The sequence below is a fragment of the Nocardia sp. CDC159 genome (assembly GCF_023740735.1).
Classification (GTDB): Bacteria; Actinomycetota; Actinomycetes; order Mycobacteriales; family Mycobacteriaceae; genus Nocardia; species Nocardia pulmonis.
The window spans coordinates 571,631-628,284 of sequence record NZ_JAMRXH010000002.1; the positions used below are offsets into that span (position 1 = coordinate 571,631).

52 protein-coding genes, 1 tRNA gene and 2 pseudogenes (2 of these 55 running past the window's edge) are annotated in these 56,654 nt (G+C 68.0%); 26 read left to right on the forward strand and 29 right to left on the reverse strand.

Features of this window, described 5'->3' with window-relative positions; genetic code table 11:
- The 4 genes in view from NDR87_RS06480 to NDR87_RS06495 are tightly spaced (at most 48 nt apart) and all read left to right on the forward strand, a layout consistent with a single transcriptional unit that may run on beyond the window.
- A protein-coding gene (locus tag NDR87_RS06480) for an LLM class F420-dependent oxidoreductase (RefSeq protein ID WP_251909666.1) crosses the window boundary here: on the forward strand, nt 1–791 show its 3' portion. 58 nt of this gene lie to the left of the window's left edge; only the last 791 of its 849 coding nucleotides appear in the window; its start codon lies off the left edge, out of view; it ends in the stop codon at nt 789–791.
- A gap of 48 nt (nt 792–839) precedes the next feature.
- On the forward strand, nt 840–2,087 hold the full coding sequence (locus tag NDR87_RS06485) for a glycosyltransferase family 4 protein (RefSeq protein ID WP_251909665.1): 1,248 nt from the start codon (nt 840–842) through the stop codon (nt 2,085–2,087).
- Entirely contained in the window at nt 2,081–2,812 is a 732-nt protein-coding gene (locus NDR87_RS06490) for a class I SAM-dependent methyltransferase (protein WP_251909663.1), read from the forward strand. Before NDR87_RS06485 ends, NDR87_RS06490 begins: the two co-directional genes overlap by 7 nt.
- A complete protein-coding gene (locus NDR87_RS06495) occupies nt 2,799–3,863 on the forward strand; it encodes a prenyltransferase (RefSeq protein ID WP_251909662.1) in 1,065 nt (354 codons plus the stop codon). Before NDR87_RS06490 ends, NDR87_RS06495 begins: the two co-directional genes overlap by 14 nt.
- On the opposite strand, the gene NDR87_RS06500 is transcribed toward NDR87_RS06495, so the two are convergent.
- A complete protein-coding gene (locus NDR87_RS06500) occupies nt 3,853–4,527 on the reverse strand; it encodes a class I SAM-dependent methyltransferase (protein ID WP_251909660.1) in 675 nt (224 codons plus the stop codon). The genes NDR87_RS06495 and NDR87_RS06500 overlap by 11 nt on opposite strands.
- Nucleotides 4,528–4,639: 112 nt before the next feature.
- Here NDR87_RS06500 and NDR87_RS06505 point away from each other — a divergent pair, with 112 nt between their 5' ends.
- Nucleotides 4,640–5,203, forward strand: a complete 564-nt coding sequence (locus tag NDR87_RS06505; protein ID WP_251910184.1) for a TetR family transcriptional regulator — start codon at nt 4,640–4,642, stop codon at nt 5,201–5,203.
- Nucleotides 5,204–5,290: 87 nt separating this feature from the next.
- Nucleotides 5,291–6,640 carry a cytochrome P450 gene (locus tag NDR87_RS06510; protein WP_251909659.1) on the forward strand — a complete coding sequence of 450 codons (1,350 nt, stop codon included), beginning with the start codon at nt 5,291–5,293 and terminating at the stop codon, nt 6,638–6,640.
- Here NDR87_RS06510 and NDR87_RS06515 read toward each other — a convergent pair whose 3' ends face one another.
- Nucleotides 6,641–7,129 carry a glutathione peroxidase gene (locus tag NDR87_RS06515; RefSeq protein ID WP_308212058.1) on the reverse strand — a complete coding sequence of 163 codons (489 nt, stop codon included), beginning with the start codon at nt 7,127–7,129 and terminating at the stop codon, nt 6,641–6,643.
- 183 nt (nt 7,130–7,312) lie between these two features.
- Between NDR87_RS06515 and NDR87_RS06520 the strand changes: the two genes are divergently transcribed.
- The 3 genes and pseudogenes from NDR87_RS06520 to NDR87_RS06530 all read left to right on the forward strand — a co-directional run bounded on the left by NDR87_RS06520 (nt 7,313) and on the right by NDR87_RS06530 (nt 11,282).
- Nucleotides 7,313–8,941, forward strand: a complete 1,629-nt coding sequence (locus tag NDR87_RS06520; RefSeq protein ID WP_251909656.1) for a GMC family oxidoreductase — start codon at nt 7,313–7,315, stop codon at nt 8,939–8,941.
- Between the two features lie 465 nt (nt 8,942–9,406).
- A pseudogene (locus NDR87_RS06525) lies at nt 9,407–10,525 on the forward strand (transcription termination factor Rho, short form); the annotation flags it as partial.
- Nucleotides 10,526–10,646: 121 nt separating this feature from the next.
- On the forward strand, nt 10,647–11,282 hold the full coding sequence (locus tag NDR87_RS06530) for an LUD domain-containing protein (RefSeq protein ID WP_251909654.1): 636 nt from the start codon (nt 10,647–10,649) through the stop codon (nt 11,280–11,282).
- A gap of 322 nt (nt 11,283–11,604) precedes the next feature.
- Here the strand turns inward: NDR87_RS06530 and NDR87_RS06535 are convergent, their stop codons facing one another.
- A complete protein-coding gene (locus NDR87_RS06535) occupies nt 11,605–13,119 on the reverse strand; it encodes an MFS transporter (RefSeq protein ID WP_251909652.1) in 1,515 nt (504 codons plus the stop codon).
- A 155-nt stretch (nt 13,120–13,274) separates the two neighbouring features.
- Here NDR87_RS06535 and NDR87_RS06540 point away from each other — a divergent pair, with 155 nt between their 5' ends.
- Complete coding sequence (locus NDR87_RS06540) at nt 13,275–14,006, forward strand: TetR/AcrR family transcriptional regulator (RefSeq protein ID WP_251909650.1); 732 nt, start codon at nt 13,275–13,277, stop codon at nt 14,004–14,006.
- 57 nt (nt 14,007–14,063) lie between these two features.
- Here NDR87_RS06540 and NDR87_RS06545 read toward each other — a convergent pair whose 3' ends face one another.
- Together NDR87_RS06545 and NDR87_RS06550 are read right to left on the reverse strand one after the other, a co-directional pair.
- On the reverse strand, nt 14,064–15,533 hold the full coding sequence (locus tag NDR87_RS06545) for a catalase (RefSeq protein WP_251909649.1): 1,470 nt from the start codon (nt 15,531–15,533) through the stop codon (nt 14,064–14,066).
- A gap of 82 nt (nt 15,534–15,615) precedes the next feature.
- Nucleotides 15,616–16,056: a Fur family transcriptional regulator gene (locus tag NDR87_RS06550; protein WP_251909648.1), complete on the reverse strand. Its 441-nt coding sequence runs from the start codon at nt 16,054–16,056 to the stop codon at nt 15,616–15,618.
- Nucleotides 16,057–16,389: 333 nt separating this feature from the next.
- Between NDR87_RS06550 and NDR87_RS06555 the strand changes: the two genes are divergently transcribed.
- Nucleotides 16,390–17,733 carry a serine hydrolase gene (locus NDR87_RS06555; RefSeq protein WP_251909646.1) on the forward strand — a complete coding sequence of 448 codons (1,344 nt, stop codon included), beginning with the start codon at nt 16,390–16,392 and terminating at the stop codon, nt 17,731–17,733.
- Between the two features lie 98 nt (nt 17,734–17,831).
- Here the strand turns inward: NDR87_RS06555 and NDR87_RS06560 are convergent, their stop codons facing one another.
- Nucleotides 17,832–18,866, reverse strand: a complete 1,035-nt coding sequence (locus NDR87_RS06560) for an aspartate-semialdehyde dehydrogenase (protein WP_251909645.1) — start codon at nt 18,864–18,866, stop codon at nt 17,832–17,834.
- Nucleotides 18,867–18,869: 3 nt separating this feature from the next.
- A complete protein-coding gene (locus NDR87_RS06565) occupies nt 18,870–20,135 on the reverse strand; it encodes an aspartate kinase (protein WP_251909643.1) in 1,266 nt (421 codons plus the stop codon).
- Between the two features lie 198 nt (nt 20,136–20,333).
- Between NDR87_RS06565 and NDR87_RS06570 the strand changes: the two genes are divergently transcribed.
- Entirely contained in the window at nt 20,334–20,747 is a 414-nt protein-coding gene (locus NDR87_RS06570) for a secondary thiamine-phosphate synthase enzyme YjbQ (protein ID WP_251909641.1), read from the forward strand.
- 3 nt (nt 20,748–20,750) lie between these two features.
- Here NDR87_RS06570 and NDR87_RS06575 read toward each other — a convergent pair whose 3' ends face one another.
- Nucleotides 20,751–21,326, reverse strand: a complete 576-nt coding sequence (locus NDR87_RS06575) for a dihydrofolate reductase family protein (RefSeq protein ID WP_251909640.1) — start codon at nt 21,324–21,326, stop codon at nt 20,751–20,753.
- Between the two features lie 165 nt (nt 21,327–21,491).
- Between NDR87_RS06575 and NDR87_RS06580 the strand changes: the two genes are divergently transcribed.
- From NDR87_RS06580 to NDR87_RS06590, 3 genes are all read left to right on the forward strand, one after another.
- Nucleotides 21,492–21,674, forward strand: a complete 183-nt coding sequence (locus NDR87_RS06580; RefSeq protein WP_251909638.1) for a DUF1918 domain-containing protein — start codon at nt 21,492–21,494, stop codon at nt 21,672–21,674.
- A 167-nt stretch (nt 21,675–21,841) separates the two neighbouring features.
- Nucleotides 21,842–22,297: an SRPBCC family protein gene (locus NDR87_RS06585; protein WP_251909637.1), complete on the forward strand. Its 456-nt coding sequence runs from the start codon at nt 21,842–21,844 to the stop codon at nt 22,295–22,297.
- A 20-nt stretch (nt 22,298–22,317) separates the two neighbouring features.
- The gene (locus NDR87_RS06590) at nt 22,318–23,529 is read left to right on the forward strand and encodes a low temperature requirement protein A (RefSeq protein WP_251909635.1); all 1,212 of its coding nucleotides are present in this window, start codon (nt 22,318–22,320) and stop codon (nt 23,527–23,529) included.
- Here NDR87_RS06590 and NDR87_RS06595 read toward each other — a convergent pair.
- The 7 genes from NDR87_RS06595 to NDR87_RS06625 form a co-directional block, all read right to left on the reverse strand.
- Nucleotides 23,523–24,332 carry an ion transporter gene (locus NDR87_RS06595; RefSeq protein WP_251909634.1) on the reverse strand — a complete coding sequence of 270 codons (810 nt, stop codon included), beginning with the start codon at nt 24,330–24,332 and terminating at the stop codon, nt 23,523–23,525. The genes NDR87_RS06590 and NDR87_RS06595 overlap by 7 nt on opposite strands.
- Nucleotides 24,333–24,378: 46 nt before the next feature.
- Nucleotides 24,379–25,998: a GMC oxidoreductase gene (locus tag NDR87_RS06600; RefSeq protein WP_251909632.1), complete on the reverse strand. Its 1,620-nt coding sequence runs from the start codon at nt 25,996–25,998 to the stop codon at nt 24,379–24,381.
- A gap of 128 nt (nt 25,999–26,126) precedes the next feature.
- Nucleotides 26,127–26,837 (reverse strand): type 1 glutamine amidotransferase, encoded by a 711-nt coding sequence (locus NDR87_RS06605; protein ID WP_251909630.1) that lies wholly within the window; start codon nt 26,835–26,837, stop codon nt 26,127–26,129.
- Nucleotides 26,834–28,069 (reverse strand): Mur ligase family protein, encoded by a 1,236-nt coding sequence (locus tag NDR87_RS06610; RefSeq protein ID WP_251909627.1) that lies wholly within the window; start codon nt 28,067–28,069, stop codon nt 26,834–26,836. Before NDR87_RS06610 ends, NDR87_RS06605 begins: the two co-directional genes overlap by 4 nt.
- A 23-nt stretch (nt 28,070–28,092) precedes the next feature.
- The gene (locus NDR87_RS06615; RefSeq protein ID WP_251909626.1) at nt 28,093–28,710 is read right to left on the reverse strand and encodes a pyridoxamine 5'-phosphate oxidase family protein; all 618 of its coding nucleotides are present in this window, start codon (nt 28,708–28,710) and stop codon (nt 28,093–28,095) included.
- Nucleotides 28,711–28,752: 42 nt separating this feature from the next.
- Entirely contained in the window at nt 28,753–30,447 is a 1,695-nt protein-coding gene (locus NDR87_RS06620; RefSeq protein ID WP_251909624.1) for an FAD-dependent oxidoreductase, read from the reverse strand.
- Between the two features lie 162 nt (nt 30,448–30,609).
- Nucleotides 30,610–31,554, reverse strand: a complete 945-nt coding sequence (locus NDR87_RS06625; RefSeq protein ID WP_286013120.1) for an EamA family transporter — start codon at nt 31,552–31,554, stop codon at nt 30,610–30,612.
- Nucleotides 31,555–31,704: 150 nt separating this feature from the next.
- Between NDR87_RS06625 and NDR87_RS06630 the strand changes: the two genes are divergently transcribed.
- Nucleotides 31,705–32,619: a LysR family transcriptional regulator gene (locus NDR87_RS06630; RefSeq protein ID WP_251910183.1), complete on the forward strand. Its 915-nt coding sequence runs from the start codon at nt 31,705–31,707 to the stop codon at nt 32,617–32,619.
- Here the strand turns inward: NDR87_RS06630 and NDR87_RS06635 are convergent.
- Nucleotides 32,616–34,565: a MinD/ParA family protein gene (locus NDR87_RS06635; protein ID WP_251909621.1), complete on the reverse strand. Its 1,950-nt coding sequence runs from the start codon at nt 34,563–34,565 to the stop codon at nt 32,616–32,618. The two genes, NDR87_RS06630 and NDR87_RS06635, sit on opposite strands and share 4 nt — an antisense overlap.
- Before the next feature lie 215 nt (nt 34,566–34,780).
- Nucleotides 34,781–36,583, reverse strand: a complete 1,803-nt coding sequence (leuA, locus tag NDR87_RS06640) for a 2-isopropylmalate synthase (RefSeq protein WP_251909620.1) — start codon at nt 36,581–36,583, stop codon at nt 34,781–34,783.
- A 259-nt stretch (nt 36,584–36,842) separates the two neighbouring features.
- Between leuA and NDR87_RS06645 the strand changes: the two genes are divergently transcribed.
- Nucleotides 36,843–37,607: a sulfite exporter TauE/SafE family protein gene (locus NDR87_RS06645; RefSeq protein ID WP_251909618.1), complete on the forward strand. Its 765-nt coding sequence runs from the start codon at nt 36,843–36,845 to the stop codon at nt 37,605–37,607.
- Here NDR87_RS06645 and NDR87_RS06650 read toward each other — a convergent pair.
- The 3 genes from NDR87_RS06650 to NDR87_RS06660 all read right to left on the reverse strand — a co-directional run bounded on the left by NDR87_RS06650 (nt 37,600) and on the right by NDR87_RS06660 (nt 40,029).
- Nucleotides 37,600–38,715 (reverse strand): PLP-dependent cysteine synthase family protein, encoded by a 1,116-nt coding sequence (locus tag NDR87_RS06650; RefSeq protein WP_251909617.1) that lies wholly within the window; start codon nt 38,713–38,715, stop codon nt 37,600–37,602. The two genes, NDR87_RS06645 and NDR87_RS06650, sit on opposite strands and share 8 nt — an antisense overlap.
- Nucleotides 38,712–39,362: a transcriptional regulator gene (locus tag NDR87_RS06655; protein WP_251909616.1), complete on the reverse strand. Its 651-nt coding sequence runs from the start codon at nt 39,360–39,362 to the stop codon at nt 38,712–38,714. Before NDR87_RS06655 ends, NDR87_RS06650 begins: the two co-directional genes overlap by 4 nt.
- 64 nt (nt 39,363–39,426) lie before the next feature.
- Nucleotides 39,427–40,029 (reverse strand): TetR/AcrR family transcriptional regulator, encoded by a 603-nt coding sequence (locus tag NDR87_RS06660; protein WP_251909614.1) that lies wholly within the window; start codon nt 40,027–40,029, stop codon nt 39,427–39,429.
- 92 nt (nt 40,030–40,121) lie between these two features.
- Between NDR87_RS06660 and NDR87_RS06665 the strand changes: the two genes are divergently transcribed.
- A complete protein-coding gene (locus NDR87_RS06665) occupies nt 40,122–41,048 on the forward strand; it encodes an SAM-dependent methyltransferase (RefSeq protein WP_251909613.1) in 927 nt (308 codons plus the stop codon).
- On the opposite strand, the gene NDR87_RS06670 is transcribed toward NDR87_RS06665, so the two are convergent.
- Nucleotides 41,026–41,850 carry a hypothetical protein gene (locus NDR87_RS06670; RefSeq protein WP_251909611.1) on the reverse strand — a complete coding sequence of 275 codons (825 nt, stop codon included), beginning with the start codon at nt 41,848–41,850 and terminating at the stop codon, nt 41,026–41,028. The genes NDR87_RS06665 and NDR87_RS06670 overlap by 23 nt on opposite strands.
- Nucleotides 41,851–42,172: 322 nt before the next feature.
- Here NDR87_RS06670 and NDR87_RS06675 point away from each other — a divergent pair, with 322 nt between their 5' ends.
- The gene (locus NDR87_RS06675; RefSeq protein WP_251909610.1) at nt 42,173–42,391 is read left to right on the forward strand and encodes a hypothetical protein; all 219 of its coding nucleotides are present in this window, start codon (nt 42,173–42,175) and stop codon (nt 42,389–42,391) included.
- Nucleotides 42,388–43,032, forward strand: a complete 645-nt coding sequence (locus NDR87_RS06680) for a hypothetical protein (RefSeq protein WP_251909609.1) — start codon at nt 42,388–42,390, stop codon at nt 43,030–43,032. Before NDR87_RS06675 ends, NDR87_RS06680 begins: the two co-directional genes overlap by 4 nt.
- Here NDR87_RS06680 and NDR87_RS06685 read toward each other — a convergent pair whose 3' ends face one another.
- The 3 genes from NDR87_RS06685 to NDR87_RS06695 all read right to left on the reverse strand — a co-directional run bounded on the left by NDR87_RS06685 (nt 43,033) and on the right by NDR87_RS06695 (nt 44,669).
- Nucleotides 43,033–43,650: a LysE family translocator gene (locus tag NDR87_RS06685; RefSeq protein WP_251909607.1), complete on the reverse strand. Its 618-nt coding sequence runs from the start codon at nt 43,648–43,650 to the stop codon at nt 43,033–43,035.
- A gap of 62 nt (nt 43,651–43,712) precedes the next feature.
- Nucleotides 43,713–44,321 carry a recombination mediator RecR gene (recR, locus tag NDR87_RS06690; protein WP_251909606.1) on the reverse strand — a complete coding sequence of 203 codons (609 nt, stop codon included), beginning with the start codon at nt 44,319–44,321 and terminating at the stop codon, nt 43,713–43,715.
- A 12-nt stretch (nt 44,322–44,333) separates the two neighbouring features.
- The gene (locus tag NDR87_RS06695; RefSeq protein ID WP_251909605.1) at nt 44,334–44,669 is read right to left on the reverse strand and encodes a YbaB/EbfC family nucleoid-associated protein; all 336 of its coding nucleotides are present in this window, start codon (nt 44,667–44,669) and stop codon (nt 44,334–44,336) included.
- Nucleotides 44,670–44,795: 126 nt separating this feature from the next.
- On the opposite strand from NDR87_RS06695, the gene NDR87_RS06700 reads away from it, so the two are divergent.
- Nucleotides 44,796–45,383: a hypothetical protein gene (locus NDR87_RS06700; protein WP_251909603.1), complete on the forward strand. Its 588-nt coding sequence runs from the start codon at nt 44,796–44,798 to the stop codon at nt 45,381–45,383.
- A gap of 4 nt (nt 45,384–45,387) precedes the next feature.
- Here NDR87_RS06700 and NDR87_RS06705 read toward each other — a convergent pair whose 3' ends face one another.
- Entirely contained in the window at nt 45,388–45,822 is a 435-nt protein-coding gene (locus NDR87_RS06705; RefSeq protein ID WP_251909602.1) for an SRPBCC family protein, read from the reverse strand.
- A gap of 67 nt (nt 45,823–45,889) precedes the next feature.
- Between NDR87_RS06705 and NDR87_RS06710 the strand changes: the two genes are divergently transcribed.
- The 4 genes from NDR87_RS06710 to NDR87_RS06725 all read left to right on the forward strand — a co-directional run bounded on the left by NDR87_RS06710 (nt 45,890) and on the right by NDR87_RS06725 (nt 49,579).
- Nucleotides 45,890–46,405 (forward strand): GNAT family N-acetyltransferase, encoded by a 516-nt coding sequence (locus tag NDR87_RS06710; protein ID WP_251909601.1) that lies wholly within the window; start codon nt 45,890–45,892, stop codon nt 46,403–46,405.
- A 293-nt stretch (nt 46,406–46,698) separates the two neighbouring features.
- Nucleotides 46,699–48,126, forward strand: a complete 1,428-nt coding sequence (locus tag NDR87_RS06715) for an FAD-binding oxidoreductase (protein WP_251910182.1) — start codon at nt 46,699–46,701, stop codon at nt 48,124–48,126.
- Nucleotides 48,123–49,439: a class I SAM-dependent methyltransferase gene (locus NDR87_RS06720; RefSeq protein WP_251909599.1), complete on the forward strand. Its 1,317-nt coding sequence runs from the start codon at nt 48,123–48,125 to the stop codon at nt 49,437–49,439. The genes NDR87_RS06715 and NDR87_RS06720 overlap by 4 nt, the downstream gene beginning before the upstream one ends.
- 66 nt (nt 49,440–49,505) lie before the next feature.
- Nucleotides 49,506–49,579, forward strand: a tRNA-Met gene (locus tag NDR87_RS06725).
- Between the two features lie 72 nt (nt 49,580–49,651).
- On the opposite strand, the pseudogene NDR87_RS06730 reads toward NDR87_RS06725, so the two are convergent.
- Nucleotides 49,652–51,886, reverse strand: a pseudogene (locus NDR87_RS06730) (MMPL family transporter); the annotation flags it as partial.
- An 849-nt stretch (nt 51,887–52,735) separates the two neighbouring features.
- Between NDR87_RS06730 and NDR87_RS06735 the strand changes: the two are divergent.
- Nucleotides 52,736–54,241: a glycosyltransferase family 39 protein gene (locus NDR87_RS06735; protein WP_251909597.1), complete on the forward strand. Its 1,506-nt coding sequence runs from the start codon at nt 52,736–52,738 to the stop codon at nt 54,239–54,241.
- A 19-nt stretch (nt 54,242–54,260) separates the two neighbouring features.
- Here NDR87_RS06735 and NDR87_RS06740 read toward each other — a convergent pair whose 3' ends face one another.
- The 3 genes in view from NDR87_RS06740 to NDR87_RS06750 are tightly spaced (at most 29 nt apart) and all read right to left on the reverse strand, a layout consistent with a single transcriptional unit that may run on beyond the window.
- Nucleotides 54,261–55,628, reverse strand: coding sequence for an MFS transporter (locus NDR87_RS06740; RefSeq protein WP_251909595.1), 1,368 nt, complete (start codon nt 55,626–55,628; stop codon nt 54,261–54,263).
- A gap of 29 nt (nt 55,629–55,657) precedes the next feature.
- Complete coding sequence (locus tag NDR87_RS06745; RefSeq protein WP_251909593.1) at nt 55,658–56,101, reverse strand: hypothetical protein; 444 nt, start codon at nt 56,099–56,101, stop codon at nt 55,658–55,660.
- Nucleotides 56,102–56,106: 5 nt separating this feature from the next.
- A protein-coding gene (locus NDR87_RS06750; protein WP_251909592.1) for an NAD(P)/FAD-dependent oxidoreductase crosses the window boundary here: on the reverse strand, nt 56,107–56,654 show its 3' portion. It continues 595 nt past the right edge of the window; 548 of the gene's 1,143 nt are visible here — the last part of the coding sequence; its start codon lies off the right edge, out of view — the gene reads right to left on this strand; the stop codon is at nt 56,107–56,109.

The window sequence follows — 56,654 nt, forward strand, 5'->3', positions numbered from 1 at the left end:
CCCGCGCCGCCGAGGAGCGCGGGTTCGCCTCGTTCTTCGTGCCCGAGCACACCCACATCCCGGTGAAGCGGGAGGCGGCGCATCCGGTGACCGGTGATGCCAGCCTGCCCGACGACCGCTATCTGCGCACCCTCGATCCGTGGGTGGCGCTGGGTACCGCGGCCGCCGTGACCGAGCGCATCGAATTGGCCACGGCGGTGGCACTTCCCACCGAGCACGATCCGATCACCCTCGCCAAGACCATCGCCACCCTGGATCACCTGTCCGGCGGCCGGGTCACCCTCGGCGCCGGATTCGGTTGGAATACCGACGAACTCGCCGACCACGGCATCCCAGGCGACCAGCGCCGCACCGCGCTGCGCGAATACCTGGCGGCCATGCGCGCGCTGTGGACGCAGGAGGAGGCGAGCTACGACGGCCGGTTCGTGCGGTTCGGCCCGAGCTGGGCCTGGCCCAAGCCGGTGCAGGCCCAACTGCCGGTGCTCATCGGAACCGCGGGCACCGAACAGGGTTTCCGCTGGATCGCCCGGCACGCCGACGGCTGGATCACCACCCCGTACGAACACGAACTGCTGCTGAAGCGGCTGGGCCTGCTGCAGGACAGCTGGCGGGCCGAGGGACGCGGCGGCGCGCCGCGGGTGGTGGCGCTGGACGGCAAGCCCGACCCGCGACGCCGCGCCGAGTGGGAGGCCGCGGGCGTCACCGACGCGCTGTACGGGCTGCCGGACAAGGCCGAGTCCGAGGTGCTGGCCTACCTCGATCGACTGGCGGTCAAGCTGGGCCTGGCCTGAATATTCTGTCCCCCTGTGCCTTCGACCATCGGAGAGTGAGCCGAGAACGTGCGTATCGCCCTGCTGTCCTACCGCAGCAAGACCCACTGTGGCGGACAGGGGGTCTACGTCCGGCACCTGAGCCGCGGACTGGCCGAACTGGGCCACGAGGTGGAAATCCTTTCCGGGCAACCGTATCCGGAACTGCTCGACCCCCGGGTGCGGCTCACCGAGGTGCCCAGCCTGGATCTGTACCGGGAGCCCGATCCGTTCCGCACCCCGCGACCGAGTGAGCTGCGCGACCGGATCGATCTGCTGGAGCTGGCCACCATGTGGACGGCCGGATTCCCGGAACCGCGCACCTTCAGCCTGCGCGCGGCGCGGCTGTTGCGCTCGCGCGCGGCCGATTTCGATGTCGTGCACGACAACCAGTGCCTCGGTTACGGCCTGCTCGACATCGCCCGCCACCTGCCGCTGGTCGCCACGATCCACCATCCGATCACCCGCGACCGCGCCCTCGATCTGGCCGCCGCGCCGTGGCGGCGCAAGCCGTTCGTGCGCCGCTGGTACGGCTTCCTCGGCATGCAGCGCCGGGTGGCCCGGCGCATTCCGGATCTGATCACCGTATCGGCCTCCTCGGCCGCCGATATCGCCGCCGACTTCGGCGTCACCGCCGAGCAACTGCGCGTGGTGCCGCTGGGCGTGGACACCGAACTGTTCCGGCCGCGCGGGCCGCGGGTGGCCGGGCGCATCGTCGCGGTCGCCAGCGCCGACAAGCCGCTCAAGGGCATCGGCAATCTACTGCGGGCGCTGGCCCGGCTGCGCACCGCCCACGAGGTGGAGCTGCGGCTGGTCGCGCGGCTGGAACCGCAGGGGCCGACGGCCAAACTCATCGCCGAACTCGGCCTGTCCGATATCGTCAGCGTCGCGGGCGGGCTGTCCGATCGCGACCTCGCCGAGCTGCTGGCCTCGGCGGAGTTGGCCTGCATTCCCTCACTGTACGAGGGCTTTTCGCTGCCCGCGGTGGAGGCGCTCGCCAGTGGTACGCCGCTGGTTGCCAGCCGTGCGGGAGCGCTGCCGGAGGTGGCCGGGGAGTGCGCCGAACTGGTCCGGCCCGGCGATATCGACGAATTGACCGCGGCCATCGGCGCCCTGCTGAATTCCCCGCGCCGGCGCGCGGCGCTGAGCGAGGCGGGGCGTACCCGCGCGCTGGCGGTCTACAGCTGGGCGGCCGTCGCGGCGCAGACGGTCGCGGTCTACGAGCGGGCCATCGCCCGGACGTCCGGACAGCACCACGAGGAGGCGAACGCATGCTGACCGTCGATTTCGACCGCCTGGGTATCCGGCCCGGCACCCGGGTCATCGATGTGGGCTGCGGGCAGGGCCGCCACTCGTTCGAGGCGTACCGGCGCGGCGCGGATATCGTCGCCTTCGATCAGAACGCCGACGATCTGGGCGAGGTGAAGGTCATGTTCGGCGCGCTGGCCGAGGCGGGCGAGGCTCCCGCATCCGCGCGCGCCGAGACGATTCAGGGCGATGCGCTCGCGCTGCCGTTCGACGACGGGGAGTTCGACGTGATCATCGCCTCGGAGATTCTCGAGCACATTCCCGACGACGAGCGGGCCATCGACGAGCTGGCGCGGGTGCTCAAACCCGGTGGGGCGCTGGCGGTCACGGTGCCGCGCTGGTTGCCCGAGCGGATCTGCTGGCTGCTGTCGGATCAATATCACGCCAACGAGGGCGGGCACGTGCGCGTCTATCGCGCGGACGAGTTGCGCGCCAAGGTGACCGCGCGGCGGCTGCGCTTCGTCCACGCCGAGCACGCACATGCCCTGCACTCGCCCTACTGGTGGTTGAAATGCCTGGTGGGCGTAGACGATTCCGAGCACATCGCGGTGCGCGCCTACCACCGGCTGCTGGTGTGGGACATGATGCGGGCGCCGCGGCTGACCCGGATCGCCGAAGCCACTCTGAATCCGATCATCGGCAAGAGCGTCGCGCTCTACTTCACCAAACCGGCGGTGCGTCGTGGCGGTTGCTGAACTACCGTCGGTGCCCGGCATCGTCACCGGCAGGCAGTGCCTGCGAACGGCCGAATCCATCGCGGCGGCACAGGAATCCGACGGAGCCATCCCGTGGTTCACCGGCGGCCACACCGATCCGTGGGATCACGTCGAGTGCGCGATGGCGCTGACCGCCACCGGCCTGCTCACCGACGCCCGCGCCGCCTATGCCTGGTCGGCACGCACCCAGCGCGCGGATGGTTCGTGGCCGCTGCAATTCCGGTCCGGCGCGATCGAGAACGCCGATACCGACACCAACTTCTGCGCCTATCTCGCCACCGGCGTCTGGCACTATCTGTGCTGCACCGGCGACCGCGCCTTCGCCGCCGAGCTGTGGCCGACCGTGCGCGCGGCCGTCGATTACGTGCTGTCGCTACAGGGTGCGGGCGGCGAAATATTCTGGCTGCGAAACGGTTCCGGCATCGTGCCCGAGGCCCTGCTCACCGGCTGCTCGAGCATGTTCCACAGCATTCGCGCCGCCCTGGCGCTGGCCGAATTCCTCGGCGACCCGCAACCGGAATGGGAGGTCGCGGCCCTGCGCCTCGGCCACGCCATCCGGTATCACCCGGAGGTCTTCACGGCCAAGGACCGCTATTCGATGGATTGGTACTACCCGGTGCTGTGCGGCGCCTATCGCGGCGATGCGGCGGCGGCCCGGATCGCCGGGCGCTGGGGCGATTTCGTCGTCGGCGAGATCGGCATCCGCTGTGTCGACGACCGGCCCTGGGTGACCGGTGCGGAAACCTGCGAGCTGGCGCTGGCCCTGGACGCCGTCGGTGAGCGCGGGCGGGCGCGCGGGCTGCTCGCCGCCATGCAGCATCTGCGCGCGGACGATGGATCCTATTGGACCGGGCTGGTCTTCGCCGATGGTAAGCACTGGCCCGAGGAGCGAACGACCTGGACCGGGGCCGCGATGATCCTGGCCGCCGACGCCCTGTCGCGCACCTCCGGCGGCAGCGGCATCTTCCGGGATCTCGCCGCGACCGCCGATATCGCCACCGGCCTCGCCTGCGACTGCGTCACGGCGTGAGGTCGCCGCCGCAGCCGGTGCGGCGCTCCAGCACGCGCAGCGATCCGGTGCTCGAGACCTCGCGGAAGTTGTGGCTGTCCAGAGCTTTCCGATAGATCTGATACGGAGCCCGGCCGCCGTCGCGGGGATCGGGAAATACATCGTGAATGACCAGCGCTCCCCCGCCCGCCACCCAGTGCGCCCAGCTGTCGTAATCGCGCTGGGCCGCCTCCTCGGTATGGCCGCCGTCGATGAACAGCAGTTGGATCGGCGCCCGCCAGATGCGGGCGACTGTCGCCGAGGCGCCGACGACGCCGACCACCGTATCGGTGAGCCCGGCCCGCACGATCGTGCGCCGGAAGGCCGCGACGGTATCGAATCGCCCGGTCTCCGGGTCGACCAGCGAGGCGTCGTGATACTCCCAGCCCGGCTGATGTTCCTCGGAACCGTGATGGTGGTCGACGGTATAGACGACCGCCCCGGATCGGCGCGCCGCCGCACCCAGATAGATCGCCGACTTTCCGCAGTAGGTGCCGATTTCCACAATTGCGCCCCCGCCGCCGTAACGCAGCGCCGCCTCGTACAGTGCCCGCCCTTCCTCGGGTGGCATGAACCCCGTCGCGCGCTCGGCATGGGCGAACAATGCGGCCGTATCCTCGGAAATGTCCGAATCGGCACGAGTCACAATGAAACCTTTCCCGTCGACCTCGTTTCGCGGCGTTTCCAGTTGCTCTCGAGGCCCGGCGATAGTAGCATCCAGACACGTGTCCGATCCCATTTCCAGCGAGACCGTCGCGGTGAATTTGGAGGCCACTCGCCGCCGCCTCACCGAGAAGCAGGCCGATACGGTCGATCGGCTCACCCGGGCCGCGCTGGAGGTGCTCGCGCGCGAGGGCTTCGCCGGATTGACGGTGCGCATGGTGGCCGCGGCCGCGGGCGTCGGAACGGCCACCGCCTACACCTACTTCTCCTCGAAGGAACACCTGGTCGCCGAGGTCTTCTGGCGTCGCCTGGCCGCGACGACGCCGCCGGTCGTCACCGCCGCCGACCGCACCGGACGGGTGGTCGCGGTACTGCGCCAGATCGCCATGCTGGTCGCCGACGAACCCGCGCTCGCCGGGGCGGTGACCAGCGCCCTGCTCGGCACCGATCCCGATGTCGCCCATCTGCGCATCCGCATCGGCACCGAGATCCGCCGCCGGTTGATCGATGCGCTCGGCCCCGACGCCGATCCGGATATCGTGGAAACACTCGAATTGCTCTACGCGGGCGCACTGGTGCGCGCGGGCGTCGGCTACGCGTCCTATGCCGAAATTGCCGACCGGCTCGAGAAATCGGCCCTCCAGGTGCTGCGTAATTAACTGCGCCCTTGTCGCGACGCGCCGCACGTAGTACCGTCCAGACAGGTGTCCAGCACGACTGGACGCGGTACTGCGGGAGGATTTCCGATGACATCGGTCGAGCCGCGACAGGTCTCCGGGGGCGAGCACGAATACGGCCATCTCGAGGAGTTCCGCACCGATCCGATCGCCCTCATGAACCGAGTGCGCGCCGAATGCGGTGACGTCGGCTCCTTCCGCCTGGCCGATCGCGACGTAATCCTGCTGACCGGGGCCGAGGCCAACGAATTCTTCTTCCGCGCGGCCGACGAGGAGCTGGATCAGAGCGCGGCCTATCCGTTCATGAAACCGATCTTCGGCGCGGGCGTGGTGTTCGATGCCAGTCCGGAGCGCCGCAAGGAGATGCTGCACAATCAGGCGCTGCGCGGGGAACATATGCGCGGACATGCGGAAACCATTGCGCGCGAGGTGGATCGGATGCTCGCCCGCTGGGGCGACGCGGGCGAGATCGACCTGCTGGAGTTCTTCGCCGAGTTGACCATCTACACCTCCTCGGCCTGTCTGATCGGCGTGAAGTTCCGCGACGAACTCGACGCCCGGTTCGCGCGGCTGTACCACGAGCTCGAACGCGGCACCGACGCGCTGTGCTACGTCGATCCCTACGCACCCATCGAGAGCTTCCGCCGTCGCGACGCCGCCCGCGGCGAGCTGGTGCGGCTGGTGCGGGAGATCATGGACCGGCGCATCGCCGATCCCCCTGCGCGCCGGGCGGATCGGGACATGCTCGACGTGCTGGTGTCCATCCGCGACGAGCACGACGTGCCGCGCTTCTCGGCGAGCGAGATCACCGGCATCTTCATCTCGATGATGTTCGCCGGGCACCACACCACCTCGGGCACCGCGGCCTGGACCATCATCGAATTGCTGCGCCACCCCGAAATACTGACGCGGGTGATCGCCGAGCTGGACGAGCGCTACGCCGATGGGCAGGACGTGAGTTTCCATGCGCTGCGCCGGATTCCGCATCTGGAGGCGGTGCTCAAGGAAACGCTGCGGCTGCATCCGCCGCTGATCGTTCTCATGCGGGTGGCGCGTGCCGAGTTCGAGGTGTGCGGAAACCGCATCGCCCCGGGCGATCTGGTGGCGACCAGCCCGGCGGTGTCGAATCGCATCGCCGCCGACTTCCCGGATCCGGACCGCTTCGATCCGGGCCGCTACCTCGACCCGAATCAGCAGGATCTGCTCAACCGCTGGACCTGGATTCCCTTCGGCGCGGGGCGGCACCGCTGCGTCGGCGCGGCCTTCGCCCTCATGCAGCTGAAGGCCATCTTCTCGATTTTGTTGCGGGACTGGGAATTCGAGCTGGCGCAGCCGGCCGGCAGCTACCGCAACGACCACTCCAAGATGGTGGTCCAGTTGCAGCAGCCGTGTGCGGTGCGCTACCGCCGCCGGAGATAGTTACAGCACGGATTCGATGGCCGAGACCACCGCCGGATCCTTGGGCTCGGTACGCGGCCGGAACCGGGCGACGACCTTGCCGTCCCGGTCGACGAGGAACTTCTCGAAGTTCCACTGGATGGCACCGGCCTCGCCCTCCGCGTCGACGGTCCGCACCAGCTCCCGATACAGCGGATGCCGTCCGTCGCCGTTCACCTCGACCTTCTCCAGCAACGGGAAGTCCACGCCGTAGGTGGTCGAGCAGAACTGCTGGATCTCCTCGGCCGAGCCCGGCTCCTGACCCATGAACTGGTTGCACGGCACGCCGATCACGCTGAAACCGCGCGGGCCATAGGTCTGCTGCAGTTCGACCAGGCCGGTGTACTGCGGGGTGAGGCCGCATTTGGAGGCCACGTTGACCACCAGCAGCACCTTGTCCCCGGCCAGGTCGGCGAGGGTGGTGGACTCGTCGGAAAGGGTGCGTACGGGAATGTCGCGAATGCTCACGATCGCGATCATAGGACGATCACGGCTCCCGCCCCGGTTGTGCGATCTTACGAATATCCGGGAAGTGAAACGTGTTCTACATCTACCACCGGGCGATGGACCGTCGCGGCGAAGCTCGCATCTTCACCAAGATTAGAACTTGTTCTACAGTGAATCCGGGATCACTTCGAGGATGAGGTAGCGAGTATGACCGACCGCAGCGTGGACACCAGCGAGGCCGATTACATCGTCGTGGGCGCGGGCAGCGCCGGTGCCACCGTCGCGGGGCGGCTGGTCGAGCGCGGTGCGCGCGTCATCCTGATCGAGGCGGGGCGCAAGGACGACTCCCGGCTGGTGACCGTGCCCGGCATGATCACCATGGTCCATACGGTCCCGCAGCTGAAGCGGCGGGTGACCTGGAAACAGTTCTCGGTCCCGCAGAAGCACGCCAACGATCGGCTGATCCCGATGACCCGCGGCAAGGTGCTCGGCGGGTCCAGCTCGGTCAACGGCATGCTGTTCGTGCGCGGCAACCGGGCCAACTTCGACTCCTGGGCGGCGGAGGGCTGCACCGGCTGGAGCTATGCCGACGTACTACCGGCCTATAGGCGCCTGGAGAACTGGGAGGGCGGGGCCAGCGAATTGCGCGGCGCCGGTGGGCCGATCGAGGTGACCCGCCAGCGCGAGCTCACCCCGATCGCCGAGCAGTTCATGACGGCCGCGGCCGAGACCCTCGGGGTGCCGACCATCGCCGACTACAACGGCGAATCCCAGGAGGGCATAAGCGTCTTCCAACAGAGCGTGCGGGACGGGTTGCGCTACAGCTCTTCTCGCGGCTTCATCACCAATCGGCCGAATTCCGGGCTGAAGGTGGTCACGGGCGCGCACGTGGCGCGAGTCGTCATCGAGAACGGGCGGGCGACCGGGGTCGAGGTGATCGAGAAGTCGGGGCGGCGGATCATCCGCGCGGCACGGGAGGTCGTGGTGTCGGCGGGTGTGATCGGTTCGGCGCAGCTCCTCATGCTGTCGGGGGTGGGCCCGGCCGGGCAGCTGCGCGAGCTGGGGATCGATGTGCACACCGACCTGCCGGTCGGCCAGAATCTGCACGATCACCTGTTCGTGCCGATGACGTTCCTGTCCCGCAAGGCCGTACACCGCGGCATCCCTTCGCATTTCGCGGCGGGACTGCTGCGCGAGCTGGCCCGGCCGGGCGGGTCCTGGTTCGGCCGCACCGTCTTCGAGGCGGTCGGCTTCGTGAAAACCTCTTTCGCCCAGGGCATTCCGGATATGCAGATCCACACGCTGCCGTGGAACTATCCGGTGCCCAACCAGGACGAGGACAAGCTGCACATGGTCGACCGGCGCGCGGGCTTCACCATCTTCCCCACGCTCATCTATCCCCGCAGCCGCGGCGAACTGCGCCTGGCCTCGGCCGATCCGCTCGACTGCCCGCTGATCGATCCGGGCTACCTGTCCGATCCGGCCGATACCGAATTCCTCGTCGAGGGCATCCGGATGATCCGCGAAATCATGGCGAACAAGTCCATCGCGGGCGATATCACCGAGGAATTCACCCCGGGTCCCGCCTACCGCGACGAGACCAACCTGCGCCGGGAACTGCCCAACCGCGTGCATTCGGTCTACCACCCCGTCGGCACCTGCCGAATGGGCGTCGACGAGCGGGCGGTCGTCGACCCGCAATTGCGCGTGCGCGGCATCGAGGGCCTGCGGGTCGCCGACGCCTCGATCATGCCGAGCATCACCGGCGGCAATACCAATGCGCCGTGCTACATGATCGGGGAGAAGGCCGCGGAGTTCATCACCGCCGCCGGGTAGGCCACAGCCGTCCTTCTCTTCCCGGGGCGTCGGCCCCCACGCCCGGCGGCCCGGGAGTTTCACCCCCTGTTCCCGGCAAGCCCGGATATCCCCTGTTCCCGGCACACCCGGATGCCCCCTGTTCCCGGCACACCCGGATGCCCCCTGTTCCCGGCACACCCGGATGCCCCCTGTTCCCGGCACACCCGGATATCCCCTGTTCCCGGCACGCTTTTCGCCGGGAACAAATCGGGGGGATTGCGCGTTGAATGAGCTGTCGCTAACGTAGGCGATGTTCTTCGACTTGTGGACGCAGGTGACAAGGTCCCGCCCACAGGTTCTTCATCCGGTCGCTCGGGTAGTTGCACTCGTTACCGGTACGACCCGGATCTCTCGCCCGCGGCATGCGCCGCACTCACGGCATTCGCCGTACCCACGAAATTTCCCGGAGGGGGAAACACCATGAAAGACAATACAATCCAACAGGAAACCGGTACGGCGACCGCCGTCGCCGGAATCCTCGACATCACCGACAACCACGCCGCGCTGCGCACCGACGGCTATCTACCCGGTCCGGACGACGCGCATGTGCCGATGCGGTTGATCCGCGACTACGGCCTGCGCCGCGGCGATTCCGTCGCCGGTGCCATCGGTCCCAGACGCGACGGGGTGCGGTTCGCCCCGCTGATCCGGGTCGACACCGTCAACGGCCTGTCCCCCGAACAGGCCCGCAAGCGCCCGCATTTCGCCGATTTGACCCCGATCTACCCGCGTGAGCGACTGCGCCTGGAGACCGAACCGCACGAACTGACCACGCGCATCACCGATCTCGTGATGCCGATCGGCAAGGGTCAGCGCGCGCTCGTCGTCGCACCGCCCAAGGCGGGCAAAACCTCGGTGCTGCAATCGATCGCGCACGGCATCGCCAAGAACCACCCCGAATGCCAGCTGATGCTGGTGCTGGTCGGCGAGCGCCCCGAGGAGGTCACCGACCTGACCCGGGCCGTCCCCGCCGATATCGCCGCCGCCACCTTCGACCGCCCGCCGCGCGACCACGTCGCGGTCGCCGAGCTGGCCGTCGAACATGCCAAACGCCTGGCCGAAATGGGCCGCGACGTGGTCGTACTGCTGGACTCGCTGACCCGCCTGGCCCGCGCCTACAACCTGGCCACCCCGGCCTCCGGCCGCATCCTGTCCGGCGGTGTGGACGCCGCCGCGCTGGCCCCGCCCAAGAAATTCCTCGGCGCCGCACGCAATTTCGAGAACGGCGGTTCGCTCACCATCATCGCCTCCGCGCTGGTGGAGACGGGCTCGGTGGCCGACAACGTGATCTTCGAGGAGTACAAGGGCACCGGCAATGCCGAGCTCAAACTCGATCGCGGCATCGCCGACCATCGCATCTTCCCGGCCGTCGACGTCGGCCGCTCCAGCACCCGCCGCGACGAACTGCTGCTCGACCCCGCGGAGCTGGCCGCGGTGGAGTCCATGCGACGCACGCTGGCGGGCCGTGAACCGCAGCAGGCCCTCGAGCTGCTGCTGACCGGTCTGCGCGGCACCGGGACCAACGCGGAATTCCTGCACAACATCCGCTCCGCGAGCCGATGATCTCTGCGTCCGGTTCCTCCCGTTACTCTGGTCCGGTGGTCGGCACCGAGTAGACCGTGCCGATCTGGCTCGATCTGGAGGTTTTCGTGAGACTGCCGGTCCAATCGACTCGTGGTTCTCTGTGACCGGGCGGGAGGAGATGCTGCGCCGGGTGCGTGACGCCCTGAAGGCGCTGCCCGACGACGAGCGCACGGTCACCCTCGGCCGCCATCGGCGCCCCAACCCCGAGCTGGACCCGCAGGCCCGCGCCGAACTGGTCGACATGTTCGCCGAACGCGTGAAAAACGATGGCGCTCAGGTCGTCCGGGTTTCCGAGGACGGTATCGCCGAGGCCGTCACCGAGGCGCTGACCACCCAGGACATCGGCTCGGTGGTGGCACCGGAGGGGCTGCCACTGGACTGGCTCACCGCCTGGGCGGAGGCGGACGGCCATCGGGTCGTGGCCGATCATCCACTGGTCGGCGACACTCCCGACGCCGTGGTGACCGGATGCGCGGGCGCGGTCGTCGAGCCCGCGACCGTCGTCCTGGACGGCGGTCCCGGCCAGGGCCGGGCCTCGATGCTGGCCCCCGGCTGTCATATCTGCGTGGTGCGCGCCGCACAGGTCGAACCCGCACTGCCCGACGTCCTCGACAAACTCGATTCCCGCCGCCCGATCACCTGGTTCCGTGGACCGTCGGCCGCTCCGGACGACGAACTCGTTCCGGTCCCGACCGGACAGGGCCCGCGGCATCTGGTCATCGTCATCGTGGAGTGACCGCAAGCGCTCGTTAAGTCCTCGGCAAGCGCCCCGGGGCATCGTTGCCGTACATCGGACGATGCCCGTCTACGAGGGGTGGCGGGCTCGTCCGATCCCCCGCCGTTGTCACCTTGTGATCATGGTCTCCGGCGTGTCCGGCGGTCTCGAGGAATGATGGTGATAAGTGCGCCGAGGAGATTGTGAGCGACGATGGAAACCGTGGTCGTCTTCGTACTGGCCTGCCTGCTCTACTGGTGGGGTCTGCTCTAGTCCGACCGGCCGTCCCGGCAACGACCGCGCGCCCCGGCCGGATCGGCCGGGGCGCAACGGCTTTCGATTTTCAGTCGATACCGACCAACTCGTCCGTACCCGCCGACTCCGGATCGGCCGCGGTCGGTCGGGCGTTGCGCATCAGCAGGACCGCCAGCACCGTCGCGGCGAGCGCGCCCACCGCGCCGACCGTGAAGGCGGCCGACATTCCGGAGGTGAAGGCCTCCCGTGCCGCCGCGATGATCCCACCGTCGCCGGTGCCCAACGCACCCGCGATGGACTCCCGGGCGGCCGCGGGCACCGAGCCCGGCATCTCGTCGGAATAGGTACCGGCCAGGATCGCGCCCAGCACCGCCACGCCCAGCGCACCACCGGTCTGCTGCAGGGTGTCGTTGAGCGCCGAACCAACACCGGCGTGCTCGGTGGGCACGGCACTCATCAGGGCCCCGATGGCCGCGGGCATGGCCAGGCCGCCGCCCGCGCCGAGCAGGGCCATCGCCAGGGCGGGCAGCCAGAAGCCCGCATCCGAATCGAGCAGGGCCAGCACCGCGAACCCGGCCGCCACGACCACCAGTCCGCCGATCACGACCGGCTTGGGGCCGAACCGGCCCACCAGGATGGAGCCGATCGCATTGGCGGCCAGCAGTGCCACCGCCATCGGCGTGAAGGCCAGGGCCGTGGACATCGGCGAATAGCCCAGCACGAACTGCAGATACTGGGTGAGCACCAGCACCAGGCCGCCGTTGGCGAAGGTGACCAGCACCAGCGAGAAGCTGGATCCGGTGAAGGTCCGGTCGCGGAACAGCCCCAGCGGAATCATCGGCGAATCGGTCATCAGCTCGCGAATCACGAAGCCGCCCAGTGCGAGTGCCGCAACCATCAGGGCGAACGGCGTGCCGCCGCCGGTCCAGCCGTGCAGCGGGACCGAGATGATGGCCCACACCAGCGCGGTCACACCCACGACCGACAGTGCGGTGCCCGGGTAGTCCGGCTTGCGCCAGGGCGCCCTCGACTCCGGCATCAGCGCCAGCGCGGCCACGATGGCCACCGCCGCGACGGGCACGTTCATCAGGAATACCGAACCCCACCAGAAGTGGTCGAGCAGCACACCGCCGACCACGGGCCCGCCCACCATGCCGAGGGTCGCGACCGAACCCCAGGCCGCGATGGCCTTGGGCCGCTCGGCATCGTCGAACACGGTGATCAGGATGGACAGCGTGCTGGGCATGATGAGCACCCCGCCGATCCCCATCAGCACCCGCCCCGCGATCAGCAGTTCCGGACTGTTCGCATACGCCGCCAGCAGCGAGGCCGCGCCGAATACCGCCAGGCCGACGACCATCACCAGCCGCCTGCCGAATCGGTCGGACAGGCTGCCGGAGGTCAGCAGCAGGCCCGCGAACACCAGCAGATAGGCGTCGATGATCCATTGGATCTGCTGCGCGTCGGCGCCGATATCGGTCGCGATCTGCGGGATCGCCACCGTCAGCACCATATTGTCGACCACCAGCACCAGCGAGCTGAGGCACAGCACGATCAGGATGAGCCAGCGGCGCGGATTGCGCGCTGTAGCGATCTCGTCCATCGGAAAACCTTTCCCTCTTCCCTCCGCACACTGTGCGGTCCTGTCGAACACCGTACGATACAAGTACACTGTGCGCAATAGGTACATCGTTCTACAGGTCGAACAATGTGCGGACGATTCGGTTATGCTGGCCCGCAGAGCGAGAGGAGACCGCGATGGCAGCGAAAACACAGGAGATTGCGTCGGTCTGGACCCGACCCCAGCGACCCCGTCGCGATACCCCCAACCTGAGCCGCGAGCACATCGTGGCCGAGGCGATCGCCCTCCTGGACGAGGAGGGCATGACGGCGTTGAGCATGCGCAAGCTCGGCGCACGCCTGGGCGCCGGGGCCACCTCGCTGTACACCCACGTGGCCAACAAGGACGAATTGATCGAGTTGGTCGCCGACCAGATATTCGGCGAACTGACCACGCCCGACCCCGAGCATCCGGACGGCTGGCGGGCGGCCATGCTCGCCCTCGCCCGGGACCTGCGCGCGACGATTCTGCGACACCCCTGGCTGGCGGCGATCCTGGGCGAAGTGGGGCTGCTGTACCTGGGGCCCAACATGATGCGGTTGAACGAGGCCGCCCTCACCGTGCTCGAGGAGTCCGGATTCGATACGGACACAGCCGATCACGCGCTGACCGTACTGTTCTCCTTCGTCCTCGGCGTCGCCGTCGTCGAGGCGGCCACGCAGGTGGCGGTGCGCCGCAGCGGACTGTCCGAGCAGGAGTGGATCACCAAGCTGTGGCCCGCGGCGGAGGCCGCCTCCCGTGACTATCCGCGCATCCACAAGCTCTATACCCGACAGTCACCGACGGATGTCGTATCCTCCGCCGACCAATTGTTCGTTCACCGAGTGGGCCTGATCCTCGACGGCCTCGCCCCGAAAGACCAGGGCTAGGCGCGACAGACGAAAGGCCCGCACCGGAACACGGTGCGGGCCTTCGCATTCGATTTGTTACTTGTCGGCGTCCAAACCGGCGCGCACGCCCTCCTCGATGCGCTTGCCGATCTCCGGATCGATGTTCTTCCAGTACTCGAACACCCGGCTCAGCACCGGCTCGCGCACGCCGCCGAGCACATGGCCGACGACATTGCTCACCAGGCGGTCGCGCTGGGCGTCGTCCAACACCTCGCGCACCAGCGTGCCGGGCTGGGCCCAGTCGCTGTCCTCCCGGTGCTGGATGTACCCGGCGCGCACCATCTCCGGCTCGAAGCCACCCCAGGTCGCCTCGTCGGGCGCCTTCGACGGATCGGCGTGTGGGCCGCCGTAGGAGTTCGGCGCGTAGACCGGCACGTCGGGTGCGTTGAAGTCGTAGCGCATCGCGCCTTCCTTGGAGTAGGTGTTCACCTCCGCGGCGCGCGCCCGGTTCGGCGGCAGCTGGGCGTAGTTGGTGCCGATGCGGTAGCGGTGCGCGTCGGCGTAGGCGAAGACGCGGCCCAGCAGCATCTTGTCCGGCGAGAAGCCGATGCCCGGAACGACATTCGACGGCTCTAACGCGGCCTGTTCGATCTCCACGAAGTAGTTGCGCGGGTTGCGGTTGAGCGTCCAGCGACCCACCTCGATCAGCGGGTAGTCCTTCTTCGACCAGACCTTGGTGAGATCGAAGGGGTTGAACCGGTAGGTCGCGGCCTCGGCCACGGGCATCACCTGGACGTAGACCGTCCAGCTCGGGAAGTCAGCGCGCTCGATGGCGTCCCACAGATCGCGGCGGTGGTAGTCGGCATCCGCACCGGCGATTCGGTCGGCCTCGGCCTGGGTCAGGAAGTCCTGGCCCTGATCGGTCCGGAAGTGGTACTTCACCCAGAAGCGCTCGCCCTGGGCGTTGATCCACTGGTAGGTGTGCGAACCGTAGCCGTTCATGTGGCGGTAGGTCTTCGGAATACCGCGATCACCCATCAGCCAGGTCACCTGGTGGGCGGTCTCCGGGCGCAGCGTCCAGAAGTCCCACTGCATGTTGTGATCGCGAAGTCCGTTGCCGGGCAGCCGCTTCTGCGAGCGGATGAAGTCGGGGAACTTGATCGGGTCCTTGATGAAGAACACCGGGGTGTTGTTGCCGACCAGGTCGTAGTTGCCGTCCTCGGTGTAGAACTTCACCGCGAAGCCGCGCGGATCGCGCCAGGTGTCCGGGCTGCCCTGCTCACCGGCGACGGTCGAGAAGCGCACCAGCGATTCGGTCCGCGCACCCGGCTGGAACAGCTTGGCCTTGGTGAAGCGGCTGACATCGTTGGTCACGATCAGCTCGCCGTACGCGCCCGCACCCTTCGCGTGCACGATCCGCTCCGGCACCCGCTCCCGGTTGAACTGGGCCAGCTTCTCGATGAGGTAGTGGTCGTGCAGCAGGATCGGGCCCTCGGTGCCCGCGGTCAGCGACTCGTTGTCGCTGGCGACCGGCGTACCGGTGTTGGTAGTGGTCGGCTTGGTCATAGATGCCTCCTCGTACTCGCCGCACGGCTTCGCCGGGGCTCCGGGATATTGGGCTGCCCGGACGGAATGGGAATGGCAACCGTCAGCTATCGATCGTCCGACGGCAATCAGGGCACAGACCCCAGTACACAACCTCGGCCTCGTCGACGACGAATCCGTGCGCGTCCGACGGGTCGAGGCAGGGAGCCCGGCCCACGGCACAGTCCACGTCCACGACCGTGCCGCAGTTCCTGCACACCAGGTGGTGGTGATTGTCGCCGGTCCGCGCCTCGTACAGCGCCGAGGAAGAGGAACCGGCCGGTTCGATGCGCCGCAGCAGTCCGGCGTTCACACAGGCGCGCAGCACGTCGTAGACGGCCTGCGTGGACACCGAGCCCAACTGCGCACGCACCGCGGCGGCTACCCGATCGGCATCCGAATGCGGTTGCGCGGCAACCGCGTCCAGCACCGCCAGCCGCGGGGCCGTAACCCGCAGACCGGCCGCGCGCAGTCGCTCGCGCGGATCGAAGTGGTCGGTGTGCATGACTCCAGTGTGCCCTTTTTCTGGAATAAGTCAAGAAAAGACCATGGGTCATGTTAGCGACCCAGGTCACAGCCGAGACCGTGGAATAGATCCCGCACCCCTCCCGTTGAACCCCAGTGCCGACGCCGGGACAGCCCCGGGCCGCACCCTTCGTCGCTACGAGCGACCACTCGCCGAGAGGCGCATGTTGGGCGTCGGCACCGCAGCCGCGGGGCCCCATGCCTCCGCGCTCGGACCGACGCCGCCAGGGCAGAACCTGGCGGCGTTCGTGCATTTCGGACCGCCCTGGCGTGTTGGGCGGGATCCACCTCGGATGTGATTAGCCTGCAAGACATGCGCCGCATCCTCGGGTGGGTTTCCGGCATGACCGCTGCTGTGCTCGTCGCGGGCGGGCTCGCGGCCGGACCGGCACATTCCCAGGACGAGACGCACTGCGCGGTCACCTCGGATCGCCAGCTCCAGCGCGCCACCCCGGCGGCGGTCGGCTTCGACGCGGACCGACTGGCCGCCGCGCTGACCTTCGCCGCAGAGCGCAATCGGTTCAATGTGCAGGTCTTCCGGCACAACTGCCTGGTCGGCGAGGGGCCGACCAATGCCCAGACCGGCAATATCGCCTGGAACGTCTGGAGCGTCACCAAGAGCGTGGTCGCCCTCGTCGCCGGAATCGCCTGGGACAGGGGCCTTCTCGACCTCTCCGCCCCGATCGACCGCTATCTGCCGGAGGGCCTCGGCGATGCCGCACATCGGTCGATCACGGTGGAGAATCTGCTCACCGAGACCTCCGGGCTGCGGATCGGAGCCCTGACCGAGGGCCTGACGGCGGTCATCCCGGTCGATCCGAACAGCGCCGTACAGGCGTTGGGCGTGCCGTTCGACCATCTGCCCGGCACCGAATTCACCTACAGCCAGCGCAATGTGGACCTGCTCACCTATGTCGTGGAGCTGGCCGTCGGCGAGCCGTTCCAGCGGTTCGCGCAGCGCGAGCTGTTCGAACCCCTGGGTATCGCCCGCACCGACTACTACTGGGCCCGCGACCGCTCCGGGCATACCTACGGCTACGCCCATCTGCTGATTCCCCCGAACGATCTGTCCCGCCTGGCCCTGCTGGCGAGCAACGACGGCCGCTGGGGTGAGCGGCAGCTCGTATCGAGCGAGTACCTGGCCATGGCGCGCCGTCCCACCGCGACCAATCCCTGCTACGGCTATCTGTTCTGGGTCGGGGCGGGCTGTGTGGAGATGCCCGCGTTCCTGCCGCGCGACACCTTCCTGATGTCCGGACTGGGATTGCAGAACGCCTTCATGATTCCGGGCTGGGACCTGACCGTGGTGTGGACGGGAGTCTTCGGCAACCGAACCGCGAAGGGCGCCACCGGCATTCTGCAGACCACCGACGAACTGTCCTGGGAGTTCTTCCGGCGCCTGGTGGCCGCCATGCGGCAGCCACCGGTCCCCGACCCCGGACCCTATCTGGAGCAGCCGACCCAGATCGATCCCCGCGACTACATCGATCCCGATATCGTCGCGGCCATCTTCGGCCTCGGCCCGGCCGCCTACCCGGGCTGTAATGTGTTCTCCTGCTTGAAGACCCCGCTCGCGGCCCCGTTCAGCGACACCCCGCCCGGTTGCTTGATCGTGGTGTGCCTGGGACCCGATCCGCGTACCCCGGGCATCCGTTAGCCGGACGGCGTCGGCGCTTCAGCGGAACACCTGATGCGAATCCTCGCGGGCGTCTTCGACGGTCTGCGGCCTCGATGAATGCGAGGGGCGCGCCCGCCTCAGCCCTGACTCAGCAGGACCTCGGCGATCTGAATCGTGTTGAGTGCCGCGCCCTTGCGCAGGTTGTCGCCCGAGATGAACAGGGCCAGCCCGCGGCCGTCCGGGACGCCCGGGTCCTGACGGATGCGGCCGACGAGGGATTCGTCGACGCCCGCGGCGGCCAGGGGGGTGGGGACGTCGACCAGTTTCACGCCGGGAGCGTCGGTCAGCAGCCGGCGGGCCTGCTCGACCGAGAGCGGGCGCTCGAATTCGGCGTTCACCGACAGGGAGTGGCCGGTGAAGACGGGGACGCGCACGCAGGTGCCGCTCACCAGCAGCTCGGGGATGCCGAGGATCTTGCGGCTCTCGTTGCGCAGCTTCTGGTCCTCGTCGGTCTCGCCGGAGCCGTCGTCGACCAGTGCACCGGCCAGCGGGAGCACGTTGAAGGCGATGGGGGCGACGTATTTGTTCGGGGCCGGGAATTCGGCCGCGGAGCCGTCGTGGGTCAGTTGCTCCATATCGGGGGCGACGGCGCGAATCTGCGACGCCAGCTCCTCGACGCCCGCGAGCCCGCTACCCGAAACCGCCTGGTAGCTGGACACGATCAGGCGGCGCAGTCCGGCCGCGTCGTGCAGCGGCTTGAGCACCGGCATGGCGGCCATGGTGGTGCAGTTCGGATTCGCGATGATGCCCTTGGGCAGGTTGCGGGTCTGCTCCGGATTCACCTCGGAGACGACCAGCGGGACCTCGGGGTCCTTGCGCCAGGCCGAGGAGTTGTCGATGACGGTGACACCCGCCGCCGCGAATCGCGGCGCCTGCACCCGGGACATGGTGGCCCCGGCGGAGAACAGCGCGATATCCAGTCCGCTGGGATCGGCGGTCTCGGCATCCTCCACCACGACCTCACCGCCGCGCCACGGCAGCGTCTTACCGGCCGACCGCGCCGAGGCGAAGAACCGCACCTCGTCGGCGGGGAAGTCGCGCTCCTCCAGCAGCTTTCGCATGACGGCGCCGACCTGCCCGGTCGCGCCGACGACACCTACGCGCACACCCATCGCTCAGCGCCCCGATCCGGCGTGCACGACCGCGACCTCGTCGCCGCCCAGATCGAAGGCCTTGTGCAGCACCTGCACCGCCTCGTCCAGCTCGGTGTCCTTGACCAGCACCGAGATCCGGATCTCGGAGGTCGAGATCAGGTCGATGTTGATATCCGCCTGGGCCAGGGCCTCACAGAAGGTGGCGGTGACGCCCGGGTGGCTCTTCATACCCGCGCCCACCAGCGACACCTTGCCGATGTGATCGTCGAACAGCACCTGCGAGAAGCCGATCTCGTCCTGACGTTTGGTCAGGAACTCCACCGCCTTGGGACCGTCGGTCTTGGGCAGGGTGAAGGTGATGTCGGTCTTGCCGGTCTCGACCTTGGAGATGTTCTGCAACACCATGTCGATGTTGATCTCGGCGTCCGCGATGGCGCGGAACACCTTGGCGGCGTAGCCGGGCGAGTCCGGCAGGCCCACGACGGTCACCTTGGCCTCGCTGCGGTCGTGCGCGACGCCGGTGAGGATTGCTTTCTCCAAGGGGATGTCCTCCATCGATCCGTAGACGTAGGTGCCGTTCTTGTCGGTGTACGAGGACCGCACATGGACGGGCACGTTGTAGCGGCGCGCGTATTCCACACAGCGCAGCATGAGCACCTTGGACCCGCAGGCCGCCATCTCCAGCATCTCCTCGAAGGAGATCTGATCGAGCTTCTGCGCGTCCGGGACGATCCGCGGGTCGGCGGTGAACACGCCGTCCACGTCGGTGTAGATCTCGCAGACATCGGCCTCGAGCGCCGCGGCCAGCGCGACCGCGGTGGTATCGGAGCCGCCGCGCCCCAGGGTGGTCACGTTCTTGCTGTCCTGCGAGACGCCCTGGAAGCCCGCGACCAGCACGATCGTGCCCTCGTCGAGCGCCTGCCGCACGCGCGAGGGAGTGACGTCGATGATGCGGGCGTTACCGTGCGCCTCGGTGGTGATCACGCCGGCCTGCGAGCCGGTGAACGAGCGCGCCTCCGCGCCAAGGGAGTGAATGGCCATGGCGACCAGCGCATTCGAGATGCGCTCACCCGCGGTGAGGAGCATGTCCAGCTCGCGTGCGGGCGGAGCGGGGGCCACCTGCTGGGCCAGATCCAGCAGTTCGTCGGTCGTGTCACCCATCGCGGAGCAGACCACCACCACGTCGTGGCCCTGCTTCTTCGTCTCCACGATCCGTTCAGCGACGCGACGGATTCGCTCGGCGGATTCGAGCGAGGATCCTCCGTACTTCTGAACGACGAGAGCCACGACAGGGTCCTCCAAGATCGACTAGCTTGCTGTTACCAGCACCCAAGCGTACCGATCGATGTCCACTCGTTATCGGGCCACCTCCCCAGTGTGATCCTCGCGATCGAAAGGTTTGGGATCACGCCCGGCGACCAACGCGCGGAGCAACGGTCGCGGCGATCCCGCGTGACCGGAGGCCAGGTCGGGAAGGATGGAGATATGGAGAGCACTGTTATCGAGGTGAAGACGGGACGCAGCGAGGTCGTACACGACCTCACCGACGCCTGCTCGGAGTTCCTGCGCGCGGTCGCGCGGGGCCGCGATGGCCTGCTGCACGTCTTCGTCCCGCACGCCACCGCGGGCGTGGCGTTGATCGAACTCGGAGCGGGCAGCGACGACGACCTGCTGGCCGCCCTGCGCGATCTGCTGCCCGCCGACGACCGCTGGAAGCATGCGCACGGCTCGCGCGGCCACGGCCGCAGCCATGTCATGCCCGCTCTCATCGCCCCCTACGCCACCGTGCCGGTGCTGAACGGCGAACTGGCCCTGGGCACCTGGCAATCGGTGGCGATGGTCGATCTCAATGTGGACAATCCGGAGCGCAAGGTCCGGCTGTCGTTTCTCGGGGGCTGAGACTCAGGCGCGGGTGAACCAGCTGACCTGCGCGCCGCTGTCGAAGTCCTGCCGCTTGGTGGGGGTGAACCGCGCCGGGCTGAATTTGCCGGTGAACATCGGGACACCCGCCCCGGCGATGACCGGATAGCTCTTGATGATCAGCTCGTCGACCTCGTCGATGAGCTGCCCGGCCAGGATGCCGCCGCCGCACAGCCAAATATCGGTGTCCGCTTCCTTTTTCAGACGCCGCACCAGTTCGACCGGATCCTCGTCGACGACCTCGACCATGGGATCGTCGACCGGCCCGAGCGTGCGGGACACCACGTACTGCTTCATATGGGCGTACGGGCTGGCCACTCCGATCTCCAGGGCGGGGTCGTATGTTCCGCGGCCCATGATCAAGGTGCCCCATTCCCGGTTCGGCATATTCACATCCAGACCGACGTGCGGGCGAATATGGGTCGGAACCGTCTCGGGGTAGCGCTCATTGAACCAGGCGGCCATATCCGCCGAGACCGGATAGAAGTCGAACTCACCGCCGGGCCCAGCGATGTAGCCGTCGAGGGAAACAGCGACGTAGTAGACGAGCTTTCGCATGGGTACCGCCTTAGTGTTGCACTCTAGATGAAGTAGTTTGATCATAGTACTACGATTGAAGTGGTGTCAACCTCGAATCGGTCCGGTCCGAAAGGTCCACCCCCACCGCAGGATTGGCACTCGACCACCTTGTGATGCAAGTCACTTCCATTCGATAATGCGAAGATGCGGGCGAATGTCGGAGATCAGATCCTGATGCACGGGCGAACGGTCGGAATGCGCGAGCGGACCGCCGAGATCGTCGAGGTCCGCGGCAGCGACGGCGCTCCGCCCTATGTCGTCCGATTCGACGACGGCCACGAGAGCCTGGTCTTTCCCGGACCGGACTGCGAAGTCCTACCGCGCTGAACGTCTTTCACCCCTCGCACAGTCGCTCGGCCGTCCGGCGGGCAGGCTGCACAACATGCCCGGGTTCGAGCTTCAACGACACGTGTGAAACAGACCACACAGTTGACGTCCGACTGTGACCCTGGAGACAATCGAGCGCGAACCTATTCGGGGGGTGGAGGACAAGCATGCGCACGAAAACCGACCACCGATTCATCGTCGAGGTCCATCCCGAGCAGGTCATGGAGGCACTGCTCGCGGTAGAGCGGACGCCGGAATGGTCACCGTGGCACAAGGATGTGCGCGTTGCGAGCCGGGACGAATTCGGCCACCCGCGCCGCGTCTACGCGACCGTGACCCCGATGAACAATTCCGACCGCCAGGTGCTCGAATACGACTGCGGCGCCGATCGAATCGGCTGGGAGGTCGTGGAAAGCGGTGCGGGCGGCGGGGGTAAGGGCTGGTTCGAGATCGAGGAGACCGCCGAGGGCACCGAGGTCTGGTACCACACCGAGGTGTACTTACCCATCCCGGTTCCGGGGCTGTTGATGAAGCGCACCCTGAACCGGGTCAACGACGAGGCCGTACAGAACCTGATCGAGTTCATCGAGAAATTTCGGTTCGAAAACTACGAAGTGGGCTGACCACCTGTAACGATGTCCCCATGACAGGTGGCAGACGCACCCGCCTCCAGGCGGTGTCCGAGAACGCCTCGGTGACCCAGCTGGAGCTGTTCTTCGACCTGGTGCTGGTGTTCGCCTTCACCCAGGTCACCGATCTGGCCGCGCACGAGACCACAGCGGCGAATATGCTGCGTGCGTTTCTGGTGCTGGCGGTCATGTGGTGGGTGTGGATCGCCTACGCCTGGCTGGGCAATGTGATCAAGGCCGACGAGGGCATCGCCCGGGTGGCGCTGTTCGGCGCGATGGGCGCGGCGCTGATCGTGGCGCTCGCCATTCCCGAGGCCTTCCACGATCTGCCGGGCGGCTGGTACGCGCCGCTGGTGTTCGCGCTCGGCTATCTGGCCATCCGGCTGATCCACCTGTACGTGTTCTGGTGTGCCAGTAGCGAAGACGCGCAGCTGCGGCGGCAGGTGACGCGGTGGTCGCTCGGCTCGATCACGATCGGCACGGTGCTGCTGATCATCGCCGCGACCAGCCACGGCACCGCGCAGATCGCGCTGTGGATCGCCGCCATCGTGGGCGACATGGTGTGGACGCTGTTCTCGGGCAACGAATGGCGACTGGGCTCTGTCGGTCACTTCGCCGAGCGGCACGGGCTGATCGTGATCGTGGCGCTGGGCGAATCCATCGTCTCCATCGGCGTGGGCGTCTCCGGGCTGCCGATCTCCTGGCCCATCACCGTGGGAGCGCTGCTGGCGCTGGGTGTTTCGACCCTGCTGTGGTGGGCGTACTTCGATGTCGGCGCGGCGGTGGTGGAACGGGCGATGGCGGCGGCCCAGGGCGAGCGGCGGGTTCAGATCGCCCGCAACTGCTACACCTACTGGCACTTTCCGATGATCGTCGGCGTCATCGCGCTGTCGCTGGGGCTGAAGAAGGTGCTCAACTATGTGGGCGGCGGCGCGGGCCACACCCTACGCGATCAGCTGCACGGGATTCCGCTGTTCGCGCTGTACGGCGGCGTGGTGGTGTACCTGATCGCGCTGGTCGGCTTCCGGCACTACGCGACGAGAGTCGTGCTGTGGCCGCGGGTACTCACGGCCGGGTTGTTGATCGCGCTGATTCCGGCGGCCTCGCGGCTGCCCGCGATGGCCGCGCTGGGACTGCTGTTCGCCGTGCTGGCGGTGCTGATCGGGTGGGAGGTCGTGCGCTACGCCCGGCCGCGCGAGGAGATTCGCCACGGCGCCGCTCACTGATCCACCGGCCGGACCACCTTGTGGTCCACGGTCTCCGACACCCGCACCCCGTCGCGCACGGCGATGCGCATCTGATTCACGTTCTCCCGCAGCACGTCTCCGATGAGCTCGTCGATGCGCGGATCGGCCAGGGCCTGGAACAGGATGCGGAAGCTGGTGTTGGCGATGCCGCGGATGACGTCCTCGTGGAACGGCAGATAGCGCACCCGGCCGATCTGCGGATCGTTCCTGATCAGCTCGACGATCATGGCGTCGAGTTCGTCGCGGTTCTCCTCCAGCGCCAGCGCGATGTTGCGGGTGTAGTGCCCGGTGCGCATCACCCGCGCGACCTCGTCCATCACCGCGATCGTCACCGGCCGCTTGACGGCCTCGACGACCTCGCCGAGAAAGCGGTTCACCACCGCCGCGGTCACCCGATCGCCGAAGGCCCGATCGGCCACTCGCGCCAACCGCACCCCGATCACCACGATCCGCAGCAACCGGAAACCGCGGAAGAACGGGCTGGTCACCGGGATCATGCCCAGCACCTCGTACCAGTAGACGAGCGGGAAGGTCCACGACCAGTCCGCCCGCCGCCAGCGCCACAGGAATTCGGCCGCGAACACGGCGCAGATCGCGTAGTCGGCGATCACCACGGCCCGCTCGGTGGCCCCGGACACCGGGAAGAAGGTGATCCACACCAGCAGCACCACCGACGCGACGGCCAGACCGAGCATCACGAACTCGATCCCCAGGGCGGGCGGCTTGCGCGGGTACTCCTCGACGTCCCTCTCCGCCACACTGCGGTACTCGGCCACGACCATCCCTTTCACCCTCGAACGATCCCGCCGAGGGTAATCGGAAATGGCGTCAGCGTCCCGCGCGAATGATGGTCTCGATATTTCGTTCGGCCAGGGCCGTGATGGTCAGCGAGGGATTCACGGTGCCCGTGCTGCCCGGAACGGCCGCGCCGTCCACCACGTACAGGCCCGGATGACCGACGACGCGCCCGTAGTTGTCGGTGGCCCGCCCGAGCACCGCACCGCCGAGCGGATGCGCGGTGAAGACGGCATTGGCGTCGTAACCGAGCGCGCTGTAGTCGAGCAGAGCCCCGGCCCGTTCGGCGATGCGGCGATCGACCGTGCGGCAGGCCGCGAGAATGTCGTCCTGGGCCTTGCGCGGCCAGGTCAGGGTGGCGGTATTGCGGGCCCGGTCGAAGGTGAACCGGGCGCGGGTGGGATCGAGCGCCAGGCCCAGCGAGCCGACGCCGCCGGTTTCGGTGGGCATGCCCGGCAGATACCAGCTCTCCAGGGTCAGCGGCATTCCGGACTCGTCGAAGATGCGGCTGGCGCTCGCCACGCCCTGGCCGAGCCCGACCAGCCTGCTCTCACCGCGGCCGAGCACCACATCGCCGTTGGTGCCCCAGCCGTCGCCGATGTGCTCGTTCAGATGTGGCAGCGCCCCGGTGGCCTGGGCGCGCACCAGCAGTTCGGAGGTACCGACCGAGCCCGCGCCCAGGAACAGCTTGTCGCAGGTGAGGGTGCGGGTCGCCAGGACGGCGCCGGTCGGATCGAGTTTGGTCACGGCGACGACATAGCGGCCGTTGCGATCCTGGGCGATCGAGTCGACGCGGTGGCCCGGGTACACCGCCGACTTGCCGGTGTCCTGGGCGTATTTCAGGTAGTTCTGGTTGAGATCGAACTTCGCGCCGTTGGAGTTGCCCAGATTGCTGAATCCGACGGTCGCCGACGGCCGGGAGGTCCCGGCCAATTCAGCGCGCAGGACATCCCAGTTGAAGATCGAGTCGCTGGGCTGCGGCTGATAACCGGCCGCGCGCACCTGCTCGTCCCACATCCGGGAGTGGGTGAACGGCGCGGAGGCGTAGATATCGGCGGGCATGGTGCTCAACCGCAGCATCTGCCGCACCCGCGGGAAGTAGACGCGGTCCATCTCGTCGTAATCGACCGTGCCGCGGAAGATCTGGTCGAAGAACCGGCGCTGCGGCGCGACCATCACACCGGTGAACACCACCGATCCGCCGCCGACGGCCGCGGCGTGCCACACGTCGATTCCGGGGAACTCCGAGACCGCGAGCACGCCACCGAAGTCGGCGAAGTGCATCGGGACCTTGGTGATCCCGGTGAAGCTGGTGCGATGCCAGAATCCGCGCCCGTCGGGCAGCACGTCACCGGTGAAGATCTCCCGCCACGGATCGTTGGGCCAGCGAGATCCGCGCTCCAGCACGGTATTCGACACCCCGGCCTCGGCCAGCCGCAGCGCGGTCACCGCGGCGCCGAAACCGGAGCCCACGATGATGGCCTCGGTATGTTCCGGCGGATCGGGCAGGGGCGCGAAGATCTCGGGCACCCACTGCCGGAACAACCCGTGCCACACCGGGTCGGCCGCGGCAGAACCAGCTCCGAGCCCGGTGCCCGCCGCGCCCAACAGCGCCGCCGCCCCGGCAGCCTTCAGAAAGGCGCGTCTGCGCACCCGGGCCACCTCCCTCATCACGCATGACCGCGCGCGAGATTACCGGGCCGACACCGGGTGCCTCAACCGTATGACCAGGAGTTTAGCCTCCGCCGAATAGCAAACCGCTATAAGACGAGATGGCGCCCTCAGGCGCGCAATCGCTCCCTGCGAAGTCGATCGACTTCTGGTAGATGCAGCGGTTCGAGCTCCACCTCGCCCAGGGCGCGCCGCAACAGGTGATCGGCCAGTTCGGGATTGCGGGCCAGGGCGGGGCCGTGCATATAGGTGCCGATGACCGAACCCTGCACCACACCCTCCAGGCCATCGCCCACGCCATTGCCGACGCCGCGGGTGACCCGGGCCAGACCGGTGGCGTCGCCGCCGAGTGTCGTTCCGCCACGGTGGTTCTCGAAGCCGGTGAGGGCCTGGGACAGGCCGGGCAGTAGCGGGGTGGTCGCGACCTCGCCGATGGCGCGCTCGACCTGCGGTGCGGTGGTGACGTCGAGCAGTCCGACGCCGTCGACGCGCTCGCCCGAGGAGGTCTCGTACCAATTCCCGAGCACCTGGATGGCCGCGCAGATCGCCAGCACCGGAGCGCCTTTCGCGGCCGCCCGCTGCAGGCCGGGATAGCGCTGCAGGTGCCGGGTGGCCAGCCGCTGGGCCGAATCCTCCGCACCGCCGAGGGTGTAGAGGTCCAGCGAGTCGGGAACCGGATCGGCGAGGGTGATCTCGACGATCTCGGCGGCGTAACCGCGCATGCGCAGCCGCTGCCGCAGCACGACCGCATTGCCGCCGTCGCCGTAAGTGCCCATGACATCGGGCAGCACCAGCCCGATCCGCACGGTCGATTCGCTCATCGGGCCGCCTCCAGATCGCGGTTGAGGTCGCGGAACGCGGTGTAGTTGGCCAGCACCTCCACCCGGCCGGGCGGGCAGGACGCGATGGCGCGCAACGGATTCGCCACCGTGGTGTGTTCGACACCGGCGTAGGTCAGCCGCACCGCCAGATCGGTGGCCCGCTCCCCGGCGGCCACCACCTGGGTGCCCTCGAAATGCTCGAACCGCACATCCCACAGCCAGGACAGATCCTCCCCGTCGGGCACCTGGCCGTTCACCGCGATCACCAGGCCCGTCGCCGCCGGATCGATCATCGACAACGCCTCCTGCCAGCCCGCCGGATTCTTCGCCAGCAGCAGCCGCGCGGTGTGCTCGCCCACCCGCACGCTGCGATAGCGCCCGGCGATCTCGCGCACGGTGGCGGCGGCGTCGGCGGCCGGTTCCGCTTCGGCACCCAGGGCCACCGCCGCCGCCACGGCCTGCGCCGCGTTGCCGCGATTGGCCCGGCCCGGAAGCGCAAGGTGCAGCGGCAGTTTCAGCCCGTCGGGGCCGTAGAGGAACTCCTCGTCCACCCACCAGTCCGGCTCGGGGCGGTGGAAGTCGGCACCGGTGCTGCGCCAGTGCGTGCCCTCCCAGACGATCGGCTCACCGCTGCGCGGACAGCTGGTGGCGTCCACCGACCAGCCGCTGCCCGCGGCGACCCAGACGACATTGGGATGGTCGTACGCGATCGAGGTGACGAGCACGTCGTCGCAGTTGGCGATGAGGACCGTATCGGGGTGGCGCGCCATTCCCGCGCGCAGCTTGCGCTCGATCATATTGATCTCGCCGACCCGGTCCAGCTGATCGCGGCTCAGATTCAACAGCACCACCGCGGCCGGGTTCAGGGCGTCGGCGACATGCGGCAGATGCAGTTCGTCGACCTCGATGGCGGCCAGCGCGGCCGAGCGGTGCGCGCTGAGCGCGGCGACGATGCCCGCATCCATATTCGCGCCGTCGGCCTGGGTGGCCACCGGGCCGAGCGTGCTCAGTGCGGCGGTCGTCATGCGGGTGGTGGTGGACTTGCCGTTGGTTCCGGTCACCAGCACGGTGCGACGGCCGCGGCCGAGCTGGGTCATGATCGTCGGATCGATCCGCAGCGCGATCAATCCCCCGATCATCGAGCCCTTGCCCCGCCCCGCCTTCTGCGACGCCCACGACGCGGCCGCCGCCGCCCGCAGCGCCAATCGCCCACGCACCGAGATGTCTGCCACGACGCGAGTTTATGTGTTGCCGCTCAATAGAGCGTCTTCTGGTAGTTCTCCGGCGCATAGTGGGCTTCCAGCTGTTCCACCGTCTCGGTGATCTCGGTGTGCACCTCCTTGATCAGCCGCGCCGGTGCGGGCAGGGTGTCTCGCGGCCAGCCCTCGGGCCGCCACAGGCTGCTGCGCAGGAATGCCTTGGCGCAGTGGAAGAAGATCTGCTCGATCGCCACCTCGACGGCCAGGATCGGCCGGTGGCCCTTGACGATCATGTCGTCGAAGTAGGGCGCATCGGAGACCAGCCGGGCGCGGCCGTTGATCCGCAGCGTCTCGTTGCGGCCCGGAATGAGGAAGATCACGCCGACGTGCGGATTGGCCAGGATGTTCAGATAGCCGTCGGCCCGGCGATTGCCGGGGCGTTCCGGAATCGCGAGGGTGTGATCGTCGAGCACCCTGACGAAGCCCGCCGGATCGCCCTTCGGCGAGGCATCGCAGTTGCCGTCGGCATCGCTGGTGGCCAGCACGATGAACGGCGAGGTCGCGATCCAGTCGCGGTCACGCGGATGGAGCGCGGTGCGTTCCTTGTTGGCGGCGCGGGGGTGCACCTCGCCGAGCAGTGCACGCAGTTCGGTGGCCGTGGTGATCTCGCTCATGGTTCGATTGAACTGCGAAAGATCGTGTGCGGCCAGGTTTTTCTAGACCGGCCCGTCGAACATGTTCGGCTGTCCGGCCGCGTAGCGGGTCGCGTCCAGCTGCCGCATCGGTTCCAGCTCCGGTGCGCGGTACAGCGAGAACACCCGGCAGCGCGGCGCGTCGGAGCCCGCGACGTCCAGCAGTGCGTTCACCGCGGTGCGGGCCGATTCGCTGGCCCCCTCCATGGTCGCCAGGTCGATGGTGGTGCGCACGTAATCCCCGGCGAGAAAGAGGTTTTCGAGCGCGCCGTGCGCCTGCGGCCGGGCCGACCAGGAACCCGCGGTATTGATCAGCAGCGGATCGGCGTTGGTGTTGACCCGCCGCGCCGCATCCCAGCCGATGCCCGAATCCAGGAACCACGAGTGCAGATCCTCGTCCTGCAGCGCGGCGGGACCGTGCAGATGCGCCTGCAACTGCGCCCACACCTCGCGGGCGATCTCGTCGTGGGTGCACTCCTTGGCGGGCTTGCCGTACAGCAAGCCGGGGGTGTTCCAGTCGGACACGTCGACCGACAGACAGTCGTGTACCGATCCGTCCCCATAGCCGGAAAGCCGGGTGCGCGGCCAGAACTGGTTCTGCGCGATCGAGGTCAGCGACCACGGCGAGTCGATATAGGCGGTGTGCCCGCGCGCGATGGCCGTGGGGCGGCGCAGATAGAACTGGATTCCGGTCATCCAGTTGGTGATCAGCCGATCCATGGCCGCCAGCTCCGGCCAGACGGTCAGGATCTCGGGGGTCCACAGGCCGCGCGCGACCTCCATGGGCACGGCCAGTACGAAATGGTCGGCCGCCACCGTCCGCGCCGCGCCGTCGCCGCCGCTGATCCGCGCCCCCGCGATCCGCCGACCGGCCACGTCCAGGCCGTGCAGTTCCGCATGCTCGAATCGAACGCCCAGCTGCCGCAACCGATCCACCCACGGATCGAGCCACGCCTCACTGGTCGGCCCGTTCAGCAACCGGTCCAGCGGGCCGTCGTTGCCGACCTCCAGCGGATTGCCGAGGAACTGCTCGCCCATATTGCCGATGGTGCGCGTGCTGGCGTGATCATCCTTGGCCGCGACCAACAGCGTGGTCAGCGTGCGCGACATCAGCGTCCGGAACTCGGCCGAGCGTCCGCGCGCGCCGACGAAATCGCGCCAGGACAACTGCTCCCACTGGCCGAAACGCCTGGCGTCACAACTGGTGTTGAAGACCAGCAGCCGATTGGCGAAATACAGCGCGTCGGTCATCGGCATCCTGGTCGAGGTGGCGATGACCGATCCGACGGTCTGGCGGAAATCGTCCGGATTCGACCAGGATTTGCCCGTCCGGCCCATGGGCAGCAGGATGTCGTCGGTTCCGGCCCGGGAAAAACGCGCCTCGGTGGCCGGAACCAGATTGTCCCAGACGCCATTTGCATTGTCCCGGAACGGGATTCGTCGCATGATGTCCGGAATGTGTTTGTAGAAACCGGGAAAGAAGCGAAATCCGTGCTCCCCCGGCAGATCCGGCCGCCCGTCGCGGCCCGAGCCGGGAACCGGGATGCTGCGCGCCTTGCCGCCCAGCGCGCGCCGCTCGTAGACGGTGACCGCGAAACCGCGTTCGGCCAGCTCATGTGCCGCGGTCAGGCCGGCAACGCCGCCACCGAAGATCGCCACCCGCCGACCGGATTCGGCCGCCGCGCGCGGCGGGCGCACGGTCCACGCGCCCGCTGTCATCACACCTGCCGCCACCGCCCCGCGAAGTACCGTTCTCCGCGAAACGATCGATTGCTGATCTGCCATCTCTCGCCGACCTCCACGCCGCGGCCAACTGTAGGCGTTATAGCCGCGACGCGCGTCGCTTGGGTGGGAAATTCGCTCGCCCCGAGCACGATCGAGCTATTTGCTGAGCGCCAGACCCGCCGCCTTCTCCACCGCGGCGACGCCCGGCCGTCGCGCGGAGGTGACCGCGAACGCGCCGGCGATCACCACGACCGCACCCACCAACGACGGCGGGGTCGGCCGCTCACCCAGAAAGGCCCAGGCCGCGCCGATTCCGACCACCGGCACCAGCAGCGACAGCGGCGCGACCGTGCCCGCGGGGTAGCGGCTCATCAGATATGTCCACAGACCCGAACCGACCAGCGTGGCGAGTACCGCGGTGTAGCCCAGCGCGGCCAGGGCGGGCCAGCCCGACGGGGTGAACGAGTCCAGCAGCGCCCGTAACCCGGTGTCCGGCCCCTCCACCAGTGCCGACAGCGCGAACATCGGCACCGGCGGCACGACCGCCATCCACAGCGTCAGATGCAGCGGATCGACCCGCTGCGCCCCGCTGTCCGCGGCGGCCAGCCGGGAGCCGATATTGCCGAAGGCCCAACCCAATCCGGCCGCCAGGGTCAACAGCACCGGCCCGATCGTGGCGTGCTGAGCCCGATCCCACCCGATCACCACCATTCCGGCCACCGCGACCGCCAGGCCCAGAAATTGGGTAGGGCGCAGCCTTTCGCGCAGCAGCAGCGCACCCAGCACCACCGTGAACGGCGCCGAACTCTGCAGCACCAGCGACGCCAGCCCGATCGGCATCCCGGCCCGCATGGCGGTGAAGAGGAAGGCGAACTGCGCGATGCCGAATCCGCCGCCGTAGAGCAGCAGCCATCGCAGCGGCACCCGCGGCCGCGGCACCAGCAGCACCACCGGGATCGCGAGCACCGCGAAGCGCAGCCCGGCGAAGAAGAACGGCGGGAAATGCTCCACGCCCACGTGCAGCGCGAGGAAGTTCAGCCCCCACAGCACGACGACGGCCAGGCCGAGCAGACGATCACGGTAACCCACGCCGCCAATCATGAAATGCACAACTAATAAGGACTATCGAATATAAGTGGAGAAATGATGTAGTAGAACTGAAGAGTGCCATCGGCCGGGCCACGGGAGCAGGGAATCGACACGAGCATGCGCGAGGGCGAACGGGAGATCCCCAGCGGCGGAGGCGGATTCATGGCCGTCGAGCGACTGCGGGTGCTGCGGGAGCTGGCCGATCGCGGGACAGTCGCGGCCGTCGCGGAGGCATTGTCGATGACGCCGTCGGCCGTCTCCCAACAGCTCAAGGTGCTGGCCCGCGAGGCGGGGGTGCCCCTGCTGGAGCCGGACGGGCGGCGGGTGCGGCTGACCGATGCCGGGCGCGCGCTGGTGGTGCGCGCCGACGAGGTGCTGGCCGCGATGGAACGGGCGGCCGCGGAGATGGCCCTGTATCGCGGTTCACCGCGCGGACAGGTGCGGGTGGCGCTGTTCCCGTCCGGGGCGGCACTGCTGCTCGCACATGTGCTGGCCGAACTGAGCGGCAGCGGTGTCGAGATCCTGGCGCGCGACGAGGACGTGCCGCCGATCGAGGTGCCCCGCCTGCTCGCCGACTACGACGTGGTGCTCACCCACCGCGACGAGCGCGCCCCCGCGCTCACCGGGCCGCGGGTGACCTCGCGAATGCTCATGCGCGAACCGATCGACGTGGTGGTCGCCCCCGATCACCGGCTGGCCCGGCAGGGGGCGGTCACCCCCGCCGAACTCGCCGAGGAGAGCTGGCTCAGCGTGCGCGGCGGCTTCCCGGTCGACGACGTGCTGCGCTCGATCGCCACCGTGACCGGCGTGCAGCCCCGAATCGCCCAGCGCCTCAACGACTTCAACGTCATCGAGGAACTGGTCGCCTCCGGCTACGGGGTGGCGCTCATGCCCCGCTACGCCGTGCGCCACCCGGATCTGGTGGTACTGCGCCTGGCCGGGGTGCGGGCGGCCCGGCTCTACGAACTGGCCTCCCGGCCGCACGCCGCGGCGCGACCGGCCATCGGGGTGGTCCTGCGGGCCTTCGAATCCGCGGTCGCCGCGGTGCGCGGCAGCGCACTCGCCGCCGAAACCTAGTGCGAGTACGGATTCCCCGGGTACGGATTCTGGGGGCCGCCCGGATAGGTGTGCTGGCCGGGGTACGGGGGTTGCGGGAGGTGGTAGCCGAAGTCGTCGGCGACCATGGCGGCCAGTTCCAGCAGGGCGCGGCGGGTGGGCTTGCCGACCAGTTCCAGATCGATCTCCGCGCCCTCGGCGAGGTGATCGTCGAACGGGACGACCTGTACCGCGCGGGTGCGGTCCAGGAACAGCTTGCGCAGCTGATCCAGGTCGACCGTGGAGGCGCCGCGACGGGAGGCGTTGACCACCACCACGGTTCGCTCGACGAGCTTGCCGTAGCCGTGATGCTCGAGCCAGTCCAGCGTGGCCGAGGCACTGCGGGCGCCGTCGATGGCCGGGGAGGTCACCAGGATGAGCGAGCTGGCCATGTCCAGCACGCCCTTCATCGCCGAATGCATCAGTCCCGTACCGCAGTCGGTCAGGATGATGTTGTAGAACTGCTGCAGGATGGCGATCGCGCGGCGGTAGTCCTCCTCGCTGAACGCCTCCGACACGGCCGGATCCTGCTCGCTGGCAAGCACTTCCAGTCGACTGGGGGCCTGCGAGGTGTGCGCCCGCACGTCGGAGTACCGGCTGATGTGCTGGTCCTCCAACAGGTTTCGCACCGTGGAGCGGGTCTGCCGGGGCACCCGGTGCGCCAACGTCCCGAGGTCCGGATTGGCATCGATGGCGATGACGCGGTCACCGCGCAGCGAGGAGAACGTCGAGCCCAGACCGACCGTGGTGGTGGTCTTGCCGACCCCGCCCTTGAGCGAGAGGATCGCGATCCGGTAATCGCCGCGCACGGGCTGGTTCACCCGCTCGACGAGCTCGCGGTGGACGACATCCGCGGGCGACTCGCCCGGATTGATCGCGCCGCCGGTCACCTTGTGCACCGCCCGGCGCCATCCGCTGCGCGGCGCCTTGCGGGCGCGCTTGAGCAGATTCAGGTCGTTGACCGAATGCGCGGGCTGCCCCGGCTGTCCGAGGTGCTGCGGCTGGAAGCCCGAAAGCTGCTGCGGCTGCGGCGGATTGGGGGCCGCGGGCCCGCCGTGCCAGTTCGGGACGGGCGGCAGCGGCGGCTGGGGGTACATCTGCTGCGGCGCGGGCGGCAGCGGCGGCGGAGCCCAGCTGTACTGCTCCTGATTGCCGCCGGTCGGCTCCGGCGCGGCCTGGCCGCCGTCCTCGGGAAAGACACGGCGCACCATGCCGTCCGGGCCGATCTCCTGGCGGATCTCGCCGTACGGCGTTTCGTGCCGCACCTCGCCGTAGCCGGACGGGAAGGAGTCACCGGGGCCGCCGGGCTGGAAGGAGTTCGGGTCACCGGGCGCGAACGCATTCGGATCCCCGGGACCACCGGGTGCGAAGGAGTTCGGGTCGCCGGGGCCGCCGGGCGCGAACGCATTCGGGTCACCGGGACCACCCGGCGCGAAGGCGTTCGGATCACCGGAACCCCCGTGGCCGTAGGCATTCGGCCCACCGGGCGGGAATGCGTTGGGATCGCCGGGGCCGAAGTTGTTCGGCCCGCCGTAGGCGTTCGGATCGCCCGGCCCATACTGATCGGGCACCGGGAAGTTGCCGGTCGACGGGAAGCCGGGACCCGGCCCGGCGAACGGGCCGGGCGCGAAACCGGCCGGCGGCGCCGCGAAGGGACCCCCGGGCTGCTCCTGCCCGAACTGCGGGCCGGGCTGGAAGGTCGTCTGCTCGATGGCATCCGGCACCGGCGGGAAGATTCCGGAGGCGGCCGGTTCGCCGTCATCGGCCCGCTCCGGCTCGGGGGCCGCATCGTCGGTGGTCGTGGCCGCGGCGTCGTCGGCCGTGTCGTCGTGCGCCGGCTTCGAGGTCGAGTCGTCCTTCTCGGCGGCCACGTCCACCCCGTGATTCTGCAACCAGGGTGGTTGGGTCGAGTTGTCGTCAGTCGTCACGTTTCCCCCATCTGCTCGAGGTTCGAGCAGAGAGCTCGGCGCTAATGCAGCTCCAAGCTAGCACGCTGTCCGATTACCCGTGTCGTCGCGGACCAGGTCCATACCCCTTACCGCCCAGAGTTATCCACATGTGATCCACAGCCGTTGTTCCCGCGAAAAGCGTGCGGGAACAACGGCTGGGAACAGTGCGGGAACGACGGCAGCCGGGAGGCCCCTCAGCGGGCCCGGTGGGCCCGGTTGACCGCCGAGACGACGGCCCGCAGCGAGGCCGTGGTGATCGAGGTGGCGATGCCGACACCCCAGGTCACCTTGTCGCCGATCGAGCATTCGACGTAGGCCGCGGCCTGGGCGTCGTCACCGGAGGACATGGCGTGCTCGGAGTAGTCCAGCACGCGCACCTCGGTGCCGATGGTCGACAACGCGTCCACGAACGCCGCGAGCGGGCCGTTGCCCTCGCCGGAGATCTCCTGCTCGACGCCGTCGACCTTCACCACCACGTCGATATGGTCGGTGCCGCCGTCGGTTTCGGAGGCGGTGACCTTCTGCCGGATGCGTTCCAGCGGCAGGATCGGGTTCAGGTACTCCTCGGCGAAGACGTCCCACATCTCCTTCGGCGTGACCTCGCCGCCCTCGCCGTCGGTGATCCGCTGGATCGCCTGGGAGAACTCGATCTGCAGCCGTCGCGGCAGCACCAGGCCGTGGTCGGTCTTCATGATGTAGGCGACGCCGCCCTTGCCGGACTGCGAGTTGACCCGGATGACCGCCTCGTAGGTGCGGCCCACATCCTTCGGATCGATCGGCAGGTACGGCACCTCCCAGGTGATGTCGTCGACATCCGAATCCGCCGCGTCCGCGGCCGCTTTCATCGCGTCCAGGCCCTTGTTGATGGCGTCCTGGTGGCTGCCGGAGAACGCGGTGTAGACCAGATCGCCGCCGTAGGGATGGCGCTCGTGCACCGGCAGCTGGTTGCAGTACTCGACCGTCCGGCGGATCTCGTCGATATCGGAGAAGTCGATCTGCGGATCGACGCCGCGGGAGAACAGATTCATCCCCAGGGTCACCAGGCAGACGTTGCCGGTGCGCTCACCGTTGCCGAACAGGCAGCCCTCGATGCGATCGGCCCCGGCCTGATAGCCCAGTTCGGCGGCCGCGACCGCGGTGCCCCGGTCGTTGTGCGGATGCAGCGACAACACGATCGAATCGCGCCGCGCCAGATTGCGGCTCATCCACTCGATCGAGTCGGCGTAGACGTTGGGGGTGGCCATCTCGACCGTCGCGGGCAGGTTGATGATCATCGGCTTGTCCGGGGTGGGCGCGATGATCTCGCTGACCGCGTCGCACACCTCGCGGGCGTAGTCCAGCTCGGTGCCGGTGTAGGACTCCGGGCTGTACTCGTAGCGCCAGTTGGTGTCCGGGTAGCGCTTCTCGACCTCCAGACACAGCCGCGCGGCATCGGTGGCGATCTTCTTCACCGCGTCGCGATCGGCGCGGAAGACCACGCGGCGCTGCAGGATCGAGGTCGAGTTGTAGAAGTGGACGATCACGTTGGGCGCGCCCTGGCACGCCTCGAAGGTCCGCTCGATCAGCTCCGGGCGGCACTGGGTCAGCACCTGGATGGTGACATCGTCCGGGATCGCGCCGTCCTCGATGATCTCGCGGACGAAGTCGAAGTCGGTCTGGCTGGCCGACGGGAAACCGACCTCGATCTCCTTGTAGCCCATCCGCACCAGCAGATCGAACATACGGCGCTTGCGGGCCGGGCTCATCGGATCGATCAGGGCCTGATTGCCGTCGCGCAGGTCGACCGCGCACCAGGCCGGAGCGCGGTCGATGACCCGGTCCGGCCATGTGCGGTCGGGCAGTGCGATCGGCTCGACCTCCTCGGCGAACGGCCGGTACCGGAAGGTCGGCATCGAGGAGTTCTTCTGCTTGTTCCAGGCGGGCTGGTCGACGGGCGCCGGCTTGGACGGGGCGGTGATCGTGCGCGTGGCGGATACGAAGGCGTCAGCGGGTGACATGCGATGTTCTCCGTGGGTGTGGGTGGGATCCCGAATTCGGGTCGACCGGCACAGCTGAACCCCGCGACGGGAGCCGGTCCGTATCAGACCCCGTCGCGGCGGCCGAGAAGGAGTGCCCGCTGCATGATGATCAAGAGTTTACAGGCCCGCAATCACGGCTGGAAAGACAGGTCGACAGGAAAACGATTCGTCCTACCTATAGCGTCGGGTTGCGCAAACGCTTGTACGGGCCGGGCCCGACGGGACGTGAGGAACACGTATGACCTGGATAGAACAGCTGGCGGTCTTCGCTGCCGGTATCGCCGCCGGAGGCATCAACACGATCGTCGGCTCGGGCACGCTCATCACCTTCCCGGTGCTGCTGGCCCTCGGTTATCCGCCCGTGACCGCGAATGTCTCGAACACGATCGGCCTGGTGCCCGGCGGCGTCAGCGGGGTGTGGGGCTATCGGCGCGAACTCGCCGGTCAGCGCGTCCGGCTGCTGCGGCTGGGCAGCGCGACGCTGCTCGGCGCCACGGCGGGCGCGGTGCTGCTGCTGACCCTGCCGCCCGGTGCGTTCAAGGCCATCGTGCCGGTGTTGATCGTCGCGGCGCTGGTGCTCGTGGTGGTGCAGCCGCGGCTGTCGCGGTGGGTGAAGCGGCGGCGCGAACAGGGCGGTGCCGCACCGGCGCACGGCGGAGCGCTGCTGTGGCTGGCCGTCCTCGGCACCGGCGGGTACGGCGGCTATTTCGGCGCGGCGCAGGGCGTGCTGCTGATGGGTCTGCTCGGAGTGTTCGTGCACGAGGACATCCAGCGGCTCAACGGCGTGAAGAACTATCTCGCGCTGCTGGCCAACGCCGTGTCGGCGGTGATCTTCGTCTTCGTCGCGGAGGTGTCCTGGCAGGCCGCGGGATTGATCGCGGTGGGTTCCATCATCGGCGGTCAGCTGGGCGCGACCGTGGGCCGACGGCTGGCGCCCAATGCCCTGCGCGCGGTGATCGTGGTGGTGGGCACGATCGCCGTGGTGCGGCTGCTGCTCAGCTGAGCCGACCCGACTCCAGGAAACCGCGCAGGCGGGCGGCGTACGGCGCGATGTCGATGTCCTGGGCCGCAAGCCAATCCGCGGCGTAGTACTTGTCGATGTAGCGGTCGCCCGGATCGCAGAGCAGGCCGACCACGCTGCCGCCGCGGCCCGCCGCGGCCATCTCGGACATGATGTGGAACGCGGCCCACAGCCCGGTTCCGGTGGAGGCGCCAGCCTTTCGCCCGATCAGCTGCTCCAGGACGTGCACCGCCGCGATGGCGGCCGCGTCCGGGACGTGGATCATGCGGTCGATGGCCGAGGAGACGAAGCTCGGCTCCACCCGCTGGCGGCCGATTCCCTCGATGCGCGAACAGATTTCGGTGGTGATACCGGAATCACCGTCGCGCCACGCCGGGAAGAACGCCGAATTGTCCGGGTCCGCAACGCACAGGCCGGTCGCGCGGCCGGTGTAGCGGATGTAGCGGGCGATGGTCGCCGAGGTGCCGCCGGTACCCGCGGTCGCGACGATCCAGGTCGGCTCCGGATGCCGTTCCTCGGCAAGCTGTTCGAAGATCGACTCGGCGATATTGTTGTTGCCGCGCCAGTCCGTCGCGCGCTCGGCGAAGGTGAACTGATCCATGTAGTGCCCGCCGAGCTCACGCGCCAGATGCGCGGCCACGTCGTACACCTCGTTGGCATTGTCGACGAAATGGCAACGCCCGCCCTGGAATTCGATCAGGCGCACCTTCTCCCGGCTGGTGCCGCGCGCCATGACGGCGATGAACGGCACCCCGATCAGCCGCGCGAAATACGCCTCCGACACCGCGGTCGAACCGCTGGACGCCTCGATCACCGGCCGGTCCGGCCGGATCCAGCCGCTGCACAGGGCGTGCAGGAACAGCGAGCGGGCCAGCCGATGCTTCAACGAGCCGGTGGGATGGGTGGATTCGTCCTTCAGATACAGGTCCACGCCCGGCACCGCGGCCACCGGCACGCGCAGCAGATGGGTGTCGGAGGAGCGGCGGGCATCCGCGCGGACCTTCGCGATCGCCTCCGCCAGCCACTGCCGATGCACGGGGTCGTATCGATTGATGTCGACCACGACATCGGTGGTGTCGGCGGCGGTCATGCGCTCTCCTCGCCTTCGAGCTCGTTCAGATAGTTGTAGATGGTGAATCGGGTGACGCCGATGGCCTCGGCGACAGTCTCGACGGCGTCCTTGACCGCGAACACCCCCTGTTCGCGCAGCCGCGCCACGACCTGGATCTTGTGCTGTTTCTTCATCAGTTCCACCGGAACCCCGGTGTCGGCCAGGGCCTCGGCGATCATGCGCTCGGTCAGCTCGCCCACGCTGCGGGGGAAGGTCTCGAGCGGCTCGTGGACCGGCCGCGCGTTCTCGCCGAGCAGCGCGCCGAGCAGTCGATGCGCCTCGGCCAGATCGGTCACGTCGATATTGAGGCACAGCGCGGCGAGCGGAGTGCCGTCGGCGGGTGAGCGGACGATGATCGTGCTCGAGCGCGCGCGGCGGTCGTGCGGCAGTTCGGTCGGGTAGTCGATCAGATTGCCGACCGCCCCCGCGTTCAGATGCCGCAGCAGCAGATCGGTCGCCGGGGCCCCGGCCGTCCGGCCGGTGAGCCCGCCCGCGATGGCGTGCACCGAATTCGGCAGCCGGGTCAGATCGTGCACCACGACCTCGGCCCGCAGCGCCCGGGCCAGCGGCTCGACCAGCTGCGCGAGCACGTCCAGGGTCGCCCGCACCTCGACCTGCTCAGCCATGACACCTTCTGCCTTCTGTTTCAACCAGCGATTGAGAGATTACACAACCAGTTGATACTCGACATCAGCGGGGTGCGAGCAGCGGCAGAACGACCAGATCGAGGATCTCCTCGATCACCTCGTCGCCGATCGGAACCCCGTCGAGCAGGAAGTGCTGGGTGAGCAAGGTGGGACCCAGTCCCGTCAGCCGCGGATGCAGGGCATGGGCGCCCGCCTCCCCGCGCTCGACGGCCCGGGCGATGACGGTCGAGAGCACCCGGTCGCGGGCGGCGATCATGCCCTCGCGGGCGCGGCGGGTGGCCTCGGGATCGGCCATGGTCTCGGCGAACAGGCCGCGGGTCGCCTCGCCGAACGGCCCCTCCAGCCGATCCGCGGCCGCGCGCAGCACGGCGAGCAGATCGCCGCGCAGGCCACCGGTATCGGGCACGCTGTGCGGCCGATCGGCCACGACGTGACCCAGTGCCGCGCCGACCAATTCGGCTCGGGTGGGCCAGCGGCGATAGATCGACGCCTTACCGGTGCGTGCGCGGGCCGCGATCCGCTCCATTGACAGCCGGGCGTATCCGCTGTCGGACAGTTCGGCCAGCGTCGCGTCGAAGATGGCGGTGAGCAGCGCGTCGCCGCGCCGTCGCGGCAGCGAGCGGTGGTCGGGCCGGGCCGCGTTCATCGATCTCCTTAGTGTCCGCACCGTTCTCTAACTGTGCTAGCCTAGCCACCATTACAGAGAACGCCCCGTTCTCTATTGGGGAGGATTCCGATATGCCCATCGACGACGACATCACCACCGGCGCGGCATTCACCGCCATCGGGGCCGCAGCCATGCGCGCGCTGGAGAGCCACCGCCCCGATGCGGTCTGCACCGATCCCTACGCCGAAATCCTGGTCCGGGCAACGGGTGTGGCGCAGTGGATCGAGGTCCTGGACGGCCGGTACGGCGGCTCGACGGCGGAATTCGCGCGACTGCGCGAGGTTATGGGCGGCTTCATGATCACGCGGACGCGGTACTGCGACGACGTGATCGGCAGGGCCCTCGCCGAGGGCGTGCGCCAGCTCGCCATACTCGGCGCGGGCCTCGACGCCCGGGCGTGGCGGCTCGAACTACCTACCGGCACCACGGTTTTCGAGATCGATCAGCCCAAGGTACTGCGCTTCAAGGCCACCGCCCTGGCCGACCACCCACTTGTTGCCACCCGCCGCGAGGTACCGGTGGATCTGCGCGAGAATTGGCCGAAGGCGTTGTCCGACAACGGCTTCGAACCGACGCGGCCCACCGTCTGGATCGCCGAGGGCCTGCTCCCCTATCTCCCCGCCGACGCGGTGCTCGCCCTGTTCGAGAACATCGCGGCGCACAGCGCCCCCGGCAGCCGCTTCGCGGCCAACTTCAATGCCGCGCCGCTCACCGGCGAGCAGCTCGCGAAGTTACGCGAGGATGCCGCCCGGCGCTACCGCGAGATGGGCGCGCGGGGCGACGTGGAGAACATGTGGCACTTCGACGAGATTCAGGCCGACGCCGTCAGCTGGTTCACCGCCCACGGCTGGTCTGTCACCACCACCGACACCGCCCGCCTCCTCACCGAGCTCGGCCGCCCGGTGCCCGCCGAGGCCCGCGCAACCATGCGCGCCCAGGGCCTGCTGACCGCCGCCGTCCCAACCCCGCCGCCGATCAACACTCCATCGGCGGGGTGATCAGGCTCAGGCGGTCGGCGAGGGCGTCGACCGAGGCGGCGTCGGCATAGGCCTCGGTGGTCAGTTCGAGGTAGGCGGCCCAGCGGGCGATGCGCGGGGTCCAGCGTTCGACGTAGGCGCGGGCGTGCAGGGCCTCGGCCGGATCACCCTTGGCCTGTGCCGTCCGCTCGGCCGAAAGTGCCGCCGCCACGGTATTTTCCGCGAGCATCAACTGCTCTCGGCAGTGGTCGAGGTCGGGAACCTCCTCGCGAACGGTATCGGCCTCGACCCGCAGATTGAGCACCAGCCCGCGCAGCCGCGGATCGGCCACCTCCAGGCGCGGAATCTCCCCCTCCTTCGGCATTTCGCGGCCGGCCGCGGCGATCGCGCGCAGGCATCGCTCGTGCCGCTGCCGCTCGCGTTTCTCCCACAGCGCCAGGTCTTTTCGGTAGTCGTCGACCTCCTTGACGCCGACCTCACGGTAACGCAGATCAGCCGTCGAGGTCATCCGCTCCACCCCGTCCTGATCGCACACCGCGATGGCGGCCTTCCACACCTCCGGCACCGGGTCCGCGACCCCCTCGATCCGGGCGTCCAGCACCTCGGCATGGTGCTCCTCGACCAAATCCCCGCAGACCCGGTCGAATACGGCCGTGCCCACCTGGATGTAGTCCTGGCAAATCCGCCCGGTCGCGGGGTCCGCGGTGCCGAATTTCCCCTCCCCCGATTCCAGCAATCGACGCCTACCGTCCGGCTCGATTCGAAAAACCTTCCAGCTGTAGGACGCGGCGGCACTCTCCCGCGCCTCGGCCTCGCCGGTCATCCTGCCCTCCCTGCGATCCGCCCCCGACGGGACATTCGAAATCAATGGACCAGTGCCAACAGCACGCTTTCGACCCCTCGGCCCGACCCTACGATCGGCCCGTCACCCCCGACAACGCCCGAGCGCCGAATTCGGCGATGAAGCAGGTGGGATTCCATTCTGGAACGACGGATAATTCGAATTCGCAGCCCGCGAGGCACGGACGCGGGATACCGGTCCCGGCGGGGAATTTCGACACGCGCGAGACGACACGCGGCCGGACGCTCGAGCTTGTCGGCCCGGAGTGGTAAGACCGTAGACGGACGTTCTCACAGGAGGTCTCATGGGCACGAGGGTCTGCTTGTCCTGCGATGCGGCGCTCGACCACTGCCACGGGACGCTGATCGTGCACACCGATCGGTCGGTGGAATGTACGGATGCGGACTGCTTCGACACCGAGCACTCCCGGCACACCTTCGTCGTCGACTGCTTCGACGTGGCCGGTGGTTGCGGGTGCGCGGTCACGGAGACGGTGACGGGGCCGCGTAGCCTGGCCGGGTGAGTTACGACCAGGTCCTGCTGCCCTCCGGCGTCGCGTCGACCCCCGCGGAGGTCGACGCGTATCTGACCGGCCAGCAGGGTCGGCCGGAATCGGAGCAGGTGGCGGCGATCGCGGCCGAGCTCAACCGCCGCAACGAGGCGCTGCCCGAGCGCGACGCCTTTTTGGACACCGCACCCGTCGGCGGGGCGGAAACCGGTACGGCACTGTACGTTTCGAGCGATTACGACGCCATCGGCCATCTGCGCGCGCTGCTGTTCGAACTGGCCACCCCGCGCGGCTACGCCGTCTACGATCCGCAGCTGGCCTGGCTGATCGATCCGGCCGGACACGTTCCGGTGACCGTGACCCACGGCGGCGCGGGCGAATTCCCGTACCTCACCGGGGTCCTGGTCGACCTGTGGGTCCCCACCCTGTCCGCGCCCAATCCGTACCTCATCGCCGAACGCGAACCGCAGCGCTACGTCCAGACCTTCCGCGACGAGACCGGCCGCTACACCATCGAATACCGCGACGGTTCCCCCGACCGGCATTTCGGTACGCAGACCGCCGACGCGGCCCTGGTGGCCGATCTGATCTGGGGCTGGGCCACCGAGGACCGCGGCCGCTTCGGCGAACTCGACTGGCGGCCGGTCGAGCTGTGACTACTGGTTGGTGAAGGCCAACCGGCCCGCCAGCGCCAGAAACGAGACACCGAACACCCGCCGGATCCAGGTGGTGATGGCGGGCCGATCGATCACGTGGGTGCGCACCGCCGCGGCGAAGGCGCCGTAGGCGGCGAAGACCACGAAGGTGACCGCCATGAAGATCGCGCTCAGTTCCAACATGCGCAGCAGCGCGTGCGGCTCGGTCGCGCTGACGAACTGCGGCAGGAAGGCGAAGAAGAAGATCGTCAGCTTGGGGTTGAGCACGTTCAACAGCACCGCCGCGACGATCACGCGCAGCGCCGACGGTGCGTCGGCGGGCTGCTCGTCGGCGACGGCCAGCGCGCCCTTGTCGCGCAGGGTGGCCCAGGCCATGTAGACCAGATAGGCCACACCCAGATATTTCAGGGTCTGGAAGGCGATCGCGCTCGTATTCAGCAGGGCAGCAAGGCCGGTGATGGCGGCGACCATATGCGGCACGATGCCGAGGGTGCAGCCGAAGGCGGCGATCAGGCTCGCCCGGGTCCCCCGGTTCAGCCCGGCCGCCAGGGTGTACAGCGCGCCGGTGCCGGGGGTGGCGACGATGACCAGGGTTGTCAGCAGAAACGCAAGGCTCATCAGGCGGAGAGTAACCGCTCCCGCGCCCCGAGCCCAGCCCTATTTTCCTCTGCTCCGGTGGCTCAGAGCGCGCGCCGCCCGGACAGCGCGCGGCCCAGCGTCAGCTCGTCGGCGAACTCCAGATCGCCGCCCATCGGCAGGCCGGAGGCGAGGCGAGTCACGGTCAGCCCCGGGAAGTCGCGCAGCATGCGGACCAGATACGTGGCCGTCGCCTCGCCCTCGGTATTCGGGTCGGTGGCGATGATGACCTCGGTGACATCCACGCCGTCGGCCTGATTTCCGATCCGCGCCAACAGCTCCCGGATGCGCAGCTGATCGGGACCGATGCCCGACAGCGGGTCCAGCGCACCACCGAGCACGTGGTAGCGGCCGCGGAACTCGCGGGTGCGCTCGATGGCCTGCACGTCCTTGGGCTCCTCCACCACGCAGATCATGGTGCGATCGCGACGTGGGTCCGCGCAGATGCGGCACAGCTCACCGTCGGAGACCGTGCCGCACACCGCGCAGAACCGCACCCCGTCGCGCACCTTCTGCAGTGCCGACTGGAGCCGATCGATCTCCGGCGGCTCCACCGACAGCAGGTGAAAGGCGATGCGCTGGGCGCTCTTCGGACCGACGCCGGGCAGCTTGCCCAATTCGTCGATCAGATCCTGAACCGGACCCTCGTACAACAGCTCCGTCCTCTATCCGAGGCCCGGCAGGCCGGGGATGCCGCCGCCACCGGCCAGCGGGCCGAACTTCTCCGCGGCCAGCTGCTGTGCCCGGCTCATCGCGTCGTTGAGCGCGCCGACGACCAGATCCTGCAGGGTGTCCACGTCCTCGGGATCGACGACCTTCGGATCGATCTGCAGCGAGAGCACCTCGCCGGTGGCCTTGATGGTGACCCGCACCAGGCCACCACCCGCCTCGCCCGCCACCTCGGCGGCCGCGATCTGCTCCTGGGCCTCGAGTACCGCCTGCTGCATCTGCTGCGCTTGCTGGAGCAGCGCCCCCATGTCGAACTCTCCACCTGGCTGCACGGCCTGTCCTCTCTTGCGGGAAGTGGGTTGGATACCAGCGTAGTCACGGTTGGGTTTACCGCCGTATCGACCCGGTTATAGCGACTTACCATCGAAAACGGGTCGGGCGATCCGGTGGAGGCAGTAATGCGTGTATACCGCGACCTTTTCCGCAAATCCCTTGTGTCCCTGGTAGCGCCGGTCGGGCTGGCGACATTGTTCGTCGCGGCGCCCGCGGCGGTCCAAACACCCACCGCCAGAGCCGATGTCGACCACGGCGGGGGGTGTGTGATCTACGACTACAATCCGCGGGCCACCGTCGAGTCGCTGCGCGACAGATGTACGCCGGAGCAACAGGACCAGATCTTCCGCAACTCCCCGCGCGGCAGCGTGCCCGCGGGCGTGACCCACGGCTGGGTCACGCGCCCGCCGATCATGCAGGCGCTCGCGCCGCCGTTCTGGATCGGCAAGACCTTCTACACCGGTCCGAACGGCGGACACCTGATGAACCGGATCACCGCCGCGGGCGTCGAGGGCTTCCCCGCGCACGTCTACATAGCGCCGTCCCGCATGGACGGTCGTCCGGCGTGGGCCCTGGACTACACCCCCTCGGTCCTCACCCCGCAGATCTGGGACGAGATCCGCGAGATCGCCCCGGGCGTGTGGTTCGGCTACTCGTATTGGCGCGGCGCGCTGCAGACCCCGCTGCTGCTGACGTTCGTGCTCATCCGGTAGGGGGTCAGGACAGCTCGCGCTTCAGGTTTTCCAGCACCTCGGCCTGAATCTTCTTCAGCCCCAACGGGGCGAAGATGCCCTCGAAGAATCCGGCGACGCCACCGGCGCCCTTCCAGCTGGTCCGGATGGTGACCAGCGCGCCGGTGCCGGAGGGGGTCACCGTCCAGGTCGTCACCATGGTCGAATTCGAATCCCGTTCGGTCACCATGGAATCCGACACCGACACCACCGCGTGCACGTTGCGGGACCGCTTCTGGGTGGCCTGCAGCGTCCACTCGGCCACCGTGCCCGCCCCCTTACCGCCCTCGATGACCTTGTAGTCGCGATAGTGCGAGGTGAGGATGCGCGGGCGCACGGTCTCGTAATCGGCGATCGCCTCGAGCGTGCGCTGCGAATCCGCCGGAACGACGATCGAACTGGAGGCGTTGACCTGTCCCACTGTGAGCTCCTTGTTTGACTCGGCGCTGTGCACATTCCCTGCCGCCGGGCTATGCTACGCCGCCATCATGCGCGACAACGCCGTCTGGTCCATCACGCCCGAGCCGCCCGATTCGGCCGCGGCGGCGGCACTCTGGCGCGCGTACTACACCGAGGTCAGCGATCGCTGGTATCTGCTGCACGCGGGACGCCGGACCGATCCGGCCGAACTCGAACGCGAGATCGCGGCGGAGGCGGGCGCGGATCTCGTTCCCCCGACGGGCGTGCTGCTGGTGGCGAGCCACCGCGGCGTGCCCGGCGGGATGGCCGGGCTGCGGCTGCTCGACCCGTCCACCGCCGAACTGAAGCGGCTGTTCGTGATCGAGGCGCTGCGCGGCAGCGGCCGAGCGGCGAGATTGGTCCGCGCGGCGGAGGACGTGGCGCGCAAGTGGGGTGCGCGGCGGATGGTGCTCGATACCCGATCCGATCTGGTCGAGGCGCGAGCACTGTATGCCCGGCTGGGCTACGCGGAGATCGAGCCGTACAACGACGGCCCCTATGCCCAACACTGGTTCGGCAAGCATCTGTCGATCGACGCTGAATAAATCGTCAGCAAAATCCGGCGGCCGCGCATTCCCGACTACGGGAGTGACAACTCTCCCAATACCGACGCATCGGGTATGTACCCAATGCCGAGGCCGTCCCGCGGTCTTTCCAGGCCGGGGTCCGCACCCGGCGGTTCCGATCGAAAAGATCGCCCTGAACTGGAGATTCCCCGAAGCTGCTCGCGCCGTCCCGGCTACCGGAACGCTATGCAACATATGGGTGAAGAATCCGGCGCGCGGGTACCCTGACGGTGGCCCCTGGATTCGGTGCGAGATAGCGTCAGGGGGTGGCAGTGAGTCTGTTGGGGAAGGCCGGACGCGCACCGGCCGCACACGAATCAGGTTTTGCCGCGCACCGGGCGGGGGTCGATCGCCTGCTGGCCAGCTATCGCGCGATTCCGCGCGAGGCGAATGTCCGATTGGCCAAGAAGACCTCCAACCTGTTCCGCGCCCGGGCCAAGAACAACGCGCCGGGCCTGGACGTCTCCGGATTGACGAAGGTCATCGCGGTGGACCCGGGGGCCAAGACCGCCGATGTCGCGGGCATGACCACCTACGAGGATCTGGTCGCCGCGACCCTGCCCTACGGGCTGGCCCCGTTGGTGGTGCCGCAGCTCAAGACCATCACCCTCGGTGGCGCCGTCACCGGTCTGGGCATCGAGTCGACCTCCTTCCGCAACGGCCTACCGCACGAGTCGGTGCTCGAGATCGACGTGCTCACCGGCGCGGGCGAGATCGTCACCGCCACCCGCGACGGCGAACATGCGGAGCTGTTCCGCGGCTTCCCCAATTCCTATGGCACGCTCGGCTATTCCACGCGGCTGAAGATCGAGTTGGAGGCGGTGCCGCCCTATGTGGCGCTGCGGCATGTGCGCTTCCACGATCTGGGCGAGCTGGAGTCCGCGATGGGCCAGATCATCGCCGACCGCGCCTACGACGGCGAGCGCGTCGACTACCTCGACGGGGTCGTATTCACCGCCGACGAAAGCTATCTGGTGCTCGGCCGCCAGACCGACGAGCCCGGCCCCGTCAGCGACTACACCGGAATGGAGATCTACTACCGGTCCATTCAGCACGATTCGAAGCAACCCAAGCGCGACCGCCTCACGATCCACGATTATCTGTGGCGCTGGGACACCGACTGGTTCTGGTGCTCACGGGCTTTCGGCACCCAGAATCCGCGGATCCGCCGCTTCTGGCCTCGGCCGTATCGGCGCTCCAGTTTCTATTGGAAGCTCATCGCCCTGGATCACAAATACAGCATCGGCGACAAGATCGAGGCCCGCAAGGGTAATCCGCCGCGCGAGCGGGTGGTGCAGGACATCGAGGTGCCGATCGAGCGCACCGCCGAATTCCTGCACTGGTTCCTGCGCGAGATCCCCATCGAACCGCTGTGGCTGTGCCCGCTGCGGCTGCGCGACGACAGCGTCGAGCGCCCGTGGCCGCTGTATCCGCTGGAGCCCGGGCGCACCTACGTGAATGTCGGCTTCTGGTCGGCGGTTCCGACGCAGGCGGGCCAACCGGAGGGCGCGGCCAACCGTGCCATCGAGCGCAAGGTCAGCGAGCTGAACGGGCACAAATCGCTGTACTCCGACGCGTACTACGACGAGGATGAATTCGCCCGGCTCTACGGCGGTGACGTCTATCCCGAACTGAAGAAACGATACGACCCCGATCATCGTTTGCTGGATTTGTATTCGAAGGCGGTGCAACGCAAGTGACCACGTTCAAGGATCGCTCCGACGTATTCGCGGAGCTGGGAACCAAACTCAGCATTGCCGAAATCTTCGAGACGCTCGTCGAAGGCCCGGTGCCCATCCGGTTCTCGGCCTACGACGGCTCTAGCACCGGCCCGGCCGACTCGAAGTTCAAACTCGACATCCGCAATCCCCGCGGTATCAACTACATCGCCACGGCCCCGGGCGATCTCGGCATGGCCCGCGCCTACATCTCCGGCGATATGACGGCCGAGGGGGTGCATCCGGGTGATCCCTACGACATTCTGAAGGCGATGAGCGACCTGAAGTTCCGGCGGCCGTCGGCGCTGGCGCTGGTCACCATCGCGCGCTCGCTCGGCTGGGAGGCGCTCAAGCCGATCGCGCCGCCGCCGCAGGAGACGCTGCCGCGCTGGCGGCGCATCGCCCTCGAGGGGCTGCGGCACTCCAAAGCCCGTGACGCCGAGGCGATTCACCACCACTACGACGTCTCCAACACCTTCTACGAGTACGTCCTCGGCCCCTCGATGACCTACACCTGCGCGTGTTACGAGGACGAGGACTGGACCCTCGAGCAGGCGCAGGAGAACAAGTACCGCCTGGTCTTCGACAAACTCAACCTGAAGCCCGGCGATCGGCTGCTCGACATCGGCTCGGGCTGGGGCGGCATGGTCCGCTACGCGGCCCGGCGCGGGGTCAAGGTGATCGGCGCGACCCTGTCGAAGGAGCAGGCCGAGTGGGGCCAGCGCAAGATCGAGGAGGAGGGCCTGGCCGACCTGGCCGAACTACGCCACTCCGACTACCGCGACGTGCCCGAAACCGGTTTCGACGCACTCTCCTCGATCGGCCTGACCGAACACATCGGCGTCCACAACTACCCGTTCTACTTCAACTACATCAAGAGCAAGCTGCGCGACGGCGGCCTGTTCCTCAACCACACCATCACCCGCCCCGACAACACCCGCACCACCAAGGCGGGCGACTTCATCGATCGCTACGTCTTCCCCGACGGCGAGCTGATCGGTTCGGGCCGCATCATCTCCGACATCCAGAACGTCGGCCTCGAGGTCCTGCACGAGGAGAACCTGCGCCCGCACTACGCCCTCACCCTGCACGAGTGGTGCAAGAACCTGGTCGCCAACTGGGACGCCTGCGTAGCGGAGGTCGGCGAGGGCACCGCCAAGGTCTGGGGCCTCTACATGGCCGGTTGCCGACTCGGCTTCCAGCGCAACGTGGTTCAGCTGCACCAGGTACTCGGCATGCGGCTGGGCCCGAACGAGGAGTGGACCGTCCCGCTGCGCCCCTGGTGGAAGGCCTGATTCCCCAACCGAACACCCCGCGTCGAACCCCTCGACAACGATCACGTAGAGTGGTCCTACACCCGACGCGGGGTGGAGCAGCTCGGTAGCTCGCTGGGCTCATAACCCAGAGGTCGCAGGTTCAAATCCTGTCCCCGCTACTACAAAGGTCCCGAAGCCACCGGCTTCGGGACCTTTTCGCTGATTCGGCATCATCGATGCGTCCACTGGACCGGAAGTTGCGTGGTCACCGGGTCGGTGATCGGGGTGGTCTCGACGAGGTCGACGATGTTGCCGTCGCCGGGGCGTTCATTGTCGAGGATGGGTTCACCGAAGCCGATCTTCTGCTGGATCTTCTTCATCCATGCGGGGGCCCACCAGCAGTCGACCCCGAGCAGTTTCATCGTCGCGGGCACCAGCAGCATGCGTAGCACGGTGGCGTCGATGAGCAGTGCGGCGATCATGCCGTACGCGATGTACTGCATCAGCACCAGATCCGAGAACGCGAATGCGCCCGTGACGACGAGCAGGATCAGCGCGGCCGCGGTGATGATGCGACCGGTATGCGCGGTCCCGATGCGGACCGCCTCCGTGGTGGAGGCCCCCAGCGCGCGTGCTTCGACCATCCGCGACAGCAGGAAGACCTCGTAGTCGGTGGACAGGCCGTAGATGAGGGCCATGATCAACACCAGCACATTCGCCTGGATCGGCTGTGGCGTGAAGTTCATCAGCCCGGCGCCGTGACCGTCGATGAAGATCCAGGTCAGGATGCCCAGGGTCGAGCCGAGCCCGAGTGCGCTCATGATCGCCGCCTTGATCGGCAGAATCACCGAGCCGAAGGTCAGGAACATCAACAGCGTCGTCACGAGCAGGACCAGCCCGATCATCAGCGGCATCCGATCCAACAGCGCGTCTATGCTGTCCTTCTGGATAGCGGGCACGCCGCCGACGAACATGCTCACCCCGTCGGGTGGTTCGAGCGACCGCAGGTAGTCGATGGTGGTATCGGCGCGGCGGGAGTCGGCCAGTAGCGCCTTGGTCCGATGGATGTGCGGGTGGGTCGTGGACCGCTGCGGCATATCGAACTTGCCGGATAGGCCCGGCGCCTCGTTCGCCTGTTTCCAGGCGATGCCGACAGCGGTGCTGTCGGTCGAGACGATGACCAGTTCGATCGGGTCGGACCTGCGCCCCGGAAACGCCGCGTCGATCTGCTGCTGCGCGAGGCGAGTTTCGTTGTCCGGTGGCAGATATCGCTCGCTGAAACCGCCGAAGGCCAGATTGCGCACGGGCAGGATCAGCAGCAGCAGGACGATGCACAGGCTGCCACCGATGGTCAGCGGGTGCCGCATCACCCAGCGCGTGCTCCTGCCCCAGAAGCCGTTCTCGATCTCCTCCGCGGTTTTGGTCTTGCGCAACCGCCTGATACCCAACATGTCCACCCGCGGCCCGAGGACGGCCAGCATCGCGGGCAGGATCGTGATCGCGGTCAGCGCCGCCAGCGATACCGCCGAAATGGCCCCGTAGGCAATCGATTTGAGGAAGCCCTGCGGAAACAGCAGCATACCCCCGGCACTGGCCACGATCATCGTCGCGGAGAACACCACCGTGCGCCCGGCGGTCGTCACCGCCCGCCGAACCGCCGCCGGGGTGTCGTATCCCTCGGCGAGCTCCTCGCGGAAACGACTGACGATGAACAGGCCGTAGTCGATGGCCAAACCCAGGCCGATCATCGAAACGACCGGCTCGACAAACGAATTGACCTCGGTGTAGTTGGTCAGCAGACGGATGATCCCGTTCGCCCCGACCATCGTCAGCCCGCCCACGATCAGAGGCAGCGCGGCGGCGACCACGCCGCCGAAGATGAGGAACAGCAGCACCGCCACCACCGGGAAGGCAAGGACTTCCATGCGCTGGATGTCCTCGGCCATGGTGTCCGCGAGCGCATTCGCCACCGGTTTGAAACCACCGACCTGCACCGTCACACCGGGGATGGCGAAGGCGTCCTTGACCTGGCGGTAGTTGTGGAGCATCTGATTGTCGTCGGTACCGCGGATCCCGATCGATGCCACGGCGTACTTCTTGTCGGGTGTGGCGAACATCGGTCCGCTGGCTCGACCGGTTTCGGTGTGCCAGTAGGCACCGTTGATTCCGATGATCTGTCCGGGGTATCGGCGCGGCAGGTTGTCGAGGCTGCCGACGATCGCGCGGCTGAACTCGGGATCGTCGACGGCCTTTCCGGGCGGCGCGGTATAGATCACGATGACGTCGGCGTCATGGCTCTGTGGCCACGCCGAACCGATGAGCTGCGCGGCGTGGAAGGATTCCGATCCGGTGTCGTCGAGCCCCCCGGAACTAAGATGGTCCCCCAGACCGAAGCCGTACCCACCCAACGCGACCAATCCGGCGATGACGGTACCCAGCACAGCGAACCGCAGTCGGTACACGAGGGTGCCCCAGCGCGTGAACACTATGTCCCGCCGATCAATACGGGACGAGGCGGCCGGTCGCTACCCACGGCGCGGACGACACAGGACCGCTGACATGAACTCCCCCCAAAGGCATTGCGCAACTTCGTGAAAGGCTAGTGCGCATCATTCGCGCCCGCAAACGCACTGTGGCACATAGTGATAGCGAATCGGTTCCCTCCACACCGGTGCCGCCGCAGCGGGTAGCTGTGCGGCTGCCGTCGGCCCCCGCGACGGGGCCGACGCATACCCCCTGTCAGTGTGGAGTGTTCAGGAAGGCGGATCCTGCGCTCAACAGTCCGGCGGCGCGTCCGAACAGGTTGAAGAGCACTCCGATGATTTCCATGTCGACCTGCGTTCCTTACTGCCGATACATCGGCGGATCTTTTGTTTCGATGACAACTGATATCACACGCTCGCCGAATAGCGAATGAACGGTCGTCGAATTCGAATGTGGCGCAATCGTGCACAGCGAAGACAGCATTCAGCAGTAGTACTCGTTGCGACGTTCGGTGCATTTCGAATCCTCGAAACGCAAGCCTCACCTCGCCGACTCAACGCTGGAAGCCATTGCTGTGCAGCACATTTGCGAACCACACCGGCAGGCGTTAATGTCTTGCAAAACTGAATATTCCGAGCAGGATCGCGAGCTCTCGCGCTCATCAGGTTCGCTGCCGGGGAGGAATCAGTTCGTCAGCGAACAGATGCGACGCCATCAACGGGAGAGGGGCGTCGGACGCGTCTGTCGGAATTTATCAGGGGCAGTTCATGACAGCGGTCGTTGCGGTTCGTACCGAGTCGCAAGGCATTCCGAATACCCATCCACAGTTCGCTTTCCGCGGCGTAGCGCTGATGGCTGCGATCTCCATGATCGTGCTGACGGCGACGGCGGGACGCTATGAGTTCTTCGGCGACGAGCTCTATTTCCTTTCCGCCGGCCGACGACTCGATTACACCTACGCGGATCAGGGCGTCGTGGTGGCATTGTTCGCCCACATCGCGGACGTGCTCGCACCGGGATCGGTGACGGCCGTGCGGATCCCGGCCGTGATGATGGCCGTGGGCGCGATCGTGGTCTCGGCGCTGATCGCCTACGAACTCCGGGGCAGCCGCCGCGTCCAGTTGCTCGCCGCGTTCACCTACGGGACGTCCTATCTGCTGGTGACCCAGTGCGCGTTGAGCACTTTCTCCTTCGACGCAACGCTCACGGCCGTGATCACGTGGCTACTCATCCGCTGGGTTCGCACGCGCCAGGACTCGCTGATCGTCGTGGCCGGCGTGGTCGCGGCACTGGATATGCAGGTGAAGTGGATGATCCCGCTGGTCTGGGCGTGTCTCGGCGTGGCCGTCATCCTGTGCGGTCCCCGGGAGATGCTGCGCCGCCCCGCGCTCTGGCTGGCCACCGGCATCCTCGCCCTGTCCGTGCTCCCGATTCTGTATTGGCAGTCACAACACAACTGGCCGCAGCTGGCGATGGGCCCGATCATCGGCGCGGAGCAGGACGCCACCGGCTACGGTCCGCCCGGATTCTTCCCGCAGTGGCTCGGCTTCGCGGGCTTCACGGGCTGTCTGCTGATCGCGGTCGGCTGCTACGCGGTCGTCAGGCAGGAGTCGCTGCGCCCGTATCGCTTCATCGCGGTCGCACTGCTGCTCATGACCACGTTCGTCGTCATCACCCACGGTCGGCCCTACTATCCGACGGGCTTCTTCCCCGCCATGTTCGCCATCGGGGCCGTCGGCCTGTGGCGGTACCCCCGGAAACGATGGATGAACCGGGCGATGAGGGCGATCGTCGCGCTCACGGTGGTGACCTACCTCGGCACGCTCACCCTGCTGCCGCTGCCGCCCAGCTGGCGCAGCCAGACCGAGACGCCCATCGATCTCGGCATCCGGTCGGCGTTCTGGGGAACCACCAATTGGGACCGCATGGTCGCGGCCGTCGACACCGGCTACCAGACCCTGACGCCCGAGGAGAAGGCGCACTCCGCGATCATGGCCCAGGGCTACTGGCAGGGAGGAGCGGTCGAGCAGTTCGGCGGGAAGTACCACCTTCCGGCCACCTACAGTCCGAGCCGAGGCTTCGGATTCTTCGGCCCGCCACCGGATTCGGTGACCACGGTCGTCTACGTCGGCCTCGACACCGCCGAACCCGACCTACGAGCCCGTTTCGCCGAGGTGGAGCGGGTGGCGCAACTCGACGATCCCATGGGCATCCCCGGCATCGACCGCATGGTCGCGGTCTGGAAATGCAAAGGCCCGAAGCAGCCGTGGCCCATCCTGTGGGACACCATGACCACGCTGTACTTCGATCTCGGCCACTGGCGCGACTCCCGGTTCAGTATCCGACCCACGCACTGACCGGGAGGCCGACGCCGGATCAGTCGCCGACGAGAGTTTCACGGCGGGCCGATCGAGTGGCCGAGACCAGCGCGATGACGACCACCACGACGAACTGCACCGCGAGAACCACGGAAAAGGCCGTCGCACTGCCGGATTCGGGCGCGGAGCGGGTGTAGTAGGCGCCCAGCGTCGCCGCGCCCAGCGCCATCGAGCCCTGCTGCGCCGTGACCAGGACACCGCCGCCGCGCCCGGCTAGGTTCGCCGGGATATCGGCCAGCACCGAGATTGTCGTGGCGCCGATGACGAATGCCTGACCCAATCCGATCAGCGCGAGTCCGGGTATCGGCAGCCAGGGGTACTCGTCCACGCGCTGGGAGAGCACCGCGCCCGCCAGCGCGGCGATGCCGAGCGCCTGTACGACGCCGCCGACCGCGGGCACCCTGTCGCCGAAGATATCGCGCAGGCGCGGCACCGCGAACGAGCCCGCCAGGAAGGCCGCCGACATGGGCGCGACCACGAGTCCGGCGGTCAGCGGCCCGAGCGCGAATCCGGCCTGCAGCGTCAGCGGCAGCGCGACCAGGAACCCGGCCCACACCGCCAGGAACGGCACGAGCACGGCCAGGCCGTGGCGGACCGGCCGCAGGGTCAGCAGCTGGGGCGGCAGGATGGCCACGGTTGCCTGCGGCAGACGGCTTTCCACCGACCACAGCGCCGCGAATACCGCGATGGACACCGCGATCGAGGCGAAGGCCCACCAGGGCATCCCCGCCGATTGCGCCTGGCTCAGCGGAATCAACAGGGTGACCGCACCCAGCACCAGCAGCACCGCGCCGAGTCCGTCGATGGCCGACGAATCGCCGGACGCACTGGGCGGCACCGTGATCCAGGCGCCGACCAGGGCGATGACGCCGAGCGGAATATTGACCAGGAACACCAGTCGCCAGGAGCTGCCCCACAGGTCGGCCGCCACGAGCGCGCCGCCGATGATCAGGCCGAGGATCGCCGCGACGCCGCTGGTCGCCGAGTAGAGGGTGAGCACGCGCTGTTTGCGATCGGCGGGCACCAGGGCGCCGATGGTGCCGAGCGCCTGCGGCGGAATCATCGCACCCGACGCGCCCTGCAGCACCCGCGCGGCGATGAGCCAGCCGATGCCGGGCGCCAGCGCGCAGAGCATCGAGGCGATCACGAACATCGTCAGCCCGATGAGCAGTAATCGCCTGCGGCCGAAGCGATCTCCGAGCTGACCGCCGAGAATCAGGGTGGCGGCGAAGCCGATGCCATAGCCCGCGACGACCAGCTCCAGATGACTCTCGGCGCGCAGATCGGCCCCGATGGTGGGCAGCGCGACATTGACGATGAACGAGTCCATCATCGGCAGCAGCACCGACAGCAGCAGGGTGGCCAATGACGCTGGGCTCCAGCGTATTCCGCTCGTCATCGGACTCGGGCCAGATCGAAGCCGCGATACTTGTCGCTCGCGATGTCGGCGCAGATGGCGCGATAGCGATCGAGTCCACCCGAATACGGGATCAGACCGCGTGCCTTGCCGGGAATGTTCGCGCCGACGTAGTACGAATCGGCGAACCGGTACAGCGTGCGAGCGGCGGCCGCGCGCACCTGCTCGGTCCAATCCTGCTGGGCCGCGGCCGTGGCCTCGATCGTGACAAGATCCCGGGCGCGGGCGTGGTCGAGCAGATCGACCAGCCATTCGGCGTGATGTTCGATGGCGCGCAGCACATTCGACAGTACCGTGGTGCTGCCGGGACCGGTCATGGTGAAGAAGTTGGGGAAGCCGTGGACGGCGAGACCGAGCAGGGTGCGGGGACCGTGGGTCCACTCGTCGGCGAGCAGACGCCCGTCCCGGCCCCGGATGGCCATCCTGGTCAGCGCGCCGGTGAAGGCATCGAATCCGGTGGCGAATACCAGGGTTCGAGCCGGAATTCACGTGCGGTCGTGCGGATTCCGGTGCGGGTGCAGGACCGGATCGGCTCGTCCCGCAGGTCCACGAGGGTGACGTTGGCCCTGTTGTAGGTCTCGAAATAGCCAGAGTCGACGCACAGCCGCTTGGTCCCGATCGGATAGGTGCGGGGCTGGAGGCCACGGGCGGTATCCGGGTCGTGCACCGCGGCGGCGATCTTGCGCCGGAAGAACTCCGCGACAATCGAATTCGCGGCCAGGTTCATGCCGGAGTCGGTGAAGGTGGCCAGGATGCCGGTGCCGCCGCGCTGCCAGCGGATCTCCAGTTCGTGATCACGTTCGGCGGCGGTGAAATCCGTGGTCGGCCGTCCGGTGCCCACGATGTGGTGGCCGAATCGGGTCGTTCCGGCGTAGCGCACCCGGTCCTCGTACTCCGCCGCCGCGGCCTGCTGTTCGGCGGGGGTGAGCGGGCGATTGCGGGCCGGGGCGCTGAAGTTCGGGGTGCGCTGGAAGA

Excerpts from the sequence above, each read along its gene's own strand:
- NDR87_RS06490 (WP_251909663.1), top strand. The coding sequence starts at position 2,081 with ATGCTGACCGTCGATTTCGACCGCCTGGGTATCCGGCCCGGCACCCGG.
- NDR87_RS06510 (WP_251909659.1), top strand. The coding sequence starts at position 5,291 with ATGACATCGGTCGAGCCGCGACAGGTCTCCGGGGGCGAGCACGAATAC.
- NDR87_RS06520 (WP_251909656.1), top strand. The coding sequence starts at position 7,313 with ATGACCGACCGCAGCGTGGACACCAGCGAGGCCGATTACATCGTCGTG.
- NDR87_RS06535 (WP_251909652.1), bottom strand. The coding sequence starts at position 13,119 with ATGGACGAGATCGCTACAGCGCGCAATCCGCGCCGCTGGCTCATCCTG.
- NDR87_RS06540 (WP_251909650.1), top strand. The coding sequence starts at position 13,275 with ATGGCAGCGAAAACACAGGAGATTGCGTCGGTCTGGACCCGACCCCAG.
- NDR87_RS06545 (WP_251909649.1), bottom strand. The coding sequence starts at position 15,533 with ATGACCAAGCCGACCACTACCAACACCGGTACGCCGGTCGCCAGCGAC.
- NDR87_RS06550 (WP_251909648.1), bottom strand. The coding sequence starts at position 16,056 with ATGCACACCGACCACTTCGATCCGCGCGAGCGACTGCGCGCGGCCGGT.
- NDR87_RS06555 (WP_251909646.1), top strand. The coding sequence starts at position 16,390 with ATGCGCCGCATCCTCGGGTGGGTTTCCGGCATGACCGCTGCTGTGCTC.
- NDR87_RS06560 (WP_251909645.1), bottom strand. The coding sequence starts at position 18,866 with ATGGGTGTGCGCGTAGGTGTCGTCGGCGCGACCGGGCAGGTCGGCGCC.
- NDR87_RS06570 (WP_251909641.1), top strand. The coding sequence starts at position 20,334 with ATGGAGAGCACTGTTATCGAGGTGAAGACGGGACGCAGCGAGGTCGTA.
- NDR87_RS06575 (WP_251909640.1), bottom strand. The coding sequence starts at position 21,326 with ATGCGAAAGCTCGTCTACTACGTCGCTGTTTCCCTCGACGGCTACATC.
- NDR87_RS06580 (WP_251909638.1), top strand. The coding sequence starts at position 21,492 with ATGCGGGCGAATGTCGGAGATCAGATCCTGATGCACGGGCGAACGGTC.
- NDR87_RS06585 (WP_251909637.1), top strand. The coding sequence starts at position 21,842 with ATGCGCACGAAAACCGACCACCGATTCATCGTCGAGGTCCATCCCGAG.
- NDR87_RS06590 (WP_251909635.1), top strand. The coding sequence starts at position 22,318 with ATGACAGGTGGCAGACGCACCCGCCTCCAGGCGGTGTCCGAGAACGCC.
- NDR87_RS06595 (WP_251909634.1), bottom strand. The coding sequence starts at position 24,332 with ATGGTCGTGGCCGAGTACCGCAGTGTGGCGGAGAGGGACGTCGAGGAG.
- NDR87_RS06605 (WP_251909630.1), bottom strand. The coding sequence starts at position 26,837 with ATGAGCGAATCGACCGTGCGGATCGGGCTGGTGCTGCCCGATGTCATG.
- NDR87_RS06615 (WP_251909626.1), bottom strand. The coding sequence starts at position 28,710 with ATGAGCGAGATCACCACGGCCACCGAACTGCGTGCACTGCTCGGCGAG.
- NDR87_RS06620 (WP_251909624.1), bottom strand. The coding sequence starts at position 30,447 with ATGACAGCGGGCGCGTGGACCGTGCGCCCGCCGCGCGCGGCGGCCGAA.
- NDR87_RS06625 (WP_286013120.1), bottom strand. The coding sequence starts at position 31,554 with ATGATTGGCGGCGTGGGTTACCGTGATCGTCTGCTCGGCCTGGCCGTC.
- NDR87_RS06630 (WP_251910183.1), top strand. The coding sequence starts at position 31,705 with ATGGCCGTCGAGCGACTGCGGGTGCTGCGGGAGCTGGCCGATCGCGGG.
- leuA (WP_251909620.1), bottom strand. The coding sequence starts at position 36,583 with ATGTCACCCGCTGACGCCTTCGTATCCGCCACGCGCACGATCACCGCC.
- NDR87_RS06645 (WP_251909618.1), top strand. The coding sequence starts at position 36,843 with ATGACCTGGATAGAACAGCTGGCGGTCTTCGCTGCCGGTATCGCCGCC.
- NDR87_RS06650 (WP_251909617.1), bottom strand. The coding sequence starts at position 38,715 with ATGACCGCCGCCGACACCACCGATGTCGTGGTCGACATCAATCGATAC.
- NDR87_RS06655 (WP_251909616.1), bottom strand. The coding sequence starts at position 39,362 with ATGGCTGAGCAGGTCGAGGTGCGGGCGACCCTGGACGTGCTCGCGCAG.
- NDR87_RS06660 (WP_251909614.1), bottom strand. The coding sequence starts at position 40,029 with ATGAACGCGGCCCGGCCCGACCACCGCTCGCTGCCGCGACGGCGCGGC.
- NDR87_RS06665 (WP_251909613.1), top strand. The coding sequence starts at position 40,122 with ATGCCCATCGACGACGACATCACCACCGGCGCGGCATTCACCGCCATC.
- NDR87_RS06670 (WP_251909611.1), bottom strand. The coding sequence starts at position 41,850 with ATGACCGGCGAGGCCGAGGCGCGGGAGAGTGCCGCCGCGTCCTACAGC.
- NDR87_RS06675 (WP_251909610.1), top strand. The coding sequence starts at position 42,173 with ATGGGCACGAGGGTCTGCTTGTCCTGCGATGCGGCGCTCGACCACTGC.
- NDR87_RS06685 (WP_251909607.1), bottom strand. The coding sequence starts at position 43,650 with ATGAGCCTTGCGTTTCTGCTGACAACCCTGGTCATCGTCGCCACCCCC.
- NDR87_RS06700 (WP_251909603.1), top strand. The coding sequence starts at position 44,796 with ATGCGTGTATACCGCGACCTTTTCCGCAAATCCCTTGTGTCCCTGGTA.
- NDR87_RS06710 (WP_251909601.1), top strand. The coding sequence starts at position 45,890 with ATGCGCGACAACGCCGTCTGGTCCATCACGCCCGAGCCGCCCGATTCG.
- NDR87_RS06735 (WP_251909597.1), top strand. The coding sequence starts at position 52,736 with ATGGCTGCGATCTCCATGATCGTGCTGACGGCGACGGCGGGACGCTAT.
- NDR87_RS06745 (WP_251909593.1), bottom strand. The coding sequence starts at position 56,101 with ATGGCCATCCGGGGCCGGGACGGGCGTCTGCTCGCCGACGAGTGGACC.